At 74.9% G+C, this 56,541-nt stretch carries 56 protein-coding genes and 1 tRNA gene (1 of these 57 only partly in view); 47 read left to right on the forward strand and 10 right to left on the reverse strand.

All coding sequences use genetic code 11. From position 1 onward, the window contains the following. The first annotated feature begins 109 nt into the window (after nucleotides 1-109). Nucleotides 110-181: transfer RNA gene (locus ACI79H_RS14880), tRNA-Val, on the forward strand. A gap of 62 nt (nucleotides 182-243) precedes the next feature. Here the strand turns inward: ACI79H_RS14880 and ACI79H_RS14885 are convergent. Beyond that, complete coding sequence (locus tag ACI79H_RS14885) at nucleotides 244-1,680, reverse strand: multicopper oxidase family protein (protein WP_456555180.1); 1,437 nt, start codon at nucleotides 1,678-1,680, stop codon at nucleotides 244-246. Beyond that, on the reverse strand, nucleotides 1,677-2,504 hold the full coding sequence (locus ACI79H_RS14890; protein WP_456555181.1) for a hypothetical protein: 828 nt from the start codon (nucleotides 2,502-2,504) through the stop codon (nucleotides 1,677-1,679). The genes ACI79H_RS14885 and ACI79H_RS14890 overlap by 4 nt, the downstream gene beginning before the upstream one ends. Before the next feature lie 200 nt (nucleotides 2,505-2,704). Between ACI79H_RS14890 and ACI79H_RS14895 the strand changes: the two genes are divergently transcribed. The 21 genes from ACI79H_RS14895 (at nucleotide 2,705) to ACI79H_RS14995 (ending at nucleotide 23,449) form a co-directional block, all read left to right on the forward strand. Next, complete coding sequence (locus ACI79H_RS14895) at nucleotides 2,705-3,109, forward strand: HNH endonuclease (protein ID WP_456555182.1); 405 nt, start codon at nucleotides 2,705-2,707, stop codon at nucleotides 3,107-3,109. 10 nt (nucleotides 3,110-3,119) lie between these two features. Next, a complete protein-coding gene (locus ACI79H_RS14900; RefSeq protein ID WP_456555183.1) occupies nucleotides 3,120-3,671 on the forward strand; it encodes an MOSC N-terminal beta barrel domain-containing protein in 552 nt (183 codons plus the stop codon). Nucleotides 3,672-3,680: 9 nt separating this feature from the next. Beyond that, complete coding sequence (locus ACI79H_RS14905; protein WP_456555184.1) at nucleotides 3,681-4,814, forward strand: CapA family protein; 1,134 nt, start codon at nucleotides 3,681-3,683, stop codon at nucleotides 4,812-4,814. Nucleotides 4,815-4,915: 101 nt separating this feature from the next. Next, nucleotides 4,916-6,946: a threonine--tRNA ligase gene (thrS, locus tag ACI79H_RS14910; protein ID WP_456555185.1), complete on the forward strand. Its 2,031-nt coding sequence runs from the start codon at nucleotides 4,916-4,918 to the stop codon at nucleotides 6,944-6,946. Beyond that, nucleotides 6,943-7,506: an HIT family protein gene (locus ACI79H_RS14915; RefSeq protein WP_456555186.1), complete on the forward strand. Its 564-nt coding sequence runs from the start codon at nucleotides 6,943-6,945 to the stop codon at nucleotides 7,504-7,506. The genes thrS and ACI79H_RS14915 overlap by 4 nt, the downstream gene beginning before the upstream one ends. Beyond that, nucleotides 7,506-8,147 (forward strand): phosphatidylinositol phosphate synthase, encoded by a 642-nt coding sequence (gene pgsA, locus ACI79H_RS14920; RefSeq protein ID WP_456555187.1) that lies wholly within the window; start codon nucleotides 7,506-7,508, stop codon nucleotides 8,145-8,147. Before ACI79H_RS14915 ends, pgsA begins: the two co-directional genes overlap by 1 nt. Beyond that, complete coding sequence (locus ACI79H_RS14925; protein ID WP_456555188.1) at nucleotides 8,144-9,100, forward strand: phosphatidylinositol mannoside acyltransferase; 957 nt, start codon at nucleotides 8,144-8,146, stop codon at nucleotides 9,098-9,100. Before pgsA ends, ACI79H_RS14925 begins: the two co-directional genes overlap by 4 nt. After that, nucleotides 9,100-10,293, forward strand: a complete 1,194-nt coding sequence (locus tag ACI79H_RS14930) for a glycosyltransferase family 4 protein (protein WP_456555189.1) — start codon at nucleotides 9,100-9,102, stop codon at nucleotides 10,291-10,293. Before ACI79H_RS14925 ends, ACI79H_RS14930 begins: the two co-directional genes overlap by 1 nt. Before the next feature lie 11 nt (nucleotides 10,294-10,304). Next, complete coding sequence (locus ACI79H_RS14935) at nucleotides 10,305-10,859, forward strand: hypothetical protein (protein WP_456555190.1); 555 nt, start codon at nucleotides 10,305-10,307, stop codon at nucleotides 10,857-10,859. 42 nt (nucleotides 10,860-10,901) lie between these two features. Continuing rightward, entirely contained in the window at nucleotides 10,902-11,798 is an 897-nt protein-coding gene (pdxS, locus tag ACI79H_RS14940; protein ID WP_456555191.1) for a pyridoxal 5'-phosphate synthase lyase subunit PdxS, read from the forward strand. Further along, a complete protein-coding gene (locus tag ACI79H_RS14945) occupies nucleotides 11,795-12,910 on the forward strand; it encodes a heparan-alpha-glucosaminide N-acetyltransferase domain-containing protein (protein ID WP_456555192.1) in 1,116 nt (371 codons plus the stop codon). Before pdxS ends, ACI79H_RS14945 begins: the two co-directional genes overlap by 4 nt. An 11-nt stretch (nucleotides 12,911-12,921) precedes the next feature. Next, entirely contained in the window at nucleotides 12,922-13,584 is a 663-nt protein-coding gene (gene pdxT / locus ACI79H_RS14950) for a pyridoxal 5'-phosphate synthase glutaminase subunit PdxT (RefSeq protein WP_456555193.1), read from the forward strand. Beyond that, entirely contained in the window at nucleotides 13,581-14,336 is a 756-nt protein-coding gene (locus tag ACI79H_RS14955) for a YebC/PmpR family DNA-binding transcriptional regulator (RefSeq protein WP_456555194.1), read from the forward strand. Before pdxT ends, ACI79H_RS14955 begins: the two co-directional genes overlap by 4 nt. Before the next feature lie 89 nt (nucleotides 14,337-14,425). After that, complete coding sequence (ruvC, locus tag ACI79H_RS14960; protein ID WP_456555346.1) at nucleotides 14,426-14,995, forward strand: crossover junction endodeoxyribonuclease RuvC; 570 nt, start codon at nucleotides 14,426-14,428, stop codon at nucleotides 14,993-14,995. After that, on the forward strand, nucleotides 14,992-15,630 hold the full coding sequence (gene ruvA / locus ACI79H_RS14965; protein ID WP_456555195.1) for a Holliday junction branch migration protein RuvA: 639 nt from the start codon (nucleotides 14,992-14,994) through the stop codon (nucleotides 15,628-15,630). The genes ruvC and ruvA overlap by 4 nt, the downstream gene beginning before the upstream one ends. Continuing rightward, nucleotides 15,627-16,751, forward strand: a complete 1,125-nt coding sequence (gene ruvB / locus ACI79H_RS14970) for a Holliday junction branch migration DNA helicase RuvB (protein WP_456555196.1) — start codon at nucleotides 15,627-15,629, stop codon at nucleotides 16,749-16,751. The genes ruvA and ruvB overlap by 4 nt, the downstream gene beginning before the upstream one ends. 166 nt (nucleotides 16,752-16,917) lie before the next feature. After that, a complete protein-coding gene (yajC, locus tag ACI79H_RS14975; protein ID WP_456555197.1) occupies nucleotides 16,918-17,241 on the forward strand; it encodes a preprotein translocase subunit YajC in 324 nt (107 codons plus the stop codon). 14 nt (nucleotides 17,242-17,255) lie between these two features. After that, nucleotides 17,256-18,929, forward strand: coding sequence for a protein translocase subunit SecD (secD, locus tag ACI79H_RS14980; RefSeq protein ID WP_456555198.1), 1,674 nt, complete (start codon nucleotides 17,256-17,258; stop codon nucleotides 18,927-18,929). Then, nucleotides 18,926-20,311 carry a protein translocase subunit SecF gene (secF, locus tag ACI79H_RS14985; RefSeq protein ID WP_456555199.1) on the forward strand — a complete coding sequence of 462 codons (1,386 nt, stop codon included), beginning with the start codon at nucleotides 18,926-18,928 and terminating at the stop codon, nucleotides 20,309-20,311. Before secD ends, secF begins: the two co-directional genes overlap by 4 nt. Continuing rightward, a complete protein-coding gene (locus ACI79H_RS14990) occupies nucleotides 20,308-20,892 on the forward strand; it encodes an adenine phosphoribosyltransferase (protein WP_456555200.1) in 585 nt (194 codons plus the stop codon). The genes secF and ACI79H_RS14990 overlap by 4 nt, the downstream gene beginning before the upstream one ends. Before the next feature lie 94 nt (nucleotides 20,893-20,986). Then, on the forward strand, nucleotides 20,987-23,449 hold the full coding sequence (locus ACI79H_RS14995; RefSeq protein WP_456555201.1) for a RelA/SpoT family protein: 2,463 nt from the start codon (nucleotides 20,987-20,989) through the stop codon (nucleotides 23,447-23,449). A 60-nt stretch (nucleotides 23,450-23,509) separates the two neighbouring features. Here ACI79H_RS14995 and ACI79H_RS15000 read toward each other — a convergent pair whose 3' ends face one another. Further along, nucleotides 23,510-24,286, reverse strand: a complete 777-nt coding sequence (locus tag ACI79H_RS15000) for a peptidylprolyl isomerase (RefSeq protein ID WP_456555202.1) — start codon at nucleotides 24,284-24,286, stop codon at nucleotides 23,510-23,512. Nucleotides 24,287-24,437: 151 nt separating this feature from the next. Here ACI79H_RS15000 and ACI79H_RS15005 point away from each other — a divergent pair, with 151 nt between their 5' ends. Genes ACI79H_RS15005 through ACI79H_RS15025 form a run of 5 tightly spaced genes read left to right on the forward strand, consistent with a single transcriptional unit; the run spans nucleotide 24,438 to nucleotide 30,247 of the window. Further along, complete coding sequence (locus ACI79H_RS15005; protein ID WP_456555203.1) at nucleotides 24,438-25,121, forward strand: MBL fold metallo-hydrolase; 684 nt, start codon at nucleotides 24,438-24,440, stop codon at nucleotides 25,119-25,121. Next, nucleotides 25,121-26,386, forward strand: a complete 1,266-nt coding sequence (gene hisS / locus ACI79H_RS15010) for a histidine--tRNA ligase (RefSeq protein ID WP_456555204.1) — start codon at nucleotides 25,121-25,123, stop codon at nucleotides 26,384-26,386. Before ACI79H_RS15005 ends, hisS begins: the two co-directional genes overlap by 1 nt. Next, nucleotides 26,383-27,369: an aldo/keto reductase gene (locus tag ACI79H_RS15015; protein ID WP_456555205.1), complete on the forward strand. Its 987-nt coding sequence runs from the start codon at nucleotides 26,383-26,385 to the stop codon at nucleotides 27,367-27,369. The genes hisS and ACI79H_RS15015 overlap by 4 nt, the downstream gene beginning before the upstream one ends. 26 nt (nucleotides 27,370-27,395) lie before the next feature. Continuing rightward, entirely contained in the window at nucleotides 27,396-29,162 is a 1,767-nt protein-coding gene (gene aspS / locus ACI79H_RS15020) for an aspartate--tRNA ligase (protein ID WP_456555206.1), read from the forward strand. After that, entirely contained in the window at nucleotides 29,159-30,247 is a 1,089-nt protein-coding gene (locus tag ACI79H_RS15025; protein ID WP_456555207.1) for a pyridoxal-phosphate-dependent aminotransferase family protein, read from the forward strand. The genes aspS and ACI79H_RS15025 overlap by 4 nt, the downstream gene beginning before the upstream one ends. 71 nt (nucleotides 30,248-30,318) lie before the next feature. Here ACI79H_RS15025 and ACI79H_RS15030 read toward each other — a convergent pair whose 3' ends face one another. Beyond that, nucleotides 30,319-31,191, reverse strand: coding sequence for a hypothetical protein (locus tag ACI79H_RS15030; RefSeq protein WP_456555208.1), 873 nt, complete (start codon nucleotides 31,189-31,191; stop codon nucleotides 30,319-30,321). Nucleotides 31,192-31,438: 247 nt separating this feature from the next. On the opposite strand from ACI79H_RS15030, the gene ACI79H_RS15035 reads away from it, so the two are divergent. The 3 genes from ACI79H_RS15035 (at nucleotide 31,439) to ACI79H_RS15045 (ending at nucleotide 35,869) form a co-directional block, all read left to right on the forward strand. Continuing rightward, nucleotides 31,439-32,770: an adenylate/guanylate cyclase domain-containing protein gene (locus tag ACI79H_RS15035; RefSeq protein ID WP_456555209.1), complete on the forward strand. Its 1,332-nt coding sequence runs from the start codon at nucleotides 31,439-31,441 to the stop codon at nucleotides 32,768-32,770. A gap of 67 nt (nucleotides 32,771-32,837) precedes the next feature. After that, nucleotides 32,838-34,478 (forward strand): FAD-dependent oxidoreductase, encoded by a 1,641-nt coding sequence (locus tag ACI79H_RS15040; protein WP_456555210.1) that lies wholly within the window; start codon nucleotides 32,838-32,840, stop codon nucleotides 34,476-34,478. Next, entirely contained in the window at nucleotides 34,475-35,869 is a 1,395-nt protein-coding gene (locus ACI79H_RS15045; protein WP_456555211.1) for a sensor histidine kinase, read from the forward strand. Before ACI79H_RS15040 ends, ACI79H_RS15045 begins: the two co-directional genes overlap by 4 nt. On the opposite strand, the gene ACI79H_RS15050 is transcribed toward ACI79H_RS15045, so the two are convergent. The 3 genes from ACI79H_RS15050 to ACI79H_RS15060 are packed head-to-tail and all read right to left on the reverse strand — an operon-like array spanning nucleotide 35,826 to nucleotide 38,674. Continuing rightward, nucleotides 35,826-36,248, reverse strand: a complete 423-nt coding sequence (locus ACI79H_RS15050; protein ID WP_456555212.1) for a CBS domain-containing protein — start codon at nucleotides 36,246-36,248, stop codon at nucleotides 35,826-35,828. The two genes, ACI79H_RS15045 and ACI79H_RS15050, sit on opposite strands and share 44 nt — an antisense overlap. 21 nt (nucleotides 36,249-36,269) lie before the next feature. After that, nucleotides 36,270-37,760, reverse strand: coding sequence for an adenylate/guanylate cyclase domain-containing protein (locus ACI79H_RS15055; RefSeq protein ID WP_456555213.1), 1,491 nt, complete (start codon nucleotides 37,758-37,760; stop codon nucleotides 36,270-36,272). A gap of 56 nt (nucleotides 37,761-37,816) precedes the next feature. Beyond that, the gene (locus tag ACI79H_RS15060; protein WP_456555214.1) at nucleotides 37,817-38,674 is read right to left on the reverse strand and encodes an aldo/keto reductase; all 858 of its coding nucleotides are present in this window, start codon (nucleotides 38,672-38,674) and stop codon (nucleotides 37,817-37,819) included. A 35-nt stretch (nucleotides 38,675-38,709) separates the two neighbouring features. Here ACI79H_RS15060 and ACI79H_RS15065 point away from each other — a divergent pair, with 35 nt between their 5' ends. The 16 genes from ACI79H_RS15065 (at nucleotide 38,710) to ACI79H_RS15140 (ending at nucleotide 53,169) form a co-directional block, all read left to right on the forward strand. Next, on the forward strand, nucleotides 38,710-40,047 hold the full coding sequence (locus tag ACI79H_RS15065) for a replication-associated recombination protein A (protein WP_456555215.1): 1,338 nt from the start codon (nucleotides 38,710-38,712) through the stop codon (nucleotides 40,045-40,047). Between the two features lie 109 nt (nucleotides 40,048-40,156). Continuing rightward, nucleotides 40,157-40,582 (forward strand): DUF948 domain-containing protein, encoded by a 426-nt coding sequence (locus ACI79H_RS15070; RefSeq protein WP_456555216.1) that lies wholly within the window; start codon nucleotides 40,157-40,159, stop codon nucleotides 40,580-40,582. Then, nucleotides 40,582-40,869 (forward strand): hypothetical protein, encoded by a 288-nt coding sequence (locus tag ACI79H_RS15075; protein ID WP_456555217.1) that lies wholly within the window; start codon nucleotides 40,582-40,584, stop codon nucleotides 40,867-40,869. The genes ACI79H_RS15070 and ACI79H_RS15075 overlap by 1 nt, the downstream gene beginning before the upstream one ends. Before the next feature lie 22 nt (nucleotides 40,870-40,891). Further along, complete coding sequence (gene alaS / locus ACI79H_RS15080; RefSeq protein WP_456555218.1) at nucleotides 40,892-43,591, forward strand: alanine--tRNA ligase; 2,700 nt, start codon at nucleotides 40,892-40,894, stop codon at nucleotides 43,589-43,591. Between the two features lie 5 nt (nucleotides 43,592-43,596). Next, nucleotides 43,597-44,277, forward strand: a complete 681-nt coding sequence (gene ruvX, locus ACI79H_RS15085) for a Holliday junction resolvase RuvX (RefSeq protein WP_456555219.1) — start codon at nucleotides 43,597-43,599, stop codon at nucleotides 44,275-44,277. Between the two features lie 152 nt (nucleotides 44,278-44,429). Further along, entirely contained in the window at nucleotides 44,430-45,728 is a 1,299-nt protein-coding gene (gene mltG / locus ACI79H_RS15090) for an endolytic transglycosylase MltG (protein ID WP_456555220.1), read from the forward strand. Continuing rightward, on the forward strand, nucleotides 45,721-46,539 hold the full coding sequence (locus ACI79H_RS15095; RefSeq protein ID WP_456555221.1) for a shikimate dehydrogenase: 819 nt from the start codon (nucleotides 45,721-45,723) through the stop codon (nucleotides 46,537-46,539). Before mltG ends, ACI79H_RS15095 begins: the two co-directional genes overlap by 8 nt. A 9-nt stretch (nucleotides 46,540-46,548) precedes the next feature. Next, nucleotides 46,549-47,214, forward strand: coding sequence for a prepilin peptidase (locus ACI79H_RS15100; protein WP_456555222.1), 666 nt, complete (start codon nucleotides 46,549-46,551; stop codon nucleotides 47,212-47,214). A 34-nt stretch (nucleotides 47,215-47,248) separates the two neighbouring features. After that, nucleotides 47,249-48,439: a chorismate synthase gene (gene aroC, locus ACI79H_RS15105; RefSeq protein ID WP_456555223.1), complete on the forward strand. Its 1,191-nt coding sequence runs from the start codon at nucleotides 47,249-47,251 to the stop codon at nucleotides 48,437-48,439. After that, nucleotides 48,436-48,975 (forward strand): shikimate kinase, encoded by a 540-nt coding sequence (locus ACI79H_RS15110; protein ID WP_456555224.1) that lies wholly within the window; start codon nucleotides 48,436-48,438, stop codon nucleotides 48,973-48,975. The genes aroC and ACI79H_RS15110 overlap by 4 nt, the downstream gene beginning before the upstream one ends. Then, on the forward strand, nucleotides 48,972-50,057 hold the full coding sequence (gene aroB, locus ACI79H_RS15115; protein WP_456555225.1) for a 3-dehydroquinate synthase: 1,086 nt from the start codon (nucleotides 48,972-48,974) through the stop codon (nucleotides 50,055-50,057). The genes ACI79H_RS15110 and aroB overlap by 4 nt, the downstream gene beginning before the upstream one ends. Then, entirely contained in the window at nucleotides 50,054-50,488 is a 435-nt protein-coding gene (gene aroQ, locus ACI79H_RS15120; RefSeq protein WP_456555226.1) for a type II 3-dehydroquinate dehydratase, read from the forward strand. The genes aroB and aroQ overlap by 4 nt, the downstream gene beginning before the upstream one ends. After that, nucleotides 50,485-51,615: a M24 family metallopeptidase gene (locus ACI79H_RS15125; protein WP_456555227.1), complete on the forward strand. Its 1,131-nt coding sequence runs from the start codon at nucleotides 50,485-50,487 to the stop codon at nucleotides 51,613-51,615. The genes aroQ and ACI79H_RS15125 overlap by 4 nt, the downstream gene beginning before the upstream one ends. Then, nucleotides 51,616-52,176: an elongation factor P gene (efp, locus tag ACI79H_RS15130; RefSeq protein WP_456555228.1), complete on the forward strand. Its 561-nt coding sequence runs from the start codon at nucleotides 51,616-51,618 to the stop codon at nucleotides 52,174-52,176. It abuts the gene before it with no gap. Nucleotides 52,177-52,192: 16 nt separating this feature from the next. Then, nucleotides 52,193-52,600 (forward strand): transcription antitermination factor NusB, encoded by a 408-nt coding sequence (gene nusB / locus ACI79H_RS15135; RefSeq protein WP_456555229.1) that lies wholly within the window; start codon nucleotides 52,193-52,195, stop codon nucleotides 52,598-52,600. Nucleotides 52,601-52,605: 5 nt separating this feature from the next. Beyond that, complete coding sequence (locus ACI79H_RS15140) at nucleotides 52,606-53,169, forward strand: hypothetical protein (protein WP_456555230.1); 564 nt, start codon at nucleotides 52,606-52,608, stop codon at nucleotides 53,167-53,169. A 12-nt stretch (nucleotides 53,170-53,181) separates the two neighbouring features. Here the strand turns inward: ACI79H_RS15140 and ACI79H_RS15145 are convergent, their stop codons facing one another. From ACI79H_RS15145 to bldD, 3 genes are all read right to left on the reverse strand, one after another. Next, on the reverse strand, nucleotides 53,182-54,228 hold the full coding sequence (locus ACI79H_RS15145) for an ABC transporter permease subunit (RefSeq protein ID WP_456555231.1): 1,047 nt from the start codon (nucleotides 54,226-54,228) through the stop codon (nucleotides 53,182-53,184). After that, a complete protein-coding gene (locus tag ACI79H_RS15150) occupies nucleotides 54,225-55,160 on the reverse strand; it encodes an ABC transporter ATP-binding protein (protein ID WP_456555232.1) in 936 nt (311 codons plus the stop codon). The genes ACI79H_RS15145 and ACI79H_RS15150 overlap by 4 nt, the downstream gene beginning before the upstream one ends. An 85-nt stretch (nucleotides 55,161-55,245) precedes the next feature. Beyond that, nucleotides 55,246-55,800 (reverse strand): transcriptional regulator BldD, encoded by a 555-nt coding sequence (gene bldD / locus ACI79H_RS15155; protein ID WP_456555233.1) that lies wholly within the window; start codon nucleotides 55,798-55,800, stop codon nucleotides 55,246-55,248. Between the two features lie 226 nt (nucleotides 55,801-56,026). Between bldD and pyrR the strand changes: the two genes are divergently transcribed. Next, nucleotides 56,027-56,541 carry the 5' portion of a bifunctional pyr operon transcriptional regulator/uracil phosphoribosyltransferase PyrR gene (gene pyrR / locus ACI79H_RS15160; RefSeq protein ID WP_456555234.1) on the forward strand. The gene runs 124 nt beyond the window's last position, so the window shows 515 of its 639 coding nt (coding positions 1-515); its start codon is at nucleotides 56,027-56,029; its stop codon lies beyond the right edge, outside the window.

The raw sequence follows: 56,541 nt of genomic DNA on the forward strand, positions 1-56,541 counted from the left end.
ACAGGCCCGACTCCCCCGCCCCCGCCCCCCCCCCCGCCCCCCCCCCCCCCCCCCCCCCCCCCCCCCCCCCCCCCCCCCCCCCCCCCCCCCCCCCCCCCCCCCCCCCCCCGGGCGATTGGCTCAGTGGTAGAGCGCTTCGTTCACACCGAAGAGGTCACTGGTTCGAACCCAGTATCGCCCACGCACACGGAGGGCCAGGCAGTCCGGCGACGGACCGCCTGGCCCTCCGTCGTCCCCGGGCTGCTAGCGCTCGCGGTACTCCACCAGCCGCACCATGCCGTCCTCCATGTGGTGGTGGTTGTGGCAGTGGAACAGCCAGCGGCCGGGATTCGCGGCGAGGAAGTCGAAGGCCACCACCCCGCCCCGGGCCGGCACGCTCACGGTGTCCTTGACCGGCCCGCGACCGGACGGTGTGAGCAGCTGGAAGTGGTGCCCGTGCAGGTGCATGGGGTGCCACTTGGCGCTGGTGTTCTGCAGCCGCACCCGCACCCGCTCGCCCTCGACGACGGTCAGCGGATCGGCGTCCGGGTAGCTCTGCCCGCTGATCTCGGTGCCCTCCAGCACGAGGTCGAACGCCCGGTCCGGGGCCCCGGCCGGCAGGTCCAGCGGCTCCAGCGCCAGCAGATCCTCGTAGGCCGGCAACCGGCCGTCCAGCTCCGCCGGCCACGCCGTCACCGGCGGGGCGGAGGACGCCGGGCTGCCCGTGTACCGCAGCACCGCCCGCCCCCAGCCGACCCGGCCCTCCGCCACCACGCCCACCTGCCAGGCGCCGTCCCGGCGGTCGAGGTCGAGCAGCACGTCGTAGCGCTCGCCCATGCCCAGGCGCAGCGCGTCCACGGTCACCGGCTCCACCGGCATCCCGTCGGCGTGCGTGACGGTCAGCCGGTGGCCGGCCACCGCGAACCGGAAACCGGTGTCCGCGGCGATGTTCATGACCCGCAGCCGGAGCCGGTCACCGGGCCGCCCCTCGAACACCGGTGGGTCCGCCGGCGGGCGGCCGTTGACCAGCAGGAGGGGGTAGCTGCGGCCGCCGAAGGAGACGGCCGTCGCCGGGTCCCGGTCGGCGGCCGCCTCCGGCGGCAGGTCGACCGCCGGCCCGCGCCCGGCGCCGCCGTGCTCGTCGTGGCCGCCGTCCTCGTCCAGCCCGTCGGCCCAGTCGTCGAGCATCACCGTGTACTCGCGGTCGTAGACGAGCGGCTCGTCCCGCGGCTCGACGACGAGCGGGCCGTACAGCCCGCGGTCGAGCTGCATGCCGACGTGCGCGTGGTACATGAACGAGCCGGCGAGCGGTGTCTCGAACTCGTAGTCGAACGCCTCGCCCGGTGCGACCGGGTCCTGCGTGACCCGGGGGACGCCGTCCATCCGGTTCGGCGGTGCCAGCCCGTGCCAGTGCACCGTCGTGTCCTCGGGCAGGTCGTTGAGCAACTGCACCCGCAGGACCTCGCCGGCCTTGAGCCGGATCTCGGGGCCGGGCACCGTGCCGTACCCCCAGGTCGGGATCTCGCGCCCGGCGAGGTCCACCCGCATCGGGGCGGCCGTGAGCCGCAGGCCCCCCGCGGGGGAGGGGCCTGCGGCGGGCGCCTGACGGCCCGAGCACCCGGCGAGCAGCGCCACCCCGGCTGCGGCCGTCAGGCCGAGGAACTGGCGCCGGGTGGCCGGCGGTCCGGGGGCGTGGCTCACTCGGCCGTGAACTCCGCGAACATGCCCATGGTGAAGTGCGGCGCACCCATCCCCGGCATCTCCATGCTCGTCGTCCCCTCGGGGATGAAGCAGGCCGCGCCGTAGCGGCCCTCCTCCATGCGCATGAACGTGGTCTCGGACGCGCCGGGCTCCACGAGCGTGACGCCCTTGAGCACGAGCTTGGAGAAGATCTCCTCCTCGGGGAGGGTGAGCAGCTGCTCCACCGGCTCGGTGACGTCGTCGTTGATGCGGGCGATGCCGATCTCGTGCAGCTCCTCGCCCTCGTTGGTCAGCGTCACGGCGACGATGCCCGCGGGCACCGTGTCCGGGAGTCCCTCGTACTCGTAGTCGACGCCCGTGGCCTCGATCTGCTCGAAGCCGCACTCGGCGAGCATGTACTCGTCGATGTTGTCGTCGGCCTGCTGGAACTCCTCGCTCTCGAGCGCGGCGGGGTCGCCGCTCGACAGCGCCTCGCGGACGATGCCCGCGGCCGTGGTGACGTCCTCCGAGATCTCCTCGGGAGCGGAGTCCTCGACGTCGGCCAGCAGCGGCTCGACCGTGCTGCCGAACTCCTCGAGCGCGGCCTGCTGCTCCTCCGGGGGCGCGGCCTCGTCGATCGGCGGCCCCATCGAGAAGGCGCCCTCGAGGTCGACCGAGGCCTCGCAGAACTCCGCGGGGTCGGCGCTCTCCTCGGCGGCGCTGGTCTCCGCGGCCGCCGAGTCGTCGCCGCCGTCGTCGTCCGAACCGCAGGAGGCGAGCGCGGCGGCCATCAGGAGTGCGGCGCCCCCCGTGGACCACCGGCGCAGCCGTGTCCGTCCCGTCATGTCTGATCCCTCGCTTCCAGCCGGGCGGACGACGGGCTGCCGGCCGCCATGGCGGGAGGGTGGCGGCGCCGGGAGCTGCGCGGGGGCGCTCCGTCACCGCTGCGATCACGGTGCGAACACGCTGCCGCGAGGCGGGACACCGCGTGCGGAGGCCTTCACCAACCGTGCACCGCCGCGGGATCGCGGGGACCATGGACGTGATGCCCCGCTCCGGCTCGCCGCCCGCCCGCGCCGTGCGGCTGCTGGCCGTCCTCGAGCGGGACGGCGGCACCTGCATCTGGTGCGGCCGGGCCTTCGCCCCGCTGATCGCGCCCACCACCGAGCACGTCGTGCCCCGGCTGAAGGGCGGCCCCTCCTGGCTGGAGAACGAGGTCGCCGCCTGCCGCCGGTGCAACGGCGAGCGCGGCCACCGCCGACCGGTCGAGTGGCTGGAGGAGTGCCTGCGCCGCGGTTGGGACGCCGACGAGGCGCGGCTGCTGCGGGCGCTCACGGCCCTGGCCGGCGCCATCGAGCGGGAGGGCGGCCAGCGGCGGGCGCGCCCGTACCTCGACGCCCAACTGCGCCGGATCCGCCGCCGGGCGGACGGCGGGGCGATGCCCGCCTAGATTCCGGGGGGTGACGACGACGGCGGGCCGCGTGGCGGGCATCTGGACCTACCCGGTCAAGTCCCTCGGCGGCTCCGCCCGCGACCGGGTGCTGCTCACCCCTGCGGGCCCGGAGGGTGACCGCGCCTGGTCGGTGGTCGACGTCGCCACCGGCGAGGTGGTGCGCGGGAAGCACGCGCCGGGGCTCGGGGAGCTGCAGCCCACCGGGGACCCCGACGCCGACGCCCGGGCCGTCAGCGGGGTGCTGGGCCGCCCGGTGCGGCTGCGCGCCGCCGAGGGCGGGTCGGCGGCCGACGTGGCGGCGGTGCACCTGGTGTCCCGGCAGGCGATCGACCGCGCGGCCGCCGGCGACGTCCCCGAGGGCTGCTCGGCGGACGACCCGCGGGCCAACGTCCTGGTCGACCTGGCCGGGGAGGACGACGAGCGCACCTGGGTCGGCCGGACGCTGCGCATCGGCGACGCCGAACTGCTCGTCACGCGGACGCCGAAGCACTGCCTCGGCGTCTACGCCGAGGTGCGCCGCCCCGGCGGGATCGCCGTCGGCGACGCCGTCCTGCTCTAGCCTCCGGCCGTGCCACGCCGCCGATCCGGAGCCCTCGCCGCGCTCGCGGTGCTGCTGCTCGGTGCGTGCTCGACCGACGACGGGACCGGCGGGGACCCGACCCCGCCGTCCGCCGGCCCGCCCGAGCCGACGGCGACCGCGCCGCCCCCGCCACCGGAGAGCTTCACCCTGCTGGCGACCGGCGACGTCCTGGTCCACCAGGACCGCGCGCTCACCGCGGGCGCGCGGCGGCCCGACGGCTCGTACGACTTCGCCGAGGTCTTCGCCCCGGTCGCCGCGATCATCGGCGCCGCCGACCTGGCGGTCTGCCACCTGGAGACGCCGGTCGCGCCCGACGGTGGCCCGTACCGCGGCTACCCGAGCTTCGCCGTCCAGCCCGAGATCGTCGACGCCCTGGCCGGCGCCGGCTACGACGCGTGCTCCACCGCCTCCAACCACTCCCTGGACGACGGCGTCGACGGGCTCGCCCGCACGCTCGACGCGCTGGACGCCGCCGGCCTCGCCCACGCCGGCACCGCCCGCAGCGAGGAGGAGAGCCGGCAGCCGACCGTCGTCGACGCCGGCGGAGCCCGCGTGGGCCTGGTCGCGGCGACGTTCGGGACCAACGGGGTGGCCCTCCCGGCGGGGCGGGCGTGGTCGGTGGACGTCGCCGACCTGCCGGACGTCGACGGTGTCCTGGAGGACGCCGCGCGGGCGCGCGCGGCGGGCGCGGACGTCGTCGTCGTGAGCCTGCACTGCTGCCAGGAGTACGAGCAGGACCCGACGCCGGCGCAGGAGGCCGCGGTGCGGGCGCTGCTGGCCTCGGCCGACGTCGACCTGGTGCTCGGCCACCACGCCCACGTCGTGCAGCCCGTCGAGCGGATCGGCGACGAGTGGGTGGCCTTCGGGCTGGGCAACCACCTCGCCGAGCACGCCACCCGCGGCTACCCGACCGAGGACTCGGTGGCCGCCCGGTTCACCTTCACGCGGGGGGCCGACGGGCGGTTCACCGCCACCCGGGCCGAGGCGGTGCCGCTGCGCATCGAGCTCGGACCCGACGCGGTCCGGATCGTCCCAGCCGACCCGGCGAGCTCCGCCCGCACCGCCGCCGTCCTCGACCGGCGGGGCGCGCGGGCCGCCGGACTGGAAGTCGCTCCGGGGTGAGCCCGCGCGCGCACTAGGCTCCGAGGCTGTCCCACCCCATCCCACCCCTGGAGCTCCCCGTGTCGACCCCGCCCCCGTCTGCCGCCGTCGGATCCGTCCGTGTGCCGGCCGGGACGACGGCGGTGCAGGCGCTCAAGGACGCAGGCGTCCCGCTCAAGGGCCCCGACGGCGCCGTCGTCGTCCGCGACGTCGCCAGCGGCGAGCTCAAGGACCTCGGCTGGACCCCGGGAGCCGACGCCGAGGTCGAACCGGTGCCCGCCGCCAGCGCCGAGGGGCGGGCGGTCATCCGGCACTCCACGGCCCACGTCCTCGCGCAGGCGGTGCAGGAGCTCTTCCCGGGCACCCGGCTGGGCATCGGCCCGCCGGTGGAGAACGGCTTCTACTACGACTTCGACCCGGAGCGGCCCTTCACCCCCGAGGACCTCGCCGCCCTCGAGAAGAAGATGACCGAGATCGTCCGCGCCGGGCAGCACTTCTCCCGGCGGGAGATCAGCGACGCCGACGCGCAGGCCGAGCTGGCCGCCGAGCCCTACAAGCTCGAGCTCATCGGGCTCAAGGGCGGGGCGGCCGACGCCGCCGAGGGCGCCGACGTCGAGGTCGGCGGCGCTCAGCTGACCATGTACGACAACCTCGACGCGCGCTCCGGCGAACGGGTCTGGACCGACCTGTGCCGCGGTCCGCACCTGCCGCGCACCAGCGCCATCCCGGCGTTCAGCCTCACCCGGAGCGCGGCGGCCTACTGGCGCGGCAGCGAGAAGAACCCGCAGCTGCAGCGCATCTACGGCACCGCCTGGGAGAGCAAGGACGCGCACAAGGCCTACCTGGAGCAGGTCGCCGAGGCCGAGCGCCGCGACCACCGGCGGCTGGGCGCCGAGCTGGACCTCTTCAGCTTCCCCGACGAGATCGGCTCGGGCCTGGCGGTGTTCCACCCCAAGGGCGGGATCATCCGCCTGGAGCTGGAGAAGTACAGCCAGCGCCGGCACGAGGAGGCCGGCTACGCCTTCGTCAACACCCCGCACATCACCAAGGGGCACCTGTTCGAGGTCTCGGGCCACCTCGACTGGTACGCCGAGGGCATGTACCCGGCGATGCAGCTGGACGAGGAGCGCGACAGCGACGGCAACGTCCGCAAGCAGGGGCAGGACTACTACCTCAAGCCGATGAACTGCCCGATGCACAACCTGGTCTTCGACTCCCGCGGGCGCTCCTACCGCGAGCTGCCGCTGCGGCTGTTCGAGTTCGGCACCGTCTACCGGTACGAGAAGTCCGGCGTCGTGCACGGGCTCACCCGCGCCCGCGGCTTCACCCAGGACGACGCGCACATCTACTGCACCCCGGAGCAGATGGCCGGGGAGCTGCGCGGGCTGCTCGACTTCGTGCTCGGCCTGCTCGCCGACTACGGGCTCAGCGACTTCTACCTGGAGCTGTCCACCCGGAACCCGGAGAAGTCGGTCGGTACCGACGAGGGCTGGGAGCGGGCCACCGAGGCGCTGCGGCAGGCCGCCCTGGACTCCGGGCTGGAGCTCTTCCCGGACCCGGGCGGCGCCGCCTTCTACGGCCCGAAGATCTCCGTGCAGGCGAAGGACGCGATCGGGCGCACCTGGCAGATGTCGACCATCCAGGTCGACTTCAACCTGCCCGAGCGGTTCGGTCTCGAGTACACCGCCGCGGACGGCTCGCGGCAGCGGCCGGTGATGCTGCACCGGGCGCTGTTCGGGTCGATCGAGCGCTTCTTCGGCGTCCTCACCGAGCACTACGCCGGCGCCTTCCCGGCCTGGCTGGCCCCGGTGCAGGTCGTCGGCATCCCCATCACCGACGAGCAGGTGCCCTACCTCGACGACGTCGCGCTGCGGCTGAAGCAGCGGGGCGTCCGCGTCGAGGTCGACGACTCCGACGACCGGATGCAGAAGAAGATCCGCACCGCCAGCAAGCAGAAGGTCCCGTTCGTGCTCATCGCGGGCGCGACCGACGCCGACGCCGGCGCGGTCTCCTTCCGCTACCGCGACGGGTCGCAGCGCAACGGCGTCCCGGTCGACGAGGCCGTCGAGCAGATCGCGGCCTGGATCGCCTCCCGCTCCAACGTCGACCCGACGGCCGACGACGAGGCGGGGCGGACCGTGGTGGCCGGATGAGCCAGGACGGCCCGGCGGTCGGGCAGAGCCCCGGCCAGGCCTTCGAGCACCTGTGGACGCCGTACCGGATGGCCTACATCCGCGGCGAGGGCAAGCCCACCGGCACGCACGACTGCCCGTTCTGCGTCATCCCGACGATGAGCGACGAGGACGGGCTGATCGTCGCCCGCGGCGCGACGGTCTTCACCGTGCTCAACCTGTACCCGTACAACGCCGGCCACCTGATGGTCGTGCCCTACCGGCACGTGCCGGACTACACCGACCTGACGGCCGACGAGGTCGCCGAGCTCGGCGCGGTCACGCAGACGGCGATGCGCGTCGTGCGCGAGGTGGCCGGCGCGCACGGGTTCAACATCGGCATGAACCAGGGCTCGGTCGCCGGTGCCGGCATCGCCGACCACCTGCACCAGCACGCCGTCCCGCGGTGGGGCGGGGACACAAACTTCATGCCGGTCGTCGGCCTGACCCGCGTGCTGCCCCAGGTGCTGGGGGAGACGCGGGCGCTGCTGGCCGCGGCGTGGCCGGCGCCGGCCGCCGCCCAGCCGGGTGGGCAGGGCTGATGCTCGGCGTCAACGCGCGCCCCGCCGTCGCCAAGGTGGTGGCCCCGATCGTGCCGGCCCTGGTGCGGGCCGGGATCACGCCGGACATGATCACGATCACGGGCACCGTGGGCGCCGTCGCCTCCGCGGTGTTCCTCATCGGCAACGGCTTCCTGTTCTGGGGCGCCTTCGCCGTCTGGATGTTCGTGATGCTCGACATGCTCGACGGCGCGCTGGCCCGCGCCCGGGGCGGCGGCTCGGTGTTCGGCGCGGTCCTGGACTCGGTGGGCGACCGCGCCGCCGACGCCGCCATCTTCAGCGCGCTGGCCTGGTGGTTCTCCGGCGAGGGGGACAACCGGCTGTTCGTGCTGCTGGCCCTGATCTGCCTCGTGCTCGGCGTCCTGACCAGCTACATCAAGGCGCGGGCGGAGGGGGTCGGCCTGTCCTGCGACGTCGGGGTCGTCGAGCGCACCGAGCGGCTGATCATTGTCCTCGTCGGCACCGGCTTCACCGGCCTGGGCATCCCGTACTCGCTGCACGTGGCCCTCGTCCTGCTCGTCGCCGGCAGCGCGGTCACGGTGGTCCAGCGGATGGTCGCCGTCCGCCGGCAGGCCGCGGGCGCCGCCCTGCCGCAGACCCCGCGCACGCCGCCGGCGCCGTGACCGACGCCGCGCAGCTGCGCAGCCGGATCACCGGCCGGCTCACCGACACCGGCTACGCCGCCGGCTGGCGCGCGGTGCGCATGCTGCCGGAGCCGGTCGCGCGGGCGGGGTTCGAGGCCGGCGGCCGCTGGGCGGCAGGCCGGGGCGGCACGGGCGTGCGCCAGCTGCGCGCCAACCTGCGGGTGGCGACGGGCGGCCGGCTGAGCGAGGCCGAGCTCGACGAGCTGCACCGCAGGGGCATGGCGTCCTACGCGCGCTACTGGCAGGAGGCCTTCCGCCTCCCCACCCTGGGCATCGAACGGATCCGCCGCGACACCCGGGTGCCGGGCAGCGAGCTCATCGCGCAGGCCCGCGAGGAGGGCAGGGGCGTGGTGCTCGCCCTGCCGCACAGCGGGAACTGGGACGCCGCCGGGGCGTGGCTGGCCGACTGGCTGGGCGAGCCCTTCCTCACCATCGCCGAACGGCTCAAGCCCGAGTCGCTGTACCGCCGGTTCCTCGAGTACCGCGAGTCGCTGGGCATGAAGGTCGCCCCGCTCACCGGGGGCCCGAAGCCGGGCTCGGAGGTGCTGCGCGAGTGGCTGAACGGTGGCGGGGTGAGCTGCCTGCTGGTCGACCGCAACTTCGGCACCGGCGGCGTGCCGGTGACCTTCTTCGACCGGCCGACGCTGATGCCCAGCGGGGCGGCGCTGCTGGCCGCCCGCACCGGGGCCGCGCTGCTGCCCGCGGTGCCGCGGTTCGACGGCGCCGGCTGGCGGATCCAGGTCCACCCCGAGGTGCCGGTGACCGGCGAGGGCCGGCTGGCCACCCGGGTGACGACCGCGATGCAGGCCGTCGCCGACGTGTTCACCGCCGGGATCGCCGAGCACCCCGAGGACTGGCACATGCTGGGCCGCATCTGGCCCGACGTCCCTCCCGACCCGCCCCGGGGGGGCGCCGCGGACGGGGAGGGCTGATGCGCATCGGCCTCGTCTGCCCCTACAAGTGGGACGTGCCCGGAGGGGTGCAGTACCACGTGCGCGACCTGGCCGAGACCCTGCGCGGCATGGGGCACCACGTCGAGGTGCTCACCCCCGCCGAGCAGGAGGAGTCGCTCACCGACCCCTGGATCACCTTCGCCGGGCGCGCCGTCCCCGTCCCGTACAACGGCTCGATGGCCAGCCTGCAGTTCGGGCCGGTGTCCGCGACCCGCGTCCGCCGGTGGCTGCGGGAGGGGCGGTTCGACGTCGTGCACGTGCACGAGCCGGCCCCGCCGTCGGCCTCCCTGCTGGTCTGCATCATCGCCGACGGACCCATCGTGGCGACCTTCCACGCGGCCACCACCCGGTCGAAGTGGCTGGCCGCCTGGGGCCCCGTCGTCCGCCCGTGGCTGGAACGCATCACCGGCCGCATCGCCGTCTCCGACTTCGCGCGGCGGGTGCAGGTCGAGCACCTCGGCGGCGACGCCGTGATCATCCCCAACGGCGTCCACGTCGACGTCTTCGCCGACGGGCCGGCGCTGCCGGCTGCCTCCGGCACCGGGCCGACGATCGGGTTCCTGGGCCGCTTCGACGAGCCGCGCAAGGGGCTGCCGACGCTCCTCGAGGCGATGCGCGGCGTCGTCCGCCGGCACCCGGACGTCCGGCTGCTCGTGGCCGGACGGGGCGACGCAGACCAGCTGCACCGGCTGGTCGGCGAGCAGCTGCGGCCGCACGTCGTGCTGCTGGGCGAGCTCTCCGAGGCGGACAAGGCGGCGTTCCTGCGCTCGGTCGACGTCTACTGCGCGCCGAACCTGCTCGGCGAGTCCTTCGGGGTGGTGCTGCTGGAGGCCATGGCCGCGGGGGCGCCGATCGTGGCCAGCGACCTCGATGCCTTCGCCCGTGTCCTGGAGGGCGGCGACGCCGGCGTGCTGGTGCCCCGCGGCGACGCCGCGGCCCTGGGCGCCGCGCTGGGCGACCTGCTGGCCGACCCGGACCGCCGGGCGCGGCTCTCGGCCCGGGGCAGCGAGGTGGCGCGCGGCTACGACTGGCCGGTGCTGGCCCGCCGCATCCTCGCCGTGTACGAGACGGTCGTGCCACCCGGCGGTGCCGCCGTGCAGGCGCTGGAGGACGACGTCCTGCCCGGGGACGGCGCGACGCGGACGCCCCGCCGGTGGGGGAGCGACCGCTAGCCTCCCTCCCCGTGGGTGCCGAGGCGTGGATCTGGACGGTCGTCGCGGTCGTCCTGGCGCTGCTGCTGGCCTGGACCGCCTGGACGCTCGTGCGGCTCGGCCGGCTGGAGGCCCGGGTGGCGCAGGCGCGCACGACCCTCGAGCTGCAGCTGCGGCGGCGGGCGGGGCTGGCCGCCGAGCTGGCCCGCGAGCACCCGGCCGCGCTGGGGCCGGCGCGGGCGCGCACCCTGGCCGAGGCGGCCGAGCAGGCGCGCGCCGCCGAGCACGGGGACCGCGAGGCGGCCGAGAACGCCCTGGGGCGCGAGCTGCGCGAGCTGCCCGCGGAGCTGCCGGGGGTGCCGGAGGCGCTGCAGGCCGACCTGGCCGGCACCAGCACCCGCGTGGCGCTGGCGCGGCGCTTCTACAACGACGCCGTCCGCGACACCCGGGCACTGCGCGGCCGCCGGCTGCCCCGGGTGATGCGGCTGCACGCGCGCCGGCCGCTGCCGCGCTTCTTCGACATCGACGACCGGCTGGGTGCGCCGGTGGGCAGCAGCGCCGCGGGGCGGGGCACCGGCCGGCCGTAGGATGGCGGCCGCCACCGCTCCCGAGCCCCGAGGCCGCCCCCGATGACCGAGCAGACCCCCACCACCGGCACCGACCGCGTCAAGCGCGGGATGGCCGAGCAGCTCAAGGGCGGCGTCATCATGGACGTCGTCACGCCCGAGCAGGCGCGGATCGCCGAGGACGCCGGCGCCGTCGCGGTCATGGCGCTCGAGCGCGTGCCGGCCGACATCCGCGCCGAGGGCGGCATCTCGCGGATGAGCGACCCCGACATGATCGACGGCATCATCCAGGCCGTCTCGATCCCGGTGATGGCCAAGGCCCGCATCGGGCACTTCGTCGAGGCCCAGGTGCTGCAGTCCCTCGGCGTCGACTACATCGACGAGTCCGAGGTCCTGACGCCGGCCGACGAGGCGCACCACATCGCCAAGAGCGCGTTCACCGTGCCGTTCGTCTGCGGCGCCACCGACCTCGGCGAGGCGCTGCGCCGCATCTCCGAGGGCGCGGCGATGATCCGCTCCAAGGGCGAGGCCGGCACCGGCAACGTCGTCGAGGCCACCCGCCACATGCGGGCCATCCGCGCCGGCATCAAGGCGCTGGGCACGCTCGACGAGACCGAGCTGTTCGTCGCCGCCAAGGAGCTCCGCGCGCCGGTCGGGCTGGTGCAGGAGGTCGCCCGGCTCGGCAAGCTGCCCGTCGTCCTGTTCACCGCCGGCGGCATCGCCACCCCGGCGGACGCGGCGATGATGATGCAGCTCGGCGCCGAGGGCGTCTTCGTCGGCTCGGGCATCTTCAAGTCCGGCGACCCGGCGCAGCGCGCGGCCGCCATCGTGCAGGCCACCACCTTCCACGACGACCCCGACGTGATCGCCAAGGTCTCCCGCGGGCTCGGCGAGGCGATGGTCGGACTGAACGTCTCGACCCTGCCGGAGAGCGAGCGGTACGCGACCCGCGGCTGGTGACCTCCCCCGCGCGCGCCGACCGCGTCGCGGGGCTGGACCTCGCGCGCGGCCTGGCCGTGCTGGGCATGTTCGGCGCCCACCTCCGGATCGGCGAGGAGCTGACGGCCGACCCGTCGACGTGGGCGGCCGTCGTCGAGGGCCGCTCCTCGATCCTGTTCGCGACGCTCGCGGGCACCTCCATCGCGCTGCTCTCGGGCCGGACGCACCCGGCGGAGGGGGTCGACCTGGTCCGCGCCCGGTTGCGGATCGCCGTCCGCGCCGCCTGGGTGTTCGCCATCGGTGCCGCGCTGGAGTGGCTGGACACCTTCGTCGCGATCATCCTGGGCGTCTACGCCGTGCTGTTCGTGCTGGCGCTGCCGTTCCTGCGCTGGCCGCCGCGGCGGCTGCTCCTGGCCGCCGGTGCGATCGCGGTGCTCGGCCCGCCGCTGGACGTGCTCCTCGGGCAGGTGCTGTCCGCGGCGGACGCCGAGGAGCACTACGTGGCCGAGCTGCTCGTCACCGGGACGTACCCGGCGCTGCTCTGGCTGGCCTTCGTGCTGGTGGGGCTGGCGGTGGGCCGGCTCGACCTGGCGAGCGGGCCGGTGCGCGCCCGCCTCGCCGCGGCGGGGGCGGCCGCGGCGGTCCTCGGGTACGGCGGCGGCCGGCTGACCGGCCGGGCGGCGGCCGACGACGGCGTGCCGGGCGCGACCGCGCGCGGCGGTCCCGCCGACGGCTACGCCGCGCCGCTGGGGGAGTGGGAGGCCGCTTGGCTCGCCGGCGCCGAGCCGCACAGCGGCACCACGTTCGAGATCGTCGGCTCCGGCGGGTTCGCCGTCCTGGTCGTCGCCGGGTGCCTGGTCGTGGCCGACCGGCTGCCCCTGCTCACCGCGCCCCTCCGGGCCGTCGGGGCACTGGCGCTGTCGGTCTACGCGGCGCAGATCGTCGCCCTCCGCGTCCTCGACGACGGGGGACCGCAGCGTCCGGAGGGTCTCGGGCTCTGGCTGCTGTTCGTCGTCAGCGCGCTGGCCCTCGCGGGGACGTGGTGGCGGCAGCTGGGGCGCGGCCCGCTCGAGCGGCTGCTGACCTGGAGCTCGACGAGGGCTGCCGACACCGGTCCGGCGGCCCGGACGTAGCCTGCTCCGTCGTGGCCGCCGCTCCCGCTCCGCCGGTCGTCGGCGTCCTCGCCCTGCAGGGCGACGTCCGCGAGCACCTGGCAGCGCTGGCCGAGCAGGGCGCCGAGGCGGTCGCGGTGCGCCGGCCGGAGGAGCTGGCCCGGGTCGACGGGCTGGTCCTCCCCGGTGGCGAGTCCACCACGATCGCCAAGCTCGCCCGCCGGTTCGGGCTGCTGGAGCCGCTGCGTGCCGCCGTGCGCGCGGGTCTGCCCGCGTACGGGTCCTGCGCCGGGATGATCCTGCTCGCCGACCGGCTGCTGGACGCGCCCCCGGACCAGGAGACGATCGGCGGCCTCGACGTGACCGTCCGCCGCAACGCCTTCGGCCGGCAGACCGAGAGCTTCGAGTCCGGGATCGCACTCGAGGGAGTCGGCGGGGAGCCGCTGCACGCGGTCTTCATCCGGGCGCCGTGGGTCGAGGAGGCCGGCGAGGGGGTCGACGTCCTCGGCCGGGTCAGCGGGGGAGACGCCGACGGTAGGATCGTCGCGGTCCGCCAGGGGAACCTGGTGGCCACGAGCTTCCACCCCGAGCTGACCGGGGACCGCCGGGTGCACGCGCTGTTCGTCGACATCGTCCGCGCTCGCCTGGCCGAGCAGGCCGGCGCGCACGCCGGGAACGAGAGGGGCAACGCATGAGCGGCCATTCCAAGTGGGCGACGACGAAGCACAAGAAGGCCGGCATCGACGCCAAGCGCGGCAAGCTCTTCGCCAAGCTGATCAAGAACATCGAGGTCGCGGCCCGCACCGGCGGCGGTGACCCGGCCGGCAACCCGACGCTCTACGACGCCATCCAGAAGGCGAAGAAGAGCTCGGTGCCCAACGACAACATCGACCGGGCGGTCAAGCGCGGCTCCGGCGCCGAGGCCGGCGGGGTCGACTACCAGGGCATCACCTACGAGGGCTACGCCGCCGGCGGGGTCGCCGTCCTCATCGAGTGCCTGACGGACAACAAGAACCGCTCGGCCATGGAGGTCCGCACCGCCATGACCCGCAACGGCGGGACCATGGCCGACCCGGGCTCGGTGTCCTACCTCTTCTCCCGCAAGGGCGTCGTGGTGGTGCAGAAGGCCGACGGGGTCGACGAGGACTCCGTGCTCATGGCCGTCCTGGACGCCGGCGCGGAGGAGGTCCGCGACCTGGGGGACACCCTCGAGGTCGTCAGCGAGCCCGGCGACATGGTCGCGGTCCGCAGCGCCCTGCAGGACGCCGGCATCGACTACGACTCCGCCGACATGGGCTTCCTGCCCAGCGTGCAGGTGGAGCTGGACGAGGACGGCGCGGGCAAGGTGTTCCGCCTCATCGACGCCCTCGAGGACCTCGACGACGTGCAGAACGTCTACGCGAACTACGACGTCTCCGACGAGGTCATGGAGAAGATCGACGCCTGACGCGTCCGGCGCGTCGCGCGCAGGAGCGGGCCGGGTGCGGGCTAGCGTTCGTATCGAACACGTGTTCGTGCGAGGCTAGGAGCGTGGCCATGCGGGTGCTCGGCATCGACCCGGGGCTCACCCGGTGCGGGTGGGGGGTCGTCGACGGCCGCCCCGGTGCCCGGCCCACGGCCGTGGGCGTCGGCGTGGTCCGCACCCTGCCGGAGCTCGACCTCGAGCTCCGGCTGCTGGAGCTGCACACCGCGGTGACCGCCCTGCTGCGCGAGCACCGGCCCGACGTCGTCGCGATCGAGCGGGTCTTCACCCAGAACAACAAGGGCACCGGTCACGCGACCGCCCAGGCCGCCGGCGTGGCCGCCCTGGCCGCCGCGCAGGCCGACCGGCCGGTCGCCTGGCACACGCCCAGCGAGGTCAAGGCGGCGATCTCCGGCAACGGCCGGGCCGACAAGGAGCAGGTCACCCTGATGGTCACCCGCGTGCTGGGCCTCGCCGAGGCGCCGAGGCCCGCCGACGCCGCCGACGCGCTCGCGCTGGCGGTCTGCCACGCCTGGCGCGGGCCGGCCCAGCAGCGGCTGCGCTCCGCGGCCATCGCCGGGGGCATCGGCGCGCCGGTCGTGCAGCGCACCCTGCCGCGCTGGCAGGGGGTGGCGGCCCGATGATCGCGAGCGTCAGCGGCCGGGTGGCCGCGGTCTCGCCGGACGGCGCGGTGGTCGAGGTCGGCGGCGTCGGCCTGGCCGTGCAGTGCACGCCCGGCACCATCGCGCGCCTCCAGGTGGGGGAGAGCGCCCGCCTGTCCACCAGCCTCGTGGTGCGCGAGGACTCCCTGACCCTCTACGGCTTCGCCGACGACGACGAGCGCTCGCTGTTCGAGCTGCTGCAGACGGCCAACGGCGTCGGGCCCCGGCTGGCCCAGGCGGTGCTCGCCATCCACCCGCCGCGCGAGGTGCGCCGCGCGGTGTCGATGGCCGACGTGAAGGCGCTCATGCAGGTGCCGGGCATCGGCAAGAAGGGCGCCGAGCGGCTGATCCTGGAGCTGCGCGACCGGCTCGGCTCGGTCACCACCGACACCTCCCTGGACGGCCCGGCCCCGGCCGGCCTGGCGCCGGTCACGCCGGTCGCCCCGTGGCGCGACCAGCTCACCTCGGCCCTGGTCGGGCTGGGCTGGTCGGGCAAGGAGGCCGAGACGGCGCTCACCCAGCTCGCCCCCGTCGCCGACGCGCAGATCGTCGAGACCGGCGCGGTCGAGGTCGCGGTCCTGCTGCGGCAGGCGCTGCAGCTGCTGGGCAGGTCATGAGCGCGCCGTTCGACCGGTCGCTGACCGGCGAGGTGAGCGGGGACCTGGGGCAGGAGTGGGCGGTGTCGCCGCAGGCCGGCGACGAGGAGCGGGTCGTCGAGTCCGCGCTGCGCCCGCACTCGCTGCACGACTTCATCGGCCAGCCGAAGGTGGCCCGCCAGCTCGCGCTCGTCCTGGAGGGCGCCAAGCGACGGGGCCGCCCGCCGGACCACGTGCTGCTGTCCGGCCCGCCCGGGCTGGGCAAGACCAGCCTCGCGCTGATCATCGGCTCCGAGCTCGGGACGGCGGTGAAGATCACCAGCGGGCCGGCGATCGAGCGTTCCGGCGACCTCGCCGCGATGCTGTCCAACCTCGCCCCCGGCGACGTGCTCTTCATCGACGAGATCCACCGCATCGCCCGGCCGGCCGAAGAGCTGCTGTACATGGCGATGGAGGACTTCCGCGTCGACGTCGTCGTCGGCAAGGGGCCCGGGGCGACGGCGATCCCGCTGGAGATCAACCCGTTCACACTGGTCGGCGCGACCACCCGCGCCGGGCTGCTCACCGGGCCGCTGCGCGACCGCTTCGGCTTCGTCGGCCAGATGGAGTTCTACGAGCCCGCCGAGCTGCAGCAGGTGCTGGCCCGCAGCGCCGAGCTGCTCGGCGTCGAGCTGACCGGCGAGGGTTCGGCGGAGATCGCCGGCCGGTCGCGCGGCACGCCCCGCATCGCCAACCGGCTGCTGCGCCGGGTGCGCGACTACGCCGAGGTCGAGGCCGACGGCCGGGTCACCCGCGCCGTCGCCGAGGCCGCGCTGGCGCTCTACGACGTCGACCACCTCGGGCTCGACCGGCTCGACCGCGCCGTCCTGGAGGCGCTGGTCACGAAGTTCGGCGGCGGGCCGGTCGGCGTCGCCACCCTCGCCGTCGCCGTGGGGGAGGAGCCGCACACCGTCGAGGAGGTGTGCGAGCCGTTCCTCGTGCGGGCCGGGCTGCTGGCCCGCACGCCGCGCGGGCGGGTGGCGACCGAGGCGGCCTGGCGGCACCTGGGGCTGGAGGTGCCCCGGGGCGGGATCCCCCTCGGCCGGGTCACAGCAGACCCACAGGGCGCGGGCTCGTCGTCAGAGCCGCTCTTCGACGCCTAGACTCCGGGGCGCTGGCGCGCAACTCCGAGCGGCCGCGGCCGTGCGCGCCCTCCCGGGTCGCCGCGCGCCGTGCTCGAGCTGCGCCGAGGCGACCGACGCACCCGAGCGGTCCCGCGAGGGCCGCACCGACCGCGAGCAGCACGCGCGGTAGAGAGGCACACCTGTCGTGGAGTTCTTCCCTCTGATCATGCTCGCCCTGCTGGCGGTGCTGCTGTTCGTGCTCCCCGCACGCCAGCGCAAGACCATGCAGGCCCGGGCCCAGGCGCTGCAGGAGTCGCTGACCGTCGGCACGCCGGTCATGACCACCAGCGGGATCCACGGCACGGTGGTCGCGCTCGCCGAGGCGACCGTCGACCTGGAGCTCGCGCCCGGCGTCGTCGTGACCTTCGCCCGGCCGGCGATCCTGGAGATCCGCCAGCCGGCCACCGGGATGCCGGGCGACGACACGCCCGGCGCGGCCGGCGGACGCCCGGCCGACGACACCCTCTGAACCGGGGAGCAACCGTGGCCAACCGCTCGCTGCCGGCCCGCCGGTACTTCGGCGCGTTCGTCCTGATCGTCGCCGTGCTCTACGGCCTGGTCTTCTTCGCCGGCTCCGACCGCACGCCGCAGCTCGGCCTCGACCTGCGCGGCGGCACGACGGTCACCCTCACGGCCCGCACGCCCGACGGCGCGGCGCCCGACCGCGAGGACCTGGAGCTCGCCCGCCGGATCATCGAGCAGCGGGTGAACGGCCTCGGCGTCGCCGAGGCCGAGGTCATCACCGAGGGCGACTCGAACATCGTCATCTCCGTCCCCGGGGACGACGGCGACCAGGCGCGCCAGCTGGGCGAGACCGCCCAGCTGCGGTTCCGCCCGGTGCTCGACGTCGGCGAGGCGGCCCAGGCCCCGGCCGAGGACGCCGAGGCGACCGAGGGTGCGGAGCCGACCGACGGCGCGGAGCCGACGGACGCCGCGGAGCCGACGGACGCCGCGGAGCCGACCGAGGGTGCGGAGCCGACCGACGCCACCGAACCCACCGCGGGCGCCGAGGACGAGGGGGCGGACACCGCACCCCCGACCCGCGCACCGGACGCCCCGGCGGTCACGCAGGAGGAGGCGCGGGCCGCCTTCGACGCGCTGACCTGCGGAGGCGCGGCCACCAGCGACGTGGCGCGGCCCGACGACCACGTCGCCGCCTGCAGCGAGGACGGCCTGGTCAAGTACCTGCTCGGCCCCGCGGTGGTCGAGGGCACGTCGGTCACCGACGCCACGGCCGGCACCCGGGCGGGCACCGGCGAGTGGATCGTCAACCTGGACTTCGACAACGAGGGCACCAGCGCCTGGGCCGCGTACACCGCGGCCAACGTCGGCAACGCGGTCGCGATCACGCTGGACGGCCGCGTCATCTCGGCGCCCACGATCAACTCCGCGATCCCGGGCGGCGGCACCGAGATCACCGGTCAGTTCGACCAGGAGGGCGCCACGGAGCTGGCCAACCAGCTCAAGTACGGCGCGCTCCCGCTGAGCTTCACCCAGGCCACCGCCCAGTCGATCTCCACCGAGCTCGGCGAGGAGCAGCTGCAGGCCGGGCTCATCGCCGGCGCGATCGGCGTCGGCCTGGTGTTCCTGTACTCCCTGCTCTACTACCGGGCGCTGGGCCTGGTGATGATTGCCAGCCTCGTGCTCTCCGGCGTCGTCGTCTACGGCGTCCTGGTCGTGCTGGGTCGGGAGATCGGGTTCACCCTCAGCCTCGCCGGCATCGCCGGGTTCATCGTCTCCCTCGGCATCACCGCCGACTCCTTCGTCGTCTACTTCGAACGGCTCAAGGACGAGATCCGCGAGGGGCGCAGCCTGCGCTCGGCCGTGCCACGGGCCTGGGTCCGCGCCCGGCGGACGATCCTCTCGGCGGACGCGGTCAGCTTCCTCGCGGCGGCGATCCTGTACGTGCTCGCCATCGGCGACGTGAAGGGCTTCGCGTTCACGCTGGGCATGTCCACGGTCCTCGACCTCGTCGTCGTCTTCCTCTTCACCCACCCGCTCATGGCGGTCCTGTCCCGGTACCGGTGGTTCGGCAGCGGCCGCATCTCGGGGCTGGGCCAGGTCAGCAAGTCGGGGCGGTCCGCGGCACCCCGCGTGGACCCCGAGCTGGTCGGCGCCGCCTCCGGTGCCCCGGCGCAGAACAGGAGCAGCTCATGACCCGCGACGAGCGGGACGACCGCCTGCGGCCCGAGGACGAGCTCGTCCCGGTGGGCACGGAGGCCGACGAGGCCCGGGACGCCGGCGACGCAGCCGCCGAGGCGGCAGCCGAGATGGGCGACGACGACCTCGTCGACGCCGGGCTGCCCCGCGAGGGGGCGGCCGAGCCGCTCGCCGGCCCCCGCGAGTCGCTGGCCCACCGGCTCTACAACGGCGAGGCCGGGCTCGACGTCGTCGGCAGGAGCCGGCTGATCTACAAGGTGACCGCGGTGATCCTGCTGCTGTCGCTCGCCGCGATGGTCTTCCGCGGCTTCAACTTCGGCATCGACTTCGAGGGCGGCAACAGCTTCCGGCTCCCCGGTCAGCAGTCGCAGCTGACCGAGGTCCGCGAGGCCGCCGAGGACGCCGGCGCCCAGGTCGCCTCGGCGCAGATCGTCGGCGGCGACACCGTGCTCCTGCGGACCGAGGCCTTGGACGGCGACACCGAGCGGGCGGTCGTCACCGCCGTCGCCGATGCGGCGGGGGTCGAGGACAACCAGGTGAGCCCCGAGTCGGTGAGCGCCGAGTGGGGCGAGGACATCACCGAGCAGGCGCTCATCGCGCTGGTCGTCTTCCTCGTCGCGGTCGTGGCCTTCCTCGCGCTGCGCTTCCAGCTCAAGATGGCCATCGGCGCCATGGCGGCTCTGGCGCACGACATCATCGTCACCGCCGGCGTCTACGCGCTGGTCGGTTTCGAGGTCACGCCGTCCACCGTCATCGGCTTCCTGACCATCCTCGGGTTCTCGCTCTACGACACCGTCGTGGTCTTCGACAAGGTGGACGAGAACGTCAAGGACCTGGACAAGACCGCGCGCATGACGTGGGGCGAGGCGGCGAACCTGGCGGTGAACCAGACCCTCATGCGGTCGATCAACACCTCGGTCATCGCGCTGCTGCCGGTCGCCGGCCTGCTGTTCGTCGGAGCCGGGCTGCTCGGGGTCGGCACGCTCAAGGACCTCGCGCTGGTGCTGTTCGTCGGCCTCGCCGCGGGCACGTACTCCTCGATCGTGCTCGCGACGCCGATCGTGGCCGACCTCAAGGAGCGCGAGCCCGAGGTCCAGGCGCTGCGCCGCCGCGTCCTCGCCCGCCGCTCCTCGGCGGCGCGTCAGGGCGGGAGCGGGCTCCCGGCCGGGCCGGTCGCCAGCGCGCGGCGCACGCGCCGTCCGTCGGCCGCAGGCACCGCCGTCGCCGAGCTGCCCGGCGAGGTGGCCGCCGACGTCGTGGTCGAGTCGCCCGCGTCGGTCCGTCCGGAGGGCTCCGGGTCGACGGTCGCGCCGCGACCGGGTGCCCGCCCGCAGCGCCCCGACGGCCGGACCCGTCCGGCCGGCAAGCGGCGCCGGTGAGCGACGGGCAGGTCCAGCAGCCGCTGGACGAGCTGATCGCCTCGCTGACCGTCGACGTGCCCGACCACCCCGAGCCCGGGGTGCTGTTCCGCGACCTGACGCCGGTGTTCGCCGACGGTCCGGCGTTCCGCCGGGTGGCCGAGGGCCTGGCGGCGCCGTCGGCGTCCGACCCGCGGGCCGCGGCCGTGGCGGGCGTGGGCGGAGGTGCCGCGTTCGACCTGGTCGTCGGGGTGGAGGCGCGCGGTTTCCTGCTCGGTGGCGCCGTCGCCCTGGGAGCCGGGGCCGGCGTCGTCCTGGTGCGCAAGGCGGGCAAGCTCCCGCGCGAGCGGATCGCCGCGGACTACGTGCTCGAGTACGGCACCGCGACCCTGGAGCTGCACGCCGACGCGATCCGCCCCGGCCAGCGGGTGCTGGTCGTGGACGACGTGCTGGCCACCGGCGGCACGCTGGCGGCGACCGTCGCCCTCGTGGAGCAGCTCGGGGGCGTGGTGACCGCGGTGGCGGTCGTCGTGGAGCTGGCCGCGCTCGGCGGACGGGAGCGACTCGCGCCGCACACCGTGCACGCGCTCTGGACCACCTGACAGGGGGAGGACCCGCCCGGCGGCGGGGCGGCGGCTGGCCGTGCCCGGCTAGCATGGGACCGGTACCCACCTCCTCGAACCCGAGGGAGCAGCCGTGGCCTCCGACGTAGCCGCCGACGCCGCTCCCGCGCGCCCGGCCACGCCCGGCGCCCAGGCTCCGGGGACGGCGCGGCCGACGCCGCCCGCGGGCGAGCCGGACCGCCGTCCGCCGTTGCCCGAGCGTCCCGTCGTCCGCCGGCCCGACGACGTCGGGTCCGAGCCCTCCGACGGCGACACCGCCGCCCCGCGCCGCCGGGTCCGCGACCGGCTGGCCCGCCGGATCGTCGCCGGCCAGCGCAGCACCGTCGTGCGCCCGGTGCTCGAGCCGCTGGCCGCGCTGCACCGCCAGAGCCACCCGAAGGCCGACCTGGTGCTTCTGCAGCGGGCCTACGACGTCGCCGAGGGCGCGCACGCCGCGCAGAAGCGCAAGAGCGGTGACCCCTACATCACCCACCCGCTCGCGGTGGCCACGATCCTCGCGGGCCTGGGCATGGACACCACGACGCTGGTCGCGGCGCTGCTGCACGACACCGTCGAGGACACCGGCGTCACCCTGGAGTCGATCACCACCGACTTCGGCCCGGAGGTCGCGCACCTCGTCGACGGCGTCACCAAGATCGACAAGGTGAAGCTCGGTGACGCCGCCCAGGCCGAGACGATCCGCAAGATGATCGTGGCGATGGCCCGCGACCCGCGGGTGCTGGTCATCAAGCTGGCCGACCGGTTGCACAACATGCGCACGCTGCGCTTCCTCCCGCCCGAGAAGCAGGAGAAGAAGGCGCGCGAGACGCTGGAGATCCTCGCCCCGCTGGCCCACCGGTTGGGCATGAACACGATCAAGTGGGAGCTCGAGGACCTCGCGTTCGCGACGCTGTACCCCAAGCGCTACGACGAGATCGTGCGGCTGGTCGCCGAGCGGGCGCCCTCGCGCGACACCTACCTGGCCGAGGTCACCACCACGGTCCAGGAGCAGCTCAAGGCGGCGAAGATCGAGGCGGTCGTCACCGGCCGGCCCAAGCACTACTACTCGATCTACCAGAAGATGATCGTGCGCGGCCGGGACTTCACCGACATCTGGGACCTGGTCGGCATCCGGATCCTGGTCGACTCCGTGCGGGACTGCTACGCCGCGCTGGGCATCATGCACGCCCACTGGCAGCCGCTGCCGGGCCGCTTCAAGGACTTCGTGGCCATGCCGAAGTTCAACATGTACCAGTCGCTGCACACGACGGTGATCGGCCCGCACGGCAAGCCGGTGGAGCTGCAGATCCGGACGCACGACATGCACCGCACCGCCGACTACGGCATCGCCGCGCACTGGAAGTACAAGGAGAACGCCCGCGCCGGCGGCAAGCCCAGCGCCGGTGAGTTCGGCGCGCCGCCCAAGGTGGGCTCGCCCGACGACATGCTGTGGTTGCGCCAGCTGCTGGACTGGCAGCGCGAGGCGCAGGAGCCCGGCGAGTTCCTGGAGACCCTGCGCTACGACCTGGGCCCGCAGGAGGTCTTCGTCTTCACGCCCAAGGGCGACGTGGTCAGCCTGCCCGGGGAGTCCACGCCGGTGGACTTCGCCTTCGCGGTGCACACCGAGGTCGGGTACCGCACCATCGGCGCCCGGGTGAACGGCGCCCTGGTGTCGCTGGACAGCAAGCTCTCCAACGGCGACGTCGTGGAGATCTTCACCTCGAAGTCGCCGACCGCGGGCCCCTCGCAGGACTGGCTGAGCTTCGTCGGCTCCTCGCGGGCGCGCACCAAGATCCGGCAGTGGTTCACCAAGGAGCGCCGCGAGGACGCGGTGGAGGCCGGCAAGGAGGCGCTCACCCGCGCCATGCGCAAGGCCGGGCTGCCGCTGCAGCGGCTCCTCGGTGGCGAGGCGCTGAGCTCGCTGGCCAAGGACCTGCGCTACGCCGACGTCACCGCGCTGTACGCGGCGGTGGGGGAGAACCAGATCTCGGCGGCCTCGGTCGTCGAGAAGCTGATGACCGCGCTCGGCGGCAGCGAGGGCGCGGTCGAGGACATCGCAGAGACGGCGATCCCGACCCGCCGGCCGACGCCGCGCCGGTCGGCCACCGGCGACCCGGGCATCGTCGTCCACGGCATGACCGACGTGTGGGCCAAGCTCGCAAAGTGCTGCACCCCGGTGCCCGGCGACGACATCCTCGGCTTCGTCACCCGCGGCGGTGGCGTGAGCGTGCACCGCACCGACTGCACCAACGCCGGTGACCTCCAGCGCAAGCCGGAGCGGCTGGTCGAGGTGGAGTGGGCCAGCGCGCCGGGCTCGGTGTTCCTGGTGGCCATCCAGGTCGAGGCGCTCGACCGGCACCGGCTGCTCTCCGACGTCACCAAGGCGCTGGCCGACGAGCGGGTCAACATCCTGTCCGCCTCGGTGCAGACCAGCCGGGACCGGGTGGCGGTCAGCCGGTTCACCTTCGAGCTGGCCGACCCCGCCCACCTCGGCGCGGTGCTGCAGACGGTGCGCAACGTCGACGGCGTCTTCGACGTGGAGCGCGTGACCGCCTGACCAACGCCTGCTTCTCCGCGGTAAGGCAGGCTGCTTCACCGCGGAAACGCAGGGGAGGGATCAGGCGAGGGTCATCGACTCGATGGTGACCGGCTCGGCCGGGGCGCCGTCCTCGCTGCCGTCGGCGACGCCCTTGGCCGCGATCGCGTCGAGGACGCCGAGCCCGGCCTCGTCGATGGTGCCGACGACGGTGTAGTTCGGATTGCCCTCGAGGCTGTCGCCGTAGACCAGGAAGAACTGGCTGCCGTCGAAGCCCTGCCCGGAGTTGGCCATCGCGATCGTGCCGCGCGGGTAGGTCTCGGTGCCGGTCGCCTCGGTCAGGTAGTCGAACGCCGCGCCGCCGCGGCCGGTGCCGCTCGGGTCGCCGCACTGCAGCACCTGCAGGCCCGGGCTGGTGGTGAGCCGGTGGCAGCCGGTGCCGTCGAAGAAGCCCTGCTCGGCGAGGTAGGTGATCGCGCCGGCCGCGCAGGGGGCGCCCTCCTGGTCGAGGGTGAGGCCGATGTCGCCGGCGCTGGTGGCCATGGTGAGCGCCTGCGTGCCGCTGGTCGGGACGTCGCCGTCGGGCAGGCCGACGTCGGTCAGGTCCGGGTTGACCCCCGGGTCGGTGGCGACGTAGGTGCAGGTGCTGTCCGAGCCGGCGGCGGCCTCGGTGTCCTCGTCGTCGCCGGTGAGGACGCCGCTGATCAGCAGGACCGCGCCCACGACGACGAGCGCGGCGATCGCGGCGAGGGTGATGCCGAGGGTGCGGCGGCGCTTGCGGGCCAGCTCGGCTCGGCGCTCCAGCTGGCGCTGGAGGTGGCGCTGGGCGGCCTCGCGGCGCTGCTTGTTCGTGGGCACGGGGGAACTCCTCGGACGGGCGGGCGCTCGGCGGGGCGGCGGCCCGGGCCACGGGCGCCGCTCGACGCGGTCGACGACGGAGTCTAGGTGCCGGAGCTCTCGGTTCCCTGGCACGCCCGCCGGGCCGGGGGCGCCCGCGTAACCTGCACGGGTGCTCATCCGCTCCTTCCCCGCCGGCGCCTTCGGGACCAACTGCTACGCCGTCGCGTCCGGCCCCGGGCAGGAGTGCGTCGTCGTCGACCCGGGCATGGACGCCGTCGAGCCGCTGGCGCAGATGCTGGCCGAGGACGGGCTCAAGCCGGTCGCGGTGGTGCTCACCCACGGCCACCTGGACCACACCTTCTCCGTGCTGCCGGTGTGCGACGGCTACGACATCCCCGCCTACCTGCACCCCGCCGACTCCGGGATGCTCTCGGACCCCGTCCGCTGGCACGGGCCGAACCTCGCCCCGCTGATCACCGGCCTACGGCTGCCCGACCCGAGCGACGTGAAGCCGCTGGACGACGGCGCGGTGCTCTCGCTGGCCGGCGTCGACCTCACCGTCCGGCACGCGCCGGGGCACACCCAGGGCTCGGTCATGTTCTCCGTCGACCTCGGCGAGGCCCCGGGGCTGCTCGCCGGTGACGTGCTGTTCGCGGGCTCCGTGGGCCGCGTCGACCTGCCCGGCGGCTCGTGGGACGCGATGCTCGGCTCGCTGCGCGACGTCGTCCTGCCGCTGGACGACGCGACGGTCGTGCTGCCCGGGCACGGCCCGGCGACGACGATCGGCCGCGAGCGGGCGAGCAACCCCTACCTGGCCGAGGCGGCCGCCGAGCCGCGCGGGCGAGGCCTGTGATGACCGGTCCGTCCGCGCCGAAGGGCACCTTCGACACGCTGCCGCCGGAGTCCGCCCGCTTCCTCGCCGTCCGCGACGCGCTCACCGCTCCGCTGCGCGCGGCCGGGTACGGCTACATCGAGACGCCGGTCTTCGAGGAGACCTCGGTGTTCTCGCGCGGGGTGGGGGAGTCCACCGACGTCGTCACCAAGGAGATGTACACCTTCGAGGACCGCGGCGGCCGGTCGCTGACGCTGCGCCCGGAGCTCACCGCCGGGCTGATGCGGGCGTTCATCGAGCACCGCCTGTACTCCGGCGCGCTGCCGGTCAAGGTCTGGGCCGTCGGGTCGGCGTTCCGCTACGAGCGGCCGCAGGCCGGCCGCTACCGGCACTTCACCCAGGTCGACATGGAAGCGCTCGGCGTCGACGACCCGGCGCTGGACGCCGAGGTCGTGGCGCTCGGCGTGCAGGGCTTCCGCGACCTCGGGCTCACCGACTTCGAGCTGCTGCTCACCTCGCTGGGCGACGCCACCTGCCGCCCGCAGTACCGCGAGCTGCTCGTCGGCTACCTCGAGAAGCTCGACCTGGACGAGGAGACGCGGCGCCGCGCGGAGATCAACCCGCTGCGGGTGCTCGACGACAAGCGCCCCGAGGTGCAGGCGCAGCTCGACGACGCCCCGCTGATGGTGGACCACCTCTCGGACTCGACGAAGGCGCACTACGACGCCGTCCGCCAGCACCTGACCGACCTCGGCGTCGCCTGGACCGAGGCGCCCCGGCTGGTGCGCGGGCTGGACTACTACACGAAGACCACCTTCGAGTTCGTGCACAACGGGCTGGGCGCCCAGTCGGCGATCGGGGGCGGCGGCGGGTACGCCGGGCTGTCCGCGTCGCTCGGCGGGCCGGACCTGCCGGGCATCGGCTACGCCGTGGGCGTGGACCGCACGCTGCTCGCGGTGCAGGCCGAGGGGCTGGACATCGGCGCGAGCGCCGGAGTGCAGGCCTTCGTCGTGCCGCTGGGCGCGGAGGCGAAGCGGCTGGCCGTCCGGCTGGTGGGGCAGCTGCGCGCCGCCGGCGTCAGCGCCGACACGGTGTACGGCGACCGCGGTCTCAAGGGCGCGATGAAGGCTGCCGACCGCTCGGGTGCCTCGCACGTCGTGGTGATCGGCGAGCGCGACCTCGCCGAGGGCGTCGGCCAGCTCAAGGACATGGCGACCGGCCAGCAGACCGCCGTCCCCGTCCCCGAGCTGTTCGATGCGCTGCGGCGTGCGACGGTGGGCGCATGACCATGGAGCAGCGGCCGCTCGGGCCGACCGGAGCCGAGGTCGGCGTCGTCGGCCTCGGCACGTGGCAGCTGGGCGGCGACTGGGGCGACGTGAGCGAGGACGCCGCCGCCGACGTGCTGGAGGCCGCGCTCGACGCCGGGGTGACCCTGCTGGACACCGCCGACGTCTACGGCGACGGGCGCTCCGAGGAGCGGATCCGGAGGTCGCTCGCGGCGCGGTCGGACCGGCCGTTCGTCGCCACCAAGGCCGGCCGCCGCGCGGACCCGTTCGAGGCCGCCCAGTACACGCCCGAGAACCTGCGCTCCTGGATCGACCGGTCCCGCCGGAACCTCGGCGTCGACACCCTGGACCTCGTGCAGCTGCACTGCCCGCCGACCGCCGTCTACTCCGACCAGCGGGTGTACGACGCGCTGGACTCGCTCGTGGAGGACGGCGCGATCGCGGCGTACGGGGTGAGCGTCGAGACCGTCGCGGAGGGCCTGACCGCGCTGCAGCACCCGGGCGTCGCGACCATCCAGGTGATCCTCAACGTCTTCCGGCGCAAGCCGCTGGAGGAGCTGCTCCCGGCCGCCGCCCGCGCCGGCGTCGGCGTGCTGGCCCGCGTGCCGCTGGCCAGCGGGCTGCTCACCGGGAAGTACGACGAGTCGACGACGTTCGCCGCCGACGACCACCGCAGCTTCAACCGGCACGGCGAGGCGTTCGACGTCGGCGAGACCTTCGCCGGGGTGCCCTTCGAGGTCGGCGTCGCCGCCGCCCGCGAGGTCGCCGCGATCGCCGGCGACGTGCCGACGGGGGCCTTCGCCCTGCGCTGGGTGATCGACCAGCCCGGCGTCACCGCCGTCATCCCGGGAGCGCGCGACGTCGAGCAGGTCCGCGGGAACGTCGCCGCCGCCGAGCTGCCGCCCCTCACCGAGTCCCAGCTCTCCGACCTCGAGCGGCTGTACGACGAGCGCATCCGCGCCCACGTGCACGACCGCTGGTAAGCCCCCCTCCCCGAAAGGCACCTCTCTTGCTGCGCACCCACGACGCCGGCACGCTGCGCGCGTCCGACGCGGGCACCACCGTCACCCTCGCCGGCTGGGTGGCCCGCCGTCGCGACCACGGCGGCGTGGTCTTCCTCGACCTGCGCGACGCCTCCGGCTACGTGCAGGTCGTCGTCCGCGAGGAGGAGGCGCACCACCTCCGCAACGAGTACTGCGTGCTGGTGACCGGCGAGGTGCGCGCCCGCCCCGAGGGCAACGAGAACCCGGAGCTGCCCACCGGCGGCATCGAGGTCGCGACCACCTCCCTCGAGGTGCTCAGCCAGTCCGAGCCGCTGCCGTTCCCCATCGACGACCACGTGGAGGTCGGCGAGGAGTCCCGGCTGCGCCACCGCTACCTCGACCTGCGCCGCTCCGGACCGGCCGCGGCGCTGCGGCTGCGCAGCGAAGTGAACCGCGCCGCCCGCGAGGTCCTGCACGACGAGGGCTTCCTGGAGATCGAGACGCCCACCCTGACCCGGTCCACCCCCGAGGGCGCGCGCGACTTCCTCGTGCCGGTGCGCCTGCAGCCGGGCAACTGGTACGCCCTGCCGCAGTCCCCGCAGCTGTTCAAGCAGCTGCTGATGGTCGGTGGCATGGAGCGCTACTACCAGATCGCCCGCTGCTACCGCGACGAGGACTTCCGCGCCGACCGGCAGCCGGAGTTCACCCAGCTGGACATCGAGATGAGCTTCGTCGAGCAGGACGACGTCATCGCCGTCGGCGAGCGGATCGTCGCCGCCCTCTGGGCCCTCATCGGCGTCGAGGTCCCGCTGCCCATCCCGCGCATCACCTACGCGGAGTCCATGCGCCGCTACGGCAACGACAAGCCGGACCTGCGTTTCGGCTGCGAGGTCGTCGAGTGCACCGAGTACTTCGCCGACACGCCGTTCCGCGTGTTCCAGGCGCCCTACGTCGGCGCGGTGGTCATGCCCGGCGGTGCCTCGCAGGCGCGCCGGCAGCTCGACGCCTGGCAGGACTTCGCCAAGCAGCGGGGCCACCGCGGGCTGGCCTACGTGCTGGTGCAGGAGGACGGCTCGCTGACCGGCCCGGTCGCCAAGAACCTGTCGGAGAGCGAGCTCGCCGGTCTGGCCGCGCACGTCGGTGCCGCGCCCGGCGACTGCGTGTTCTTCGCGGCGGGGGAGGCGTCCTCGGCCCGCAGCCTGCTGGCGGCGGCACGGCTGGAGATCGGCGCGCGGTGCGGGCTGATCGACGAGAGCCGCTGGGAGTTCGTCTGGGTCGTCGACGCCCCGCTGTTCGAGCCGGCGGGGGAGAGCGGTGACGTGGCCGTCGGCGAGGGCGCGTGGACCGCGGTGCACCACGCGTTCACGTCCCCGAAGCCGGAGTGGATCGACCGCTTCGAGTCGGACCCCGGCAACGCGCTCGCCTACGCCTACGACATCGTCTGCAACGGCAACGAGATCGGCGGCGGGTCGATCCGCATCCACCGCAAGGACGTGCAGCAGCGCGTGTTCGACCTCATGGGCATCGGGGCCGAGGAGGCCCAGGAGAAGTTCGGCTTCCTGCTCGACGCCTTCTCCTACGGGCCGCCGCCGCACGGAGGCATCGCCTTCGGCTGGGACCGCGTGGTCATGCTGCTGGCCGGCGCGAACTCCCTCCGCGACGTCATCGCGTTCCCGAAGACCGGTGCCGGGTTCGACCCGCTCACCGGTGCGCCCACCCCCATCACCGAGACCCAGCGGGCCGAGGCCGGCATCGATGCGCGGCCCGAGGCCGAGGAGACCGACCCGGCATGAGCCTGCGCGCCCGCACCCTGCTCGGACCCGGCCCGTCGAACCCGTACCCGGAGGCGCAGGTCGCGCTCGGCTTCCCGCTGCTGGGGCACCTGGACCCGCTGTTCCTGCAGGTGCTCGACGAGACCTCCGAGCGGCTGCGGCAGGTCTTCGGGACGGCAAACCGGCGCACGCTGCCGCTCTCGGCGACCGGGTCGGCGGGCATGGAGGCGGCGTTCGTCAACACCGTGGGGCCGGGCGACGTCGTCGTCGTGGCGGTGAACGGGCTGTTCGGCCAGCGCATGGTGGAGGTCGCCTCTCGCTGCGGCGCCGAGGTCGTCGCCGTGGAGCACGAGTGGGGGCAGCCGGTCGACCCCGAGCGCGTGCTCGCCGCGCACCCCGCCCCGAAGCTGATCGCGGCGGTGCACGCCGAGACCTCGACCGGTGTGCTCTCCGACCTCGAGCCGCTGGCCGCGGGGAAGGGCGACGCGCTGCTGCTCGCCGACTGCGTGACCTCGCTCGGCGGCGTCCCGGTGCGGCTGGACGAGTGGGGGGTGGACCTCGCGTACTCCGGCTCGCAGAAGTGCCTCGGCGTCCCGCCCGGGCTGGCGCCGTTCACCATCTCCGACCGGGCGTGGGAGCGGCGGATCGAGAAGCCGCAGAGCTGGTACCTCGACCTCGGGCTGCTCGGCGGCTACGCGGGCGAGGCGGCCGGCTCGGGGCGCACCTACCACCACACCGCCCCGACCGGGATGGTCGTCGCCCTGCACGCGGGGCTCGGCCGGATCCTGGAGGAGGGGCTGGACGCCGTCCACGCCCGGCACGCCGAGGCCGGCCGGCTGCTGCACGAGGGCCTCGCCGGGCTCGGGCTGGAGCTGTTCGCCGCCGAGGGCTCCCGGCTGCCCGAGCTGACGACGGTGAAGGTGCCCGACGGCGTCGACTCCGCCACGGTCCGCAAGGAGCTGCTCGAGCGGTACGACCTGGAGATCGGCGCAGGTGCCGGCGCCTACGCCGCCTCGGTGTGGCGGATCGGGCTCATGGGCCCCAACGCCGCACCGGACAAGGTCGCCCTCGTCCTCGCCGCGCTGAAGGACGTCCTCGCCCGCTGACACCGTTGATCATCGTCCCCGTGCTGGCATCACCGGCGAGCCTCGTCGTGTCGCGCGCACGCAGGCGATGATCAACACGGCCGCCAGCCCCGACTCATGAGCGCTCGCGTGGTCCGGTCGATGAGAGCGGTAGGACCTCTGAGGTGGCGGCCAGCGAAGCGGAGCACCAGCCAACCGTCGGCCGCCATGAGCGAGTACCGGTCGACGTCGCGCCCGAACTGCTCGACGTCCGCATGCTGCCGACCTTCGTACTCGAGGGCGACCTTCCACTCCTCGTAACCGAGGTCCGCGTGCGCCACGACGCGTCCCCATCGGTCGTGCACCGGCAGCTGCACCTCCGGCCGAGGCAGGCGACTCGTCAGCAGCCAGTAGCGCATCACGCTCTCCGGCCGGGACGCCGCGTGAGCGGTCAGCCGCGGCGCCCACTCCCTCGCCCGGACGACGCCGCGCACGCGATCAGCCCGCCCGAGGCGCTGCTCGAGCGCTGCGGCGTCGAGCGCACCGAGACGCATGAGGCCATCGCCCAAGGGCACGAGGTCTTCCGGGCGCAGCCGCGCGGCCAGATCGAGGAACGTCTGTGCTCCGGATGTGAGCCGCAGGCCCCGGTGCTCGACGATGTCAGCGGCTGAGAGCTGGCGCGCGTGGACCGTGATGCCGTCGAACTGGGGAAGCACCCGGCGAGGGGTCAGGACGGCGTGGATGCTGCCGCTCGACGGGCAGGGCGCACCGACCAGCGCGGCTGCGGTGTCCAGCCCGAAGACGGCGTCGTCGGGCAGCCGCGCCGCCCATGCCTGGCACCGGGTGGCGAGGTCGAGCTCCAAGGCGCGCGAGACGAAGAGCCCACGAGCGATCGGCGCACCATCGGCGCGGATCTGCGAGCGGGTGACACCGAGGGCACGTGCCTGCTTCCAGGTGTAGGTGCCGCCGAGAGGGATGCCGTCCACGGCAGGACTTTCGCCGTGGCACCGCACGAGGCTGAGCGCTCCGGCTGATCTGTGGACGACCGTAACCCCTGTGGACGCCGCCGCCCCCAGTTGATCATCGTCTGCGTGGAGAGTGGGACGGCGAGTCCGCCCGTGTCGCGTGCGGGGAGACGATGATCAACTTCCCAAGGGTTGCGCGGGCGGTCGGTGGGAGACGGCGGGGCGGGGAGGGCACCGCGGGCGGGGTCCCGGTGCCAGACTGCGGCGCGTGGTGCCGAGCACGCGCTACGCCCGCAGCGGGGACCTGTCCATCGCCTACCAGGTGGTCGGGCAGGGCCCGCTGGACCTGGTGGCCGCACCGGGGTTCATCTCGCACCTGGACTGGAACTGGCAGGAGCCCGCGCTGCGGGCGTTCCTCGAGCGCCTGGCGGAGTTCAGCCGCCTGATCCTGTTCGACAAGCGCGGCACGGGGCTGTCGGACCCGGTGCCCGGCCCGGCGACGCTGGAGGAGCGCACGGCCGACCTGGTCGCCGTGCTGGACGCCGCGGGGTCCGAGCGCGCCGCGGTGCTCGGCGTCTCCGAGGGCGGGGCGATGGGGATGCTCTTCGCCGCCCAGCACCCGGAGCGGGTGTCCTCGCTGGTGCTCTTCGGCTCCTTCCCGCGGATCACCGAGGCACCGGGCTTCCCGTCGGGCGTGGACGCCGGGGTGATGGCCGGCATGCTCGACCGGCTGATCGAGCACTGGGGCGAGGGCGCCGGCCTCACCGCGTGGGCCCCCAGCCGGCGGCGGGACCCGGCGCTGCGCCAGTGGTGGGGCACCCTGCAGCGGCTGGGCGCCAGCCCCGGGATGGCGCGCGGCCTCGTCTCGCACTACCAGCACCTCGACATGCGCGACGTGCTGCCCGCCGTCCGGGTGCCCGCGCTCGTGCTGCACCGCACGGGCGACCGCATGGTGCCGATCGCGATCGCCCGCTACCTCGCCGAGCACCTGCCCGACGCGCGGTTGGTCGAGCTGGAGGGTGCCGACCACCTGTTCTTCGTCGGCGACACCGAGACGCCCCTGGCCGAGATCGAGGAGTTCCTCACCGGTTACCGGCCGGCCCCGGCGCCGGTGAGCACGGTGCTGGCCACCGTCCTGTTCGTGGACGTCGCCGGCTCGACCGAGCTGGTCGCCGAGGTGGGCGACGCCGCCTGGGCCGGCATCCGCGGGCGGTTCCTGGGCCTGGCCCGTGGCGCGCTCACCCGCTTCGGCGGCGTCGAGGTGGACGTCGCCGGCGACGGCCTGCTGGCCACGTTCGACGGCCCGATCCGGGCCATCCGCTGCGCGCTGGCGCTGCGCGAGGCGGCCGACGGCGCCGGGCTCCGGGTGCGGGTGGGGGTGCACGCGGGCGAGGTGCAGCGGCTCGACGGCGGCCAGGTGGCAGGGCTCGCGGTGCACATCGGCGCCCGCGTGATGACCGCGGCCGAGCCGGGGGAGGTCCTGGTCTCGGGAACCGTCAAGGACCTGGTCATCGGGTCGGGGCTGCACTTCGACGACCGGGGCGCGCACGCGCTGCGCGGCGTCCCCGGCACCTGGCCGCTGTTCGCGGTCGCGGGCTGACCCGCTGTTCAGCGCCTGCGCCCGGGCGTAGCGTCCGCGGTGCTCGCCGTCACGCGGAGGAGACCACATGGGCCTGCCGGTGCTCCTGGCCGTGGACGACGACGCCCCGGTGCTGGCGGCGGTCGAACGGGACCTGCGCGACCGGTACGCCGAGAAGTACCAGGTGCTCGCGGCCGGCTCCGGCGAGCAGGCGCTGGACCTGCTGCGCCGGCTGCGGCTGCGGGAGGAGCCGGTGGCCCTGCTCCTGGTCGACCAGCGCATGCCCGGGATGACCGGGACCGAGCTGCTCACCGCCTCGCGGGAGCTCTACCCCGACGCGCGGCGGGTGCTGCTGACCGCCTACGCCGACACCGACGCCGCCATCCGCGCCATCAACGACGCCGGCGTCGAGCACTACCTCCTCAAGCCGTGGGACCCGCCCGAGGACCGCCTCTACCCGGTGCTCGACGACCTGCTCGAGACCTGGCGGCGACCGGAGCCCACGACCAACCTGCGGGTGATCGGCGACCGCTGGTCGGCCGACACCCACGAGCTGCGCCAGTTCCTCGCCCGCAACCTGGTGCCCTACCGGTGGATGGACGTGCAGGCCGACCGGCAGGCGCGCGAGCTGCTCGACCTGGCGCGCACCGACGCCGGTGAGCTGCCGGTCGTGGTCCTGGACGACGGCGAGGTGCTGACGACGCCGGACCTGCACGCCCTCGCCGAGCGGATCGGCCTGCACGTGCGCGCCGACCGGGACGCCTACGACCTGGTCATCGTGGGCGCGGGTCCGGCCGGGCTGGCCGCCGCCGTCTACGGGGCGTCCGAGGGGTTGGACACCCTGCTGCTGGAGTGCAACGCGCCGGGCGGCCAGGCGGGCACCACCAGCCGGATCGAGAACTACCTGGGCTTCCCCGTGGGCCTGTCGGGTAGCGATCTGACCCTGCGGGCCCGTGAGCAGGCGATCCGCTTCGGCGCCGAGGTGCTCGTGCCCACGGAGGCGGTCGCCCTCCAGCGGGCCGACCCCTACTCGGTGGTGACGCTCGGCGACGGCGGGGAGGTCAGCGCCGCGGCGCTGGTCATCGCCTCCGGGGTGACCTACCGGACGCTCTCGGTGCCCGGCGCCACCGAGCTCACCGGCCGGGGCGTGTACTACGGCGCGGGACGGGCCGAGGCGGTGGACCACGCCGGTGGCAGGGTGTTCGTCGTGGGCGGCGGCAACTCCGCCGGCCAGGCGGCGGTGTTCCTCTCCGCCTTCGCCGCCGAGGTCACGATCCTGGTCCGCGGGCCGGACCTGACCAGCACCATGTCCCGCTACCTCACCGACCGGATCGAGGCCTCCGACCGGATCACCGTCGCCCCGGGGACCGAGGTGGCCGGCGCCCTCGGCAACCAGCGGCTGGAGGCCCTGCGACTGCGCACCGGGACGGCGGAGCGCGAGGTCCCGGCCGACGCCGTGTTCGTCTTCATCGGGCAGGCGCCCCGGACCGGCTGGCTGGACGGCGCCGTCCGGCGGGACGACAAGGGCTTCGTGCTCACCGGTGCCGACCTCGGCGCGCCCCCGCCCGAGTGGCCGCTGCGGGTGCCGCCGCTGCCGCTGGAGACCTCGGTGCCCCGGGTGTTCGCCGCCGGCGACGTGCGGCACGGCTCGGTCAAGCGGATCGCCTCGGCGGTGGGGGAGGGCGCGATGGCGGTCAGCTTCGCCCACGAGCGCCTGGCCGGGCGGTGACCACCCCGATCGGCGACGTCGCGGCCGCGCTGCGCGCCTCGCCCCTGTTCGACCAGCTGCCCGACGGCTACCTGGCGGAGCTGGCGGCCGGCGGGCGCACGCTGGAGGTCCCCGCCGGCACGGTGCTCATGGCGGAGGGCGCGCCGTCCGACGCGATGATCGTCGTCCTCGACGGGCAGGTGGAGGTGACCCGCGAGGGCGGCCCCGGCCCCGCCGTCCTGCTCAACGTCTGCGGCCGCGGCGACCTGCTGGGGGAGCTGGGCGTGCTGCAGGGCGTCCCGCGGACCGCGACGGTGCGGGCGCGCACCCCGGCCCGGGTGCAGCGGATCGACGTCGACGCCCTCGACCGGCTGCTCGCCCACCCGGACTCGGTGCGCGCGCTGCTGCAGGCCACGACGCGGCGCCTGGCCCGGGAGGAGGCGCTGCTGCGGCAGCGGGAGCGGATGGCCGCCCTCGGTGCGCTCACCGCGGGCCTGCTGCACGAGGTGAACAACCCGGCCGCCGCGGTGTCCCGCAGCGCGGCCCGGCTGCGCCGCCTGCTGGGCGGTGCGGGTCCGGCCGGCCCGCTGGACGCGCTGACCGGCCCGGCGCCGGCGGACGCCCTCGCCCGCGCCGACGCGGCGACCGCGCTGGCCCGCGTGCTCGCCCGTGTCGCCCCCGGCACCGGACGGGCGGCCGCCGAGCAGCTGGCCGCCGCCGGTGTCGAGGGCCCGGCGCTGGCCGACGCGCTGGGCGCCCTGCCCCCGGACGAGCGGACCGGCGAGGTGCAGCGCTTCCTGCGGCGCCGCGAGGTGGACGAGCTGCTCGAGGAGCTGGTCACCGGCGCGGAGCACCTCTCCCGCATCGTCACCGGGGTGCGGCCGCTGGCCTACGCGGCCGACCAGGGGCTGGCGGAGGTCGACCTGCACGCCGGGCTGGAGCAGGCCCTGGTGCTGGTCCGGCACAAGATCCCGCCCGGGGTGGAGGTCGTCCGGGACCTCGCCCCCGACGCCCGCACCGTCCAGGGCCGCCCGGCGGACCTGGCGCTGGTCTGGACCAACCTGCTGGACAACGCGGTGGCCGCGGTGGGCGAGCAGGGCACGATCACCCTCCGCACCCGCGGGGACGGCGACCGGGTGGTCGTCGACGTGGAGAACACCGGCCCACCGCTGCCCGACGAGGTGCGCGAGCGCGTCTTCGACGCCTTCTTCACCACCAAGCCCGTCGGCGAGGGCAGCGGCCTGGGCCTGACCACGTCGCTGGCCGTGGTCTCCCAGCAGCACCACGGCGAGCTGACCCTCGACTCGGCCGACGGGGTCACCCGGGCGCGGGTCGTCCTGCCGCGCGGGGACGACGTCCACCCCGCCGCTACGGCCGCGCGTCCGCCAGCCGGTCCTCCCGGCGCGTCATGAGGAGACCGCGGCAGAGCGCGGGCAGGTCGACCAGGCCGACGAGCGCGCCGTCCTCGACGACCGGGGCGTAGGCGGCGGCGACCCCGAGCATGCGCTCGGCGGCCTCCTCGACCGGCGTGCCCGGTGCCAGCTCGACCATGTCCGGGAGGTCGAGGTCGACCAGGCGGGTCTGCTCGAGGTCCCGCCCGTCGGCGACCGCCTGGGTGACGTCGCCGTCGCAGACCAGGGTGACCGGCACCCGGGAGGCCGGGTCGGCGAGCACCACCAGCGCGTTGTCGTGCGACCTCTTCATCAGGTAGGCGGCCGCGGCGAGGTGCGCCCGCCGCTCCACCGTCGTGACGGCTGGACGCATGATGTCCCGCACGGTCGGCTCGGGCATGTCGGTCTCCTCGTCGGCGGGTCAGCGGGCGCCCCGGCGCAGGGCGCCGGGCGAACGGTCGGCCGCCTCGCGGGGTGCGGGCAGCTGCAGCAGGTAGGCCTCGACCGGGTCGGTCTTGCCCTTGACCCGCAGGTGCGGTGTCGGGGTCAGCGCGGTGTCGTCGCCGATCAGCTCGCGGGTGCGCTCGCCCACCAGCACGCCGCCGACGGGGGCGGCCGCCTGCAGCCGGGCGGCGACGTTCACCGTGTCGCCGATCGCCGGGTACGCGACGTACCCGGCGCCGCCCATCTCGGAGACGACGACCGGGCCGCTGTTGACCCCCACCCGCATCTCCGGCCAGTCCTCGTGCCGTTCCCGGATGCGGGCCACCTCGGCCTGCAGCGCGGCGGCGGCGCGCACCGCGCGGCCGGCGTGGTCGGGCTGGTCCCCGCGCCGGTTGAAGGTCGCGAAGACGCCGTCGCCGGCGAACTTCTCCACCTCGCCGCGGAACCGGCGGGCGATGAGGGGCGCGGACACCTCGTAGTAGGCCCGGAGCATCGCGGCGACCTCGGCGGGGTCGCGGGACTCGGCGAAGCCCGTGTAGCCCGCCAGGTCCCCGACCAGCACCGACACCTCCTGGCGCCGCTCGCGGGTCTCGGGCAGGTACAGCGGGCGGAAGCGCTCGTCCCGCCACTCCCGCCGCGCGGCGACGAACACGACGACGAACGCGGCCACGATCAGCCCGTGCCAGACCCACCAGGAGGGGTGGAAGCTGCGCTCCCCGGCGACGGCGACGCCGACCAGCGCCTCGGCGAGCAGCCCGAAGCAGGCGACGACGCTGAGCACGAGGAAGCCGGGGTGCTCGCGGTGCACCCACCACAGCCGCGCGGCGGCGGTGACGTAGCCGATCGCGGCCACCGCCGCGGCGATCTCCAGCGTGTCGCCGCTGGGGCCCTCGCCGGTGATGACGTCGATCGGCGGCCAGTTGCCGAGCGACCAGGTGCCCCACAGCACCAGGGCGACGACGACGGCGGTGCGCAGCCACGGCCGGGCGCGCATGACCGCGGGACCGGCCCACGGCCGGACGTCGACGTAGGCCGAGCCGAGCGCGAACGGCGCGGCGAGCAGGAGGCCCACCGAGATCGCGACGGTGAACCCCGGCAGCAGCCGGTCGGTGAGCACGTACTGCGTGCCGGCCGCGTGCAGCGCCATGAAGCCGCTGATGGTGAGGAAGGCCAGCGAGAGCAGGAACACGCGCGCGTCGCCCCGCAGCCGCGCCGCCTCGCCGGCGACCACCGAGAGGCTCGCCGCGAGGCCGCCGACCAGCAGGAAGAACACGAAGTGCAGCGCCGGACCGCGCCAGTGGACGGCGGTGAAGTCCGGGCGCAGCAGGAACACCAGCCCGACCAGCGGCAGGCACAGGCCCAGCACGACGAGCGCGCCCCCGGGGCCGAGCTGCAGCGCGGCACCACGCAGGCGCGCGAGGCGCCCGCCGTGCCGGTCGTCGGTGCGGGTGTGCCCGGCCGGGTCCACCGGGCGAGCATGCCCCGGGCCCGCCGCAGCGCGCCAGGGACTTCTGCCCCGACCGCTCAGCCGTCGAGGCGGGCCAGCTGCTCCGGGGTGAGCCGCAGCTCGGCGGCGGCCGCCGAGTCCCGGATCGAGGCCGCCCGCGAGGCGCCCGGGATGGGCAGCACCACGTCGGCCTGGGCGAGGTGCCAGGCCAGGGTCACCTGGTGCACGGAGACGTCGAGCTCGGCGGCCAGCTCGGCGAAAGCGGGCGCGGAGGAGTCCAGCGAGCCGGCCGCGCCGACCCCGCCGAACGGGCTCCACGGGATGAACGCCAGCCCGTGCCCGGCGCAGTGCGCCAGCTCGTCGGCCGAGAACCGCCAGCCGGGCGAGAACTGGTTCTGCACGCCCACGAAGGCGTCCCCGACGATCGACCGGGCGACGTCGATCTGCGCGATGTCGGCGTTGGAGACGCCGACCATCTGCACCAGCCCGTCGTCGGCCAGCGCCCGCAGCGCACCCATGGAGTCCTCCCACGGCGTCGCCGGGTCGGGGCGGTGGTACTGGTAGAGCCCGATCGCCTCCACGCCCAGCCGGCGCAGCGAGCCCTCGCAGGCGCGGCGGAGGTAGCCCGGCGAGCCGTCGAGGCCCCAGTCGGTGCCCGAGCGGGTGTGCCCGCCCTTGGTCGCGACCAGCACCTCGTCCGCGCCGGACCCGTAGGCCGCGAGCGCCTCGGCGACCAGCTCCTCGTTGTGCCCGAACTCCGCCTCGTCCCGCGAGTAGGCGTCGGCGGTGTCGACGAGGGTCACGCCGGCGTCCAGCGCCGCGTGCACCACCCCGATCGCCTCCTCGCGGGAGGGCCGGGCCTCCTTGGTGGACAGGGGCATGGCCCCCAGCCCGATGGCGCTGACCGTGCGGTTCCCGATGCGTCGCTGCTCCATGGGGCTGTCGTGCCCCGCGGGTAGCGTTCTGACCCGTGACATCGCTGTTCGACCCGGCACCGGACGAGGACGGCGCCCCGGCGGTCGACCCCGGCGCGCCGCTGGCCGTCCGCATGCGGCCCCGGTCGCTCGACGAGGTCGTCGGCCAGCAGCACCTGCTCGGCGCGCGCGCCCCGCTGCGCCGGCTCGTGGAGTCCGACGAGCCCATGTCGCTGGTGCTCTACGGCCCGCCCGGCACGGGCAAGACGACGCTGGCGCACGTCATCTCGCTGGCCACCAAGCGGCAGTTCGTGCAGCTGTCCGCGCTGGACTCCGGGGTCAAGGAGGTGCGCGCGGTCATCCAGAGCGCGAAGCGCGAGCTCACCTTCTCCGGGCGCCGCACGGTGCTGTTCATCGACGAGGTGCACCGGTTCTCCAAGACCCAGCAGGACAGCCTGCTGTCCGCGGTCGAGGACCGGATCGTCAGCCTGATCGCCGCGACCACGGAGAACCCGTTCTTCTCCGTCGTCAGCCCGCTGCTCTCGCGCAGCCTGGTGCTGGCCCTCCAGCCGCTGGACGACGACGACGTGCGCACGCTGCTGCACCGGGCGCTCACCAGCGACCGCGGCCTCGACGGCGTGGTGACGCTGGCTCCCGAGGCCGAGGAGCACCTGGTGCGCATCGCCGGCGGGGACGGTCGCAAGGCGCTCACCGCGCTGGAGTCCGGTGCCGGCGCGGCGCAGGCGGTCGGGGCGACCGAGATCGACCTGGCCACCCTGGAGACCGCCGTCGCGCAGGCCGCGGTGCGCTACGACCGGCAGGGCGACCAGCACTACGACGTCGCGAGCGCGCTGATCAAGAGCATCCGGGGCAGCGACGTCGACGCCGCCATGCACTACCTGGCCCGCATGGTCGAGGCGGGGGAGGACCCGCGCTTCATCGCCCGGCGGCTGGTCATCTCCGCCAGCGAGGACATCGGCATGGCCGACCCCACCGCGCTGCTGACCGCCGTCGCCGCGGCCGACGCGGTCGCGTTCATCGGCATGCCCGAGGGGCACTTCCCGCTGGCCCAGGCCGTCGTCCACCTGGCCACGGCCCCCAAGTCCGACAGCGTCACCAAGGCGATCGGCGAGTCGGTGACCGACGTGCGCAAGGGGCTGGCCGGGCCGGTGCCGCCGGGCCTGCGCGACGGGCACTACGCAGGGGCCAAGAAGCTCGGTCACGCCCAGACCTACGTCTACCCGCACAGCCACCCCGACGGCGTCGTCCCGCAGCAGTACCCGCCCGATGCGCTGGTCGGCCGCGACTACTACCGGCCCACCGGGAGGGGTGCGGAGGCCCGCCTGGGGGAGCGGCTGGCCAAGCTCCGGGCCATCGTGCGCCGCACCCGCTGAGCGGCTGCCGATGAGGAGCACGGGACGCGGGACGCCCCGCCCGGTGGCGCGACTACTGTGACCACTCCGGGCGGAGCCCGGCCCACCCGCCAACAGATCAGGAGCACGTGTGTCCGCAGGAGAGATCGCCGGGCTGGTCGCCGCCGGTGCGTTGGTGCTGCTGGTGGCGCTGGTCGCCGTCCCGCTGCTCAAGCTCGGGCGCACGCTCGACGAGACCACGCTGACCATCCGCCAGGTCCGCGAGCAGAGCGCGCCGATCCTGACCCAGGCCAGCACCACCGTGACCCACGTGAACAGCAACCTGGAGCGGGTCGACGACATCACCGGCAACGCGGCCAACGTGTCGAGCAACGTCGCCGCGCTGACCAGCGTCGTCGCCGCCACCCTCGGCAGCCCGCTGATCAAGGTCGCCGCGTTCTCCTACGGCGTGCGCAGCGCCACGCGCAAGAAGCGCGAGGGCGAGGCGCTGGCCGAGGCCGCGCGCCGCGACAAGGAGGCACGCCGCGCCCGCCGTGCCGCCCGGCGGGCCGCCTGATGCGCCGGCTGTTCTGGCTGGCCATGGGCATCACCATCGGCGCACTGGTCGTCCGCAAGCTCTCCTCCGCGGCCGAGAAGCTGACCCCCGCCGGCATCGGCGCGTCCATCGCCGAGGGGCTGCGCGACCTGGCCGACGCCATCGGTGACTTCGGTGCCGACGTGCGCGACGCCATGGCCGAGCGCGAGCAGGAGCTGCGCGCCGGCACCGGCCTGGACGCGCCGCTGCCCGCCGGCGACCAGGTGCAGCTGCCCGGCCGCCGCGGGGCGCACAGCGCCGACTCCTGACACCCCGACCCGAGAAGACCTGATGCAGACCGCCGAGATCCGCCGCCGCTTCCTGGAGCACTTCGCCGCCCGCGGCCACACCGTCGTCCCCAGCGCCTCGCTGGTGTCGCCGGACCCCTCGCTGCTGTTCACCGTGGCCGGCATGGTGCCGTTCATCCCGTACCTGACCGGCCGGGAGCCCGCGCCCTTCCCCCGGGCCACCAGCGTGCAGAAGTGCGTGCGCACCCTCGACATCGAGGAGGTGGGCAAGACCACCCGCCACGGCACGTTCTTCCAGATGAACGGCAACTTCTCCTTCGGCGACTACTTCAAGGAAGGCGCGATCCAGCACGCCTGGGAGCTGCTCACCGGGTCGGTCGAGGACGGCGGCCTGGGGTTCGACCCCGACCGCCTCTGGGCCACGGTCTACCTGGACGACGACGAGGCCGCCGAGGCCTGGCACCGCATCGCCGGCCTGCCGGTCGAGCGGATCCAGCGGCTGGGCAAGAAGGACAACTACTGGCACACCGGGGCGGCCGGCCCCGGCGGGCCGTGCTCGGAGATCTACTACGACCGCGGTCCGGAGTACGGGCCGGACGGCGGCCCGCTGGTGGACACCGGCGGTGACCGGTTCCTGGAGATCTGGAACCTCGTCTTCATGCAGTACGAGCTCACCGACGTGCGCAGCAAGGAGGAGTTCACCGTCGTCGGTGAGCTGCCCAACAAGAACATCGACACCGGCATGGGCCTGGAGCGGGTGGCCTTCCTGCTGCAGGGCGTCGACAACCTGTACGAGATCGACGAGGTCGCGCCGGTGCTGCGGCGCGCCGCCGAGCTGGCCGGGGTCACCTACGGCAAGGACCACGAGGCCGACGTCCGGCTGCGCGTGGTCGCCGACCACGTCCGCAGCGGGCTCATGCTCATCGGTGACGGCGTCACGCCCGGCAACGAGGGCCGCGGCTACATCCTGCGCCGGCTGCTGCGCCGCGCCGTCCGCTCCATGAAGCTCCTCGGGGTCGAGGACGCCTCGCTGCCCGAGCTGCTGCCGGTCTCCCGCGACGCGATGAGCGCCAGCTACCCGGAGCTGGCCACCGACTTCGACCGCATCTCGTCGGTCGCCTACGCCGAGGAGGAGGCGTTCCGCCGCACCCTCACCTCGGGGACGGCGCTGTTCGACACCGCCGTCGCGCAGGCGAAGCAGTCGGGCACGCCCAGGCTCTCGGGCGACCAGGCGTTCAGCCTGCACGACACCTACGGGTTCCCGATCGACGTGACCCTCGAGATGGCCGCCGAGCAGGGCGTCGTCGTCGACGAGGAGGGCTTCCGCGCGCTCATGGCGCAGCAGCGCGACCGGGCCCGCGCCGACGCGCGCGCCAAGCGCACCGGCTCGGTCGACGTGCTGGCCTACCGGCGGCTGCTCGCCGACCACGGGCCGACCGACTGGCAGGCCTACGAGACCCTGCGCACCGACTCGCGGGTCCTCGGGATCGTCGCCGAGGGCAGCGACGGCGAGGGTGCGGACGACGCCGCGCCCCGCCCGGTGGGTCCCGGCGAGATCACCCGCGTGGTGCTCGACCGCACGCCCTTCTACGCCGAGTCCGGCGGTCAGGTCGCCGACGCGGGCATCCTCACCTGGGACGGCGGCCGCGCCGAGGTCATCGACGTCCAGCGCCCGGTCAAGGGCCTGGTCGCCCACCAGGTGCGGGTGCTCGAGGGGGAGCTCGCCGACGGCGTGGAGCTGACCGCCGAGGTCGACCGCGAGTGGCGGCTCTCGGCCTGCCAGGCGCACTCGGGCACGCACGTGGTGCACGCCGCGCTCCGGCAGGTGCTCGGGCCGCAGGCGCTGCAGTCCGGCTCCTACAACCGCCCGGGCTACCTGCGCCTGGACTTCGCCTGGCAGGGGGCGCTGACCCAGCAGCAGCGCACGGACATCGAGGACGTGTCCAACGCCGCCGTGCGCGCCGACCACGCGGTCTCGGCGTCCTGGATGACGCTGCCCGAGGCGCAGGCCTTCGGCGCGCTCGCGCTGTTCGGCGAGACCTACGGCGAGCAGGTGCGCGTCGTGGAGATCGGCGGCCCGTGGTCGCGCGAGCTGTGCGGTGGCACGCACGTCCGCGGCAGCGCGCAGATCGGGACGCTGGCGCTGACCGGCGAGTCGTCGGTCGGCTCGGGCTCGCGCCGCGTCGAGGCGGTCGTGGGCCTCGAGGGCTTCCGCTACCTCGCCCGGGAGCGCGACCTGGTCCGCCAGCTCGCCGAGCTGCTGAAGACCCCGCAGGACGGGCTGGTCGAGCGGGTCGGCGGCATGCTGTCGCGGCTGCGCGACGTGGACCGGGAGCTGGCCGAGCTGCGCAGCCAGCAGACGCTGGCCGCCGCGGGCCAGCTGGCCGGCGCCGCCCGCGACGTCGGCGGGATCGCCGTGGTCACCGGCGCGCCTGCCGGCCTCGGCGGCGGCGACCTGCGCACCCTGGCCCTGGACGTCCGCGGCCGGCTGGGCGACCGTCCCGCGGTCGTGCTGCTGGCGTCGGAGTCCGGTGGCAAGGTGGCCCTCGTGGCGGCGCTCAACCCGGCCGCCCTGGCGCAGGGGCTGTCGGCCGACGACGTGTTGAAGGCCGCGGCGGGTCCCGTGGGCGGCCGAGGTGGCGGAAAGGCCGACGTCGCCCAGGGGGGCGGCACCGACGCGGCGGGCATCCCCGCCGCGCTGCAGGCCGGCGAGCAGGCGGTCCAGACCGCCACTGGGAGGTGAGCACCGTGCCTTCGACCGAGGACAACGGTTCCGACTACAACCCCGACGACACCGGCCCGGTCGGGAGCCGGCGGCGCGAGCTGCCCGCGGTCCCGCCCGCCCGGCCGCGGGCGGTGCCCGGTCAGCCGGCGCACCACCCGACGACCGAGATCGACCTCAGCCAGGGCTTCCCCCCGGTGTCGAACGAGACGACCGAGATCGACCTGTCGGGCGGCTGGCCGGCGCACTTGAAGGTGCCGCCGAAGCCGTCGGCCGCGGCGACCGGGCGGGTGCTCGGCGTCGACGTGGGCACGGTGCGCGTCGGGCTGGCCATGTCCGACCCGACCGGCACCCTCGCCAGCCCGCTGGAGACCCTCCGCCGGGCCACGGACGGGTCCGACCTGGACCGCCTCGCCGCCCTCGTCGCGGAACACGAGGTGACCGAGGTGGTGGTGGGGGAGCCGAGGCACCTGTCGGGTGCGTCAGGCGCGTCGGCGGCGGACGCCAGCGCCTACTCTCAGGCACTGGCCGACCGCATAGCGGATGTGCCCGTGTACCTGATCGACGAAAGGCTCTCGACCGTGACCGCAGCGAGTCACCTGCGTCAGGGCGGCATCGACAGCCGCAACCAGCGTTCCGTCATCGACCAGGCGGCTGCCGTGGTCATCCTGCAGCAGTACCTGGACAGCCGGCGGGCGCGGTCGTGACCGATCCCGGTGGTCCGGGCCGGCGGGGGCGACACTCCGCCGGGGACGCCACCGGTGAACACCCGGCTCCACCCCGCGACGACGACCGCACCGGGCCGCTGCACACCCCCCGCGAGCCGGGCCAGCAGCACCCGTCGGCGCCGCTGCCGCCGATGCCCTCGGGCGTCTGGAACCGGCTGCAGCCGCGCACGGACGGTCCCGTCGACGACGACGCGACCGTCGCGGTCGGTCCCGACGCCGTGCACCCGGACGACCGCCACCCCGGCGAGGGCGACACCGACGCCTGGGACCGCACCGGCGGGCTCGAGGTCATCGGCGGGCACGGCGAGGACGGCCCGCACCACGACGACCACGACCTCGACCAGCACGACGCCCACGACGACGAGGTCGCCGCGGCTCCCCGGCGCCGGCGCCGTCGTCCTGTCGCGGTGCTGCTCAGCCTGCTGCTGCTCGGCGGGCTCGTCGTGGGCATCGTCCTGGGCGTGCAGGCGCTGCTCGGTCTGACGCAGGCCGAGGACTACACCGGCGAGGGCACCGGCACCGTCGAGATCCGGGTGGCCCAGGGCGACACGCTCAGCGACATCGCCCGGACCCTGGCCGACGCCGACGTCATTGCCTCCACCCGCCCCTTCGTGGACGCGGCCGAGGGCAACGCCGCGGCCACCGGCATCCAGCCCGGCGTCTACGGACTGCGCTCGCAGATGAGCGGCCAGGCGGCGCTGGACCTGCTGCTGTCCGAGGAGTCACGCCTGCTGACCCGCGTCACCATCCCGGAGGGCCTCACGGTCACCCGGACCCTGGAACGCATCGCGTCGGAGACCGGCCGGCCGATCGAGGAGCTGCAGGCCGCCGCGGCCGACCCGGTCGCGCTGGGGCTGCCCGCCTCCGCCAACGGCCAGCCGGAGGGCTACCTCTTCCCGGCCACCTACGACGTCGAGCCCGACGACACCGCGGCCGACATCCTGCGAGCGATGGTGCAGCAGTACGCGGCTGTCGCCGGCGACCTCCAGCTCGAGGCGCGGGCGGCCGCGGTCGGCCGGACCCCGGCCGAGATCGTCACGATCGCCTCGATGATCCAGTCCGAGACCCGGCTGGACGAGGAGCGCCCGGACGTGGCGCAGGTGGTCTACAACCGGCTCGACCAGGGGATCCCGCTCGGGATCGACGCCACGCTGGCCTTCGGGCTCGGCAAGAGCGGCAACGACCTGACCGTGAGCGACCTGCGCACCGACAGCCCGTACAACACGCGGACGCGCGGCGGGCTCCCGCCCACGCCGATCAGCTCGCCGGGCGAGGCCAGCCTGGAGGCGGCGCTGGCCCCGAGCACCGGCGACCTCCTGTACTACGTGCTGGAGAGCTCCGACGGGAACCACTTCTTCACCTCCGACTACGCCGAGTTCCAGGCCGCCCGGCAGCGCTGCGCCGACGCCGGCCTGGGCTGCGGTGGCTGAGGGTCCGAAGCGGGCCGCCGTCCTCGGGCGGCCGGTCTCGCACTCGCTCTCCCCGCTGCTGCACCGCGCCGCCTACGCCGCGCTCGGCCTCGGCGACTGGCGCTACGACGCGCTCGACGTGGGCGCTGCCGACCTGCCCGACCTGCTCGCCGGGCTGGACGAGCAGTGGCGCGGCTTCTCGGTGACCATGCCGTGCAAGCAGGCGGCGGTCGACGTCGCCGACGTGGTCGAGCCGCTGCCGCGGCTGCTGCACGCGGCCAACACGCTGGTCCGCGAGACCCGCGGGTGGCGGGCGGAGAACACCGACGTCGCCGGCATCGGCACCGCGCTGCAGGCGGCCGGCGTGGAGCAGGTCGAGCGCGCAGCCGTCCTGGGCGCCGGCGGGACCGCCGCCGCGGCCGCGGTGGCCCTCGCCTCGCTGGGTGCCCGGCACCTCGACGTCGTCGTCCGCGAGCCGGAGCGGGCCGCCGACCTGCTCGGCGTGCTCGACGTGCTGCAGGTGCCGGCGACGGTGTCCCGGCTGGACGGCGCCGACGTCGACGCGCCGGTCGTGGTCAGCACCGTGCCCGTCGACGGCCAGGCCGCGGTGAGCGCGCTGCCGTGGCGGGCCGGGCAGACCGTCCTCGACGTCCTCTACGCGCCCTGGCCCACCCCCCTGGCCGAGCGGGTCACCGCCGCCGGCGGCACGGTGATCGGCGGCGCCGAGGTGCTGTTCTGGCAGGCCACCGTGCAGGTGGAGCTGATGACCGGTTCCCCCGCACCGCTGGCGGAGATGCGCCGGGCCCTGGACGCCGCGCTCTCCGTGCGCTGAGCCCCGCCCGTGGAGCCGTCCCGGCCGGTGCTCGCCGTCGTCGTCCTGGTCACCGCGCTGGCGGTCGGGCCGTGGCTGGCACGGGTCGCCGTCCGGCTGGGCACCCGCGACCCGGCCGCGGTGCCCGGCCCGCTGCGGACCGGCGTCACGACCGGGGTCCTCGCCGCCCTGCTCGCGGGTGCGGGGGAGCTGACCGGGCTGCGGCCGGTCACCGCAGCGCTCGCCTGGGCGGCGGGTGCGGCCGTGGTGCTGGGCGCCACCGACCTGATCGGCCACCGGCTGCCCGACCGGGTCACGTACCCGGCCGGGGTCGTCTGCGGCGCCGCTCTGCTGGTCGACGCGGCCGTCGAGGGCACGTGGACGGCGCTGCTCCGGGGCCTGGCCGCCGGTCTGGTCGCGGCGGGTACCGGTGCACTGGCCTGGGTGGTCTCCCCGCACGGGCTCGGGCTGGGCGACGCCAAGCTCCTGGGGCTGCTCGGCCTGCTGCTGGGCTGGTTCGGCTGGGGCGTGCTCATGGCGGGGGTCTTCCTCGGCCTGCTCACCGGCGCGCTGGTCTCGGTCGCCCTGGTGCTCACCCGCCGCGCCGGCTGGCGGACCGCGGTCCCCTTCGGCCCGCCGCTGCTGGCCGGCGCGGTGCTCGCCCTGGCCCTGGGCGCCGCGCCCCCCGGCCTCTGAAGGGCGGGGTCGCGCTGCTGGCAGACTGGCCGGCATGTTGCGCTGGTTGACCGCAGGTGAATCGCACGGTCAGCAGCTCACCGCGATCCTGGAGGGGCTGCCCGCCGGGGTCGAGGTGCAGACCGCCGACCTCGACCGCGAGCTGGCCCGCCGCCGGCTGGGCCACGGCCGCGGCGCGCGGATGTCCTTCGAGCAGGACGAGGTGACCCTGACCGGGGGCGTGCGGCACGGCCGCACCCAGGGCGGCCCGATCGCGGTCCAGGTGGGCAACACGGAGTGGCCCAAGTGGTCGACGGTCATGTCCGCCGACCCGGTGGCCGCCGACGTGCTCGAGGGGCAGGCGCGCAACGCCCCCCTCACCCGCCCGCGCCCCGGGCACGCCGACCTTGCCGGCATGCAGAAGTACGGCTTCGACGACGCCCGTCCGGTGCTGGAGCGGGCCAGCGCCCGCGAGACCGCCGCCCGCGTGGCGCTCGGCGCGATCGCGCAGGCCTTCCTGCGCCAGGCGCTGGACGTCTCGGTCGTCAGCCACGTGGTCGCCATCGGCCCCGTGACCGCTCCCGACGGGATCGTCCCGGGCCCGGGCGACAACCCGGCCCTCGACGAGGACCCGGTGCGCTGCGCGGACCCCGCCACGAGCGCGGCCATGGTCGCCGAGATCGATGACGTCCGGAAGAACGGCGACACCCTGGGCGGCATCATCGAGGTCGTCGTGCACGGGCTGCCCCCGGGCCTGGGCAGCCACGTGCACTGGGACCGGCGGCTGGACTCCCGGCTGGCCGGCGCGCTGATGGGCGTCCAGTCGGTCAAGGCCGTCGAGGTCGGGGACGGTCTGGAGACCGCCCGGCGCCGCGGCTCGGTGGCCCACGACGAGATCGTGCTCGCCGACGGCCCGGACGGGCGGCGCGTCCAGCGGCTCACCGACCGCGCCGGCGGCATCGAGGGCGGGATGACCAACGGCGAGGTGGTCCGGGTGCGCGCGGCGATGAAGCCGATCAGCACCGTGCCGCGCGCGCTGCAGACCGTCGACGTCGCCACCCAGGAGCCGGCCGTGGCCATCAACCAGCGCAGCGACGCCTGCGCGGTGCCGCGGGGCTCGGTGGTCATGGAGGCGATGGTGGCGCTGGTGCTGGCCGACGCCGTCCTCGAGAAGTTCGGGGGCGACTCGCTGGCCGAGACCCGCCGCAACGCGCGGGCCTACCTCGACTCCCTGCCGCTCCGGTGACCGCGCAGGGGCCGCGGCTGGTGCTCGTCGGGCCGCCGGCGTCGGGCAAGACGACCGTGGGCACGGCCGTCGCCGCCGCGCTCGGCGTCGGCTTCCGCGACACCGACCGGGACGTCGAGACCGGCACGGGCAGCAGCGTCGCCGACCTCTTCCTCGAGCACGGCGAGCCGCACTTCCGCGCGCTCGAGCGCGCGGCGGTGGAGCGCGCGCTGGCCGAGCACGACGGCGTCCTCGCCCTCGGCGGCGGCGCGGTCATGGACGTGGGGACGCGGGCGCTGCTGGTCGCCCACGGCCGCGCGGGCGGGGCGGTGGTCTGGCTCGACGTCGACCTGGGGTCGGCGGCCAAGCGCGTCGGGCTGTCGCGGGACCGGCCGCTGCTGGCGGTCAACCCGCGCGCCATGCTGCGCACCATGCTCGAGGACCGCGCCCCGCTGTACCGCGAGGTGGCCACCGCGACCGTGCCCACCAGCGGCCGCACCCCCGACGACGTCGTCGTCGACGTGCTCGCGCTGCTGCGCGGGGAGGACGCCCGATGAGGCAGGTCGAGGTCCCGGGCGAGCGGCCCTACGAGGTGCTCATCGGCGCCGGTGCGCAGGCCCGCCTGGCGCTGGTGCTCGACGGCACCGCCCGCGCCGTCGTCGTGCACGCGCCACCGCTGGCGGCCGCCGCCGGCGCTGCGGTCGAGACGCTGCAGACCGCCGGTGTGGCGGCCGAGGCGGTGGTGGTCCCCGACGGGGAGGCGGCGAAGACCGCCGAGGTAGCCGCAGGTGCCTGGGAGCAGTTCGGCCGGCTCGGCCTGACCCGCACCGACGCCGTCGTCGGGCTCGGCGGGGGAGCGGTGACCGACCTGGCCGGCTTCCTCGCCGCGACCTGGGCCCGCGGCGTGCGCGTGGTGCAGGTGCCCACGAGCCTGCTCGGCATGGTCGACGCCGCCGTCGGCGGGAAGACCGGCATCAACACCTCCGCGGGCAAGAACCTCGTCGGTGCGTTCCACCCGCCGGCCGCCGTCCTCGCCGACACCGACGCGCTCGCCGGGCTGCCGGAGGCCGAGTTCCGCTCCGGCCTGGCCGAGGTGGTCAAGTGCGGCTTCATCGCCGACGCGGAGATCCTGCGGCTGCTCACCGCGGACCCGAGCGGCCGGCGGGACACCGAGGAGCTCATCGCCCGCGCCGTCCAGGTCAAGGCCGACGCGGTGGGCCAGGACCTGCGCGACACCGGCGTCCGGGAGTTCCTCAACTACGGCCACACCCTGGGCCACGCGATCGAGCGGACCGAGGACTTCGGCTGGCGGCACGGCGAGGCCGTCGCCGTCGGCATGGTGTTCGCCGCGGAGCTCGCCGGGCAGGCCGGCCTGCTCACGCCCGAGGAGGTCGGGCGGCACCGCTCGCTCATCGCCGCGATGGGCCTGCCGGTCACCTACGACGGCGACTGGCCGACGCTGCAGGCGGTCATGCGCGTGGACAAGAAGGCCCGCGGCGCCACGCTGCGGTTCGTCGTCCTCGACGGCATCGGCAACCCGACGATCCTCACCGACCCCGACCAGTCCTGGCTCGACGCCGCCTGGGAAGCCGTTTCGTCCGCCCACCCCGCCGCCCCGCCGAACGGAGACGACGCATGACGATCCAGGTGCTCAACGGCGCCAACCTCGGCCGGCTCGGCACCCGCGAGCCGGAGATCTACGGCACGACGACCTACGCCCAGCTCGTCGACCTGGTCGAGACCGCCGCCCGCGAGCTGGAGCTCGACGTCGTCGTGCGCCAGACCGACGACGAGGGCCAGCTGCTGCGCTGGATCCACGAGGCCACCGACGCCGGCCACCCGGTGATCCTCAACCCGGCGTCCTGGTCGCACACCTCGGTCGCGCTGCACGACGCCCTCGCGGCGCTGGGCACGCCGCTGGTCGAGGTGCACATCAGCAACGTGCACCGGCGCGAGCCGTTCCGGCACCACTCCTACGTCTCCGCCGTCGCCGACGGGGTGATCGCCGGTCTCGGTGTCGAGGGCTACGTGCTCGCGCTGCAGTGGATGTCGCTGCGGGGCCACCGGTGACCCTGGCCGGGGCGGCGGGGCGGGACACCAGCAGAGCCGCCCGCCGCGACGTCCTGCGGGCCACTGCTGCCGAGCGCGGCCTGGACGCGGTGCTGGTCACCAACCTGCTCAACGTCCGCTACCTGACCGGCTTCACCGGATCCAACGGCGCGCTGCTGGTGCGCACCGACGGGCCCGACCTGTTCGGCACCGACGGCCGGTACACGACGCAGGCCGCCGCCCAGGTGCCCGACGTCGAGGTGCTGGTGGACCGCGGCACCGTGCCCGCCCTGGCCCGCGCCGCCGTGCGCGCCGGCGCCGGCCGGCTCGGCTTCGAGTCCTCCGACCTCACGGTGGACGGCTTCGAGCAGCTGCGCGCGGTGCTCGCCGACGCCGCGGACGGCGGCACCGTGCCGGAGCTGGAGTCGATCCGCCGGGCGGTCGAGGCGCAGCGGGCGGTCAAGGACGACGGCGAGATCGAGGCGCTGCGGCGGGCGTGCGCGGTCGCCGACCGGGCGCTGGCCGAGCTCGTGGCCGAAGGGGCGCTGCGGCCCGGGCGCACCGAGCTGGAGGTCGGCCGCGAGCTCGACGCCCGCATGCTCGCCCTGGGCGCGGAGGCGCCGTCGTTCGAGACCATCGTCGCCGCCGGCGCCAACTCGGCCATCCCGCACCACCGGCCCGACGCGACCGTCCTGCAGGCCGGGGACTTCCTGAAGCTCGACTTCGGGGCGACCGTCGAGGGCTACCACTCGGACATGACGCGCACCGTCGTCCTGGGCTCCGCGGCGGACTGGCAGCGCGAGATCTACGCCCTCGTCGCGCAGTCGCAGGCGACCGGGCGCGCGGCACTGGCGGTCGGCACCGAGGTCGTCGCCGTCGACGCGGCGTCCCGCGGGGTGATCGCCGCGGCCGGTCACGCCGACCACTTCACCCACGGCCTCGGGCACGGCGTGGGGCTGGAGATCCACGAGGCGCCCGGCATCGGCCCGCTGGGCGCGGGTACGCTGGCCGCCGGCATGGCCGTCACCGTGGAGCCGGGCGTCTACCTGCCCGGCCGCGGCGGTGTCCGGATCGAGGACACCTTGATAGTCACGGACGACGCGCCCGAGTTGTTGACCCTCACGAGCAAGGAACTGCTGGTCCTCTAGATGGCTACCACCAACGACCTGAAGAACGGCATCGTCCTCAAGCTGGACGGCCAGCTCTGGACCGTCACCGACTTCCAGCACGTGAAGCCGGGCAAGGGCGGCGCCTTCGTGCGCACCACGCTGAAGAACGTGCTCTCGGGCAAGGTCGTCGACAAGACGTTCAACGCCGGCCTGAAGGTCGAGACGGCCACCGTCGACAAGCGGAACATGACCTTCCTGTACAAGGACGGCGCCGACTTCGTCTTCATGGACGGCGACACGTTCGACCAGATCACGGTGCCCGCGGCGACGGTCGGCGGCGCCGCGGACTACATGCTGGAGAACACCGAGGCCATGGTCGCGGTCAACGAGGGCGTGCCGCTCTACGTGGAGCTCCCGGTCACCCTGGAGCTCGTGGTCCAGCACACCGATCCGGGTCTGCAGGGCGACCGCTCCACCGGCGGCACGAAGCCCGCGACGCTGGAGACCGGCGCGGAGATCCAGGTCCCGCTGTTCATCACCACCGGCGAGAAGCTCAAGGTCGACACCCGGGACGGCCGGTACCTCGGCCGGGCCAACTGACCCAGCGGCTCTCCCCATGGCTGCCCGCACCAAGGCCCGCAAGCGCGCTGTCGACGTCCTCTACGAGGCCGACGTCCGGGGCCGCGAGCGGCGGTCCCTGCTCGCCGAGCGCGTCGCCGACGGCAACCCGCCGGTGCCCGAGCACTCGATCCGGCTGGTCGAGGGCGTCGACGAGCACGCGGCGCGCATCGACGCGCTGATCGACGCCCACGCGTCCGGCTGGTCGCTCGACCGGCTGCCCGACGTCGACCGCGCGATCCTGCGCATGGCGGTCTTCGAGCTCCTGTGGGCCGACGACGTGCCCGACGCCGTGGTGATCGACGAGGCGGTGGAGCTGGCCAAGACGCTGTCCACCGACGACTCGCCGGCGTACGTCAACGGCGTCCTGGGCGCGATCCTGCAGGCGGAAGTCCCCACCAGCTGAGTCGCGTGGACCTGGTCGGGCGGCTCGTGGCTGTCGTCGCTGACCAGCGCGCCCGGGACGACCGGGTGCTGGTGGGCATCGACGGCCCCGACGCGGCGGGCAAGACCACGCTCGCCGACGAGCTCGCCGCTGCCATCGGCGGTCCCGTGCACCGCGTGTCGATCGACGACCACCAGCGCCCGCGCGCCGAGCGGTACGCCCGCGGCGAGCTCTCGCCCGCGGGCTGCTACCGCGACACCCACGACCTGGCGGCCTTCACGGCCGCCTGCCGGGCCGGCCCCGCGGGCGTCCCGGTGGTCGCGGACGGGGTCTTCCTGCTGCGCCCGGAGCTGCGCGACCTGTGGACCTTCGCCGTCCACCTGCGCGTGGGCGACGAGGAGGTGCTGCGGCGCGCGCTCGAGCGGGACACCGCGCTGTTCGGTTCGGCCGTCGAGGTGGAGCGCCGGTACCGCGGCCGCTACCTGCCCGCGCAGGAGCTCTACCGTGCCGAGGCCGACCCCGAGGCGCGCGCCGACGTGCTGGTGGACAACACCGACCCCCGCCGCCCCCGCGTCCTGCGCTTCCCCTGACGCGCTCCGGTCCTACTGCAGGTCGCGCTTCGCGAACAGGAGGGCGCCGACGCCGACGACGACCAGCGTGACGACGCCGAGGAACACGCCGGCCTGCAGGTGGCCGAGGTGGTACTCGACGGGCTCGACGACGCCGTTCACGTCCGGCCGGCCCTCGTAGACGTAGATCGTCGAGCCGCCCTGCTGCACGAGCGCGAGGGCGTTCTCGCTGAGCAGCCAGGGTTGCCACAGCGGCCGGATGCCGCGCACCAGGTTCTCCACGACCACCAGGTAGACGAAGGCGTTGCCCAGCGCGGCTCCGGTGTTGCGCACCAGGTTCGTGAGCCCGAAGGCCAGCAGCGCCGCGAGCACGGTGAGCAGCACGCCGCGGGCCTGGGTCTGCAGCAGGTCGCCCCAGAACCCGGCCGGCAGCGCGGCGTCCAGGCCGACGGCGGCCCGCAGGATGCCGGCCATCGCCAGCCAGGCCGCCTGCGCCACCACACCGAGAACGGCCGCCGCACCCGTGAGGACGACGAGCTTCGCGGCCACCACCTGCATCCGGCGGGGCACCCAGAACAGCAGCGCGACCAGCGACCGGGTCGACCACTCCGCGCCGATCCAGGTCGCCCCGATGAGGGCTGCGACGACGGCGGCGATGCCGGCGAAGGCGAGCGCGCCGGTGGTCCCGGAGGCGGCGAGGTCGAACGGCGCCTCGTCGAGGTACCAGGCCAGCTCGTAGTCGTCACGGTCCTGCTGCGGCCCGCAGAAGTCGTCGGGCGAGGTGCCGGCGGGGATGTCCGCCTCGGCCAGGCAGTCCTGCCGGAACTCCTCGTTCATCTCCAGGTCGGCGGCGATCTGCTGCTCGGCGCGGGCGATCTCGTCGGGCCCGGGGTTCCCGTGCTGGGTGACCGCGACGACGGTGGCCACGACCCAGCCGACCAGGGCGAGGACGAGCACCAGCTGGATGAACCGGCGCGAGCGGAAGCGGTGGATCTCCGAGCGCAGCAGGCTGCCGAAGCCGGCCCGGGACGCGCCGGTGCCGTCCGGACGGGCGGGGGGCTGCTCCACGAGGGCGCTCATTCCGGCGTCCCGCCGTGCTCGTCGCCGGTGATGGCGAGGAAGGCGCTCTCCAGGTCGGGGGTCACCCGTCTCAGCTCCTCGACGTAGAGGCCGGCGCCGGCCAGCGCGCGGGTGATCTCGCTGGGTGCGGTCACGGCGTGCACCAGCAGCGCGCCCTCGGCGGGGGAGACGGAGAACCCGGCGCCCCGCAGCACGCCGGCGGCGGTGGCGGGCTCGGCGACCTGCACCAGCACGTCGCCGGAGCCGCGGCTGGCCAGGACCTCCCCGACCGGCCCGGAGGCGACGCAGCGCCCGCGGGCCAGGATCGACACCGAGTCGCAGACCTGCTGGATCTCCGCGAGCAGGTGCGAGGAGAGCAGCACCGTGGTCCGGCCGTCGCGTCCGAGCCGCCGGATCAGCTCGCGGACGTCGCGGATGCCCGCCGGGTCCAGGCCGTTGCTCGGCTCGTCCAGGATCAGCAGCCGCGGCTGCTTGAGCAGCGCTGCGGCGATGCCGAGCCGCTGCTTCATGCCGAGCGAGTAGCCCTTGAACCGGTCCTCGGCGCGGTCGGTGAGGTCGACCAGCTCGAGGCACTCGTCGACGCGCGTCCGTGGGAGGCCCGCGGCCTCGGCCAGGAGCTGCAGGTTGAGCCGGCCGGTGAAGCCGGGGAAGAACAGCGGGGTCTCCACCAGCGCCCCCACCGAGCCGATGACCTCGGGGAGGGCGGCGGGCACGGGGCGGTCCAGCAGCCGGATCTCCCCGCTGCCCGCGTCGGCGGACACCAGGCCGAGCAGCACGCGGATCGTCGTCGTCTTGCCCGAGCCGTTCGGGCCGAGGAAGCCGTGCACGCCGCCGGTCTCGACGAGGAGATCCAGGGAGTCCAGGGCCCGGTGCGGCGGGCGCCCCCGCCGCCGGTAGGTCTTGGACACCGCGGACAGCTGCACGGCCGGCATGGCTGCACCCTGGCACGGGGGGCGCCCGTGGGACGCAACGACACGAAGGGGCCCCCACCGGATCGGCGGGGGCCCCTGTCATCGCTCAGCGCGGGGAGCGGCGGCGCTCCCAGTTCGGGTCGATCTCCTCGTCGTCGTCCTCGGACCCGCCGAAGCCCACGACGCTGTCCATGCCGGCCGAGATGACCCCCCACTCGATGAGCCGCGAGGTCAGCTCGTCGGGGCTCATGTCGTAGATGATCGCCAGCGACTTGAGGTCCTCGGCGCGGATCGAGAGGACCTTGCCGTTGTAGTCGTGTCGCTGCGCCTGGATGGTGGAGGCGTAGCGGGCCAGCGGGCCGGCCTCGTCCGCAGGCAGCGAGCCCAGCGACTCGAGGTTCAGCACGATCTTGCTGCTGGAGGTCACCGCGGAGCTCGGCCGCGGGTCGGGCAGCAGCTCGGAGACGGGCACGCCGTAGAAGACGGCGAGCTCGGAGAGCCGCTGGACGGTGACCGCGCGGTCGCCGCGCTCGTAGGAGCCGACGACGACTGCCTTCCAGCGGCCGTGCGACTTGTCCTCGACACCCTGCAGGGACAGGCCCTGCTGGTTGCGGATGGCGCGGAGCCGGGCGCCCAGGGCCCGTGAGTAGTCGGTGCTCATCGCGTTCCTGCTCACTGTCCGTCGTCGGGGGATGGTCCTGATCGTCACAGAGCGTACTGGTCCTGCCGCGCCCGCAACACCCGGTCACGCGCCGTGCGTGGAACTCACGGGCGCTCCACCAGCGGCTCCGCACCGGCGCGGGAGCCGGCGGGGCGGTGCGCTACCGTCGGGGCAGGTCCACCCACTCCTTTAACGACCCGTCCCGTGAGGCGGGGAAGGAGGCCTGATGGCCAGCTCTGCCGAGCCTGCCCGGAACGCGGCGCCGTCGGTCGGCGACCCGTCGGCAGGACAGCTCCTCTCCGCCGCCGACGTCGCCCGCACGGTCGACCGGATGGCCCACCAGCTCATCGAGCGCGCGGCCGCCGCCGCGGCGCCCGGTGATGAGGCGGCCGGCCTGGACGGTCTCGTCCTCGTCGGGATCCCCACCCGCGGCGCCCCGCTCGCCCGGCGCCTCGCGGCGCGCATCGAGGCGTTCTCGCAGCGGTCGGTGGACGTCGGGACGGTCGACATCACGCTGTACCGCGACGACCTGCGGCGCCAGGGCGTGCGGGCGCTGGAGCCGACGGTGCTGCCCGACCGCGGCATCGACGACCGGCTCGTCGTCCTGGTCGACGACGTCCTCTACTCGGGTCGCTCGGTGCGCGCGGCGCTGGACGCCCTGCGCGACCTCGGCCGGCCGCAGGCGGTGCAGCTCGCGGTCCTGGTCGACCGGGGCCACCGCGAGCTGCCGATCCGCGCGGA

The organism is Blastococcus sp. SYSU D01042 (assembly GCF_054050515.1).

Coding starts and splice junctions, on each gene's coding strand:
- ACI79H_RS14890 (WP_456555181.1), bottom strand. CDS start 2,504: ATGACGGGACGGACACGGCTGCGCCGGTGGTCCACGGGGGGCGCCGCA.
- ACI79H_RS14895 (WP_456555182.1), top strand. CDS start 2,705: ATGCCCCGCTCCGGCTCGCCGCCCGCCCGCGCCGTGCGGCTGCTGGCC.
- ACI79H_RS14915 (WP_456555186.1), top strand. CDS start 6,943: ATGAGCCAGGACGGCCCGGCGGTCGGGCAGAGCCCCGGCCAGGCCTTC.
- pgsA (WP_456555187.1), top strand. CDS start 7,506: ATGCTCGGCGTCAACGCGCGCCCCGCCGTCGCCAAGGTGGTGGCCCCG.
- ACI79H_RS14930 (WP_456555189.1), top strand. CDS start 9,100: ATGCGCATCGGCCTCGTCTGCCCCTACAAGTGGGACGTGCCCGGAGGG.
- pdxS (WP_456555191.1), top strand. CDS start 10,902: ATGACCGAGCAGACCCCCACCACCGGCACCGACCGCGTCAAGCGCGGG.
- ACI79H_RS14955 (WP_456555194.1), top strand. CDS start 13,581: ATGAGCGGCCATTCCAAGTGGGCGACGACGAAGCACAAGAAGGCCGGC.
- ruvC (WP_456555346.1), top strand. CDS start 14,426: ATGCGGGTGCTCGGCATCGACCCGGGGCTCACCCGGTGCGGGTGGGGG.
- ruvA (WP_456555195.1), top strand. CDS start 14,992: ATGATCGCGAGCGTCAGCGGCCGGGTGGCCGCGGTCTCGCCGGACGGC.
- ruvB (WP_456555196.1), top strand. CDS start 15,627: ATGAGCGCGCCGTTCGACCGGTCGCTGACCGGCGAGGTGAGCGGGGAC.
- secF (WP_456555199.1), top strand. CDS start 18,926: ATGACCCGCGACGAGCGGGACGACCGCCTGCGGCCCGAGGACGAGCTC.
- hisS (WP_456555204.1), top strand. CDS start 25,121: ATGACCGGTCCGTCCGCGCCGAAGGGCACCTTCGACACGCTGCCGCCG.
- ACI79H_RS15015 (WP_456555205.1), top strand. CDS start 26,383: ATGACCATGGAGCAGCGGCCGCTCGGGCCGACCGGAGCCGAGGTCGGC.
- ACI79H_RS15025 (WP_456555207.1), top strand. CDS start 29,159: ATGAGCCTGCGCGCCCGCACCCTGCTCGGACCCGGCCCGTCGAACCCG.
- ACI79H_RS15040 (WP_456555210.1), top strand. CDS start 32,838: ATGGGCCTGCCGGTGCTCCTGGCCGTGGACGACGACGCCCCGGTGCTG.
- ACI79H_RS15050 (WP_456555212.1), bottom strand. CDS start 36,248: ATGCCCGAGCCGACCGTGCGGGACATCATGCGTCCAGCCGTCACGACG.
- ACI79H_RS15060 (WP_456555214.1), bottom strand. CDS start 38,674: ATGGAGCAGCGACGCATCGGGAACCGCACGGTCAGCGCCATCGGGCTG.
- ACI79H_RS15075 (WP_456555217.1), top strand. CDS start 40,582: ATGCGCCGGCTGTTCTGGCTGGCCATGGGCATCACCATCGGCGCACTG.
- alaS (WP_456555218.1), top strand. CDS start 40,892: ATGCAGACCGCCGAGATCCGCCGCCGCTTCCTGGAGCACTTCGCCGCC.
- mltG (WP_456555220.1), top strand. CDS start 44,430: ATGCCCTCGGGCGTCTGGAACCGGCTGCAGCCGCGCACGGACGGTCCC.
- aroC (WP_456555223.1), top strand. CDS start 47,249: ATGTTGCGCTGGTTGACCGCAGGTGAATCGCACGGTCAGCAGCTCACC.
- aroB (WP_456555225.1), top strand. CDS start 48,972: ATGAGGCAGGTCGAGGTCCCGGGCGAGCGGCCCTACGAGGTGCTCATC.
- aroQ (WP_456555226.1), top strand. CDS start 50,054: ATGACGATCCAGGTGCTCAACGGCGCCAACCTCGGCCGGCTCGGCACC.
- efp (WP_456555228.1), top strand. CDS start 51,616: ATGGCTACCACCAACGACCTGAAGAACGGCATCGTCCTCAAGCTGGAC.
- nusB (WP_456555229.1), top strand. CDS start 52,193: ATGGCTGCCCGCACCAAGGCCCGCAAGCGCGCTGTCGACGTCCTCTAC.
- ACI79H_RS15145 (WP_456555231.1), bottom strand. CDS start 54,228: ATGAGCGCCCTCGTGGAGCAGCCCCCCGCCCGTCCGGACGGCACCGGC.
- ACI79H_RS15150 (WP_456555232.1), bottom strand. CDS start 55,160: ATGCCGGCCGTGCAGCTGTCCGCGGTGTCCAAGACCTACCGGCGGCGG.
- bldD (WP_456555233.1), bottom strand. CDS start 55,800: ATGAGCACCGACTACTCACGGGCCCTGGGCGCCCGGCTCCGCGCCATC.